The organism is Pseudomonas sp. SDO5522_S412 (genome assembly GCF_054071215.1).
The window spans coordinates 1-40,684 of sequence record NZ_JBSVWQ010000039.1 but is presented as its reverse complement, the minus strand read 5'-3'; the positions used below and the strand labels follow the sequence as shown (position 1 = coordinate 40,684).

At 61.8% G+C, this 40,684-nt stretch carries 42 protein-coding genes; 15 read left to right on the top strand and 27 right to left on the bottom strand.

Features of this window, described 5'->3' with window-relative positions; genetic code table 11:
• Window positions 1–90: 90 nt before the first annotated feature.
• From ACW9I6_RS11710 to ACW9I6_RS11700, 3 genes are read right to left on the bottom strand one after another with little or no spacing between them, the layout of a single operon-like run.
• Entirely contained in the window at window positions 91–1,512 is a 1,422-nt protein-coding gene (locus ACW9I6_RS11710) for an efflux transporter outer membrane subunit (protein WP_457339320.1), read from the bottom strand.
• On the bottom strand, window positions 1,509–3,089 hold the full coding sequence (locus ACW9I6_RS11705; RefSeq protein WP_457339319.1) for a DHA2 family efflux MFS transporter permease subunit: 1,581 nt from the start codon (window positions 3,087–3,089) through the stop codon (window positions 1,509–1,511). The genes ACW9I6_RS11710 and ACW9I6_RS11705 overlap by 4 nt, the downstream gene beginning before the upstream one ends.
• Complete coding sequence (locus ACW9I6_RS11700) at window positions 3,082–4,194, bottom strand: HlyD family secretion protein (RefSeq protein WP_008436342.1); 1,113 nt, start codon at window positions 4,192–4,194, stop codon at window positions 3,082–3,084. Before ACW9I6_RS11700 ends, ACW9I6_RS11705 begins: the two co-directional genes overlap by 8 nt.
• A gap of 99 nt (window positions 4,195–4,293) precedes the next feature.
• Between ACW9I6_RS11700 and ACW9I6_RS11695 the strand changes: the two genes are divergently transcribed.
• A complete protein-coding gene (locus tag ACW9I6_RS11695) occupies window positions 4,294–4,998 on the top strand; it encodes a CerR family C-terminal domain-containing protein (RefSeq protein WP_457339318.1) in 705 nt (234 codons plus the stop codon).
• 2 nt (window positions 4,999–5,000) lie between these two features.
• On the opposite strand, the gene ACW9I6_RS11690 is transcribed toward ACW9I6_RS11695, so the two are convergent.
• The 3 genes from ACW9I6_RS11690 to ACW9I6_RS11680 all read right to left on the bottom strand — a co-directional run bounded on the left by ACW9I6_RS11690 (window position 5,001) and on the right by ACW9I6_RS11680 (window position 7,568).
• Window positions 5,001–5,621 carry a LysE family translocator gene (locus ACW9I6_RS11690; RefSeq protein ID WP_457339317.1) on the bottom strand — a complete coding sequence of 207 codons (621 nt, stop codon included), beginning with the start codon at window positions 5,619–5,621 and terminating at the stop codon, window positions 5,001–5,003.
• Between the two features lie 16 nt (window positions 5,622–5,637).
• Window positions 5,638–5,856 carry a DUF6630 family protein gene (locus tag ACW9I6_RS11685; RefSeq protein ID WP_457339321.1) on the bottom strand — a complete coding sequence of 73 codons (219 nt, stop codon included), beginning with the start codon at window positions 5,854–5,856 and terminating at the stop codon, window positions 5,638–5,640.
• Window positions 5,857–5,936: 80 nt separating this feature from the next.
• Window positions 5,937–7,568, bottom strand: coding sequence for a sensor domain-containing diguanylate cyclase (locus ACW9I6_RS11680; protein ID WP_457339316.1), 1,632 nt, complete (start codon window positions 7,566–7,568; stop codon window positions 5,937–5,939).
• A gap of 153 nt (window positions 7,569–7,721) precedes the next feature.
• Between ACW9I6_RS11680 and ACW9I6_RS11675 the strand changes: the two genes are divergently transcribed.
• The gene (locus ACW9I6_RS11675; protein WP_457339315.1) at window positions 7,722–8,759 is read left to right on the top strand and encodes an alpha/beta hydrolase family protein; all 1,038 of its coding nucleotides are present in this window, start codon (window positions 7,722–7,724) and stop codon (window positions 8,757–8,759) included.
• 3 nt (window positions 8,760–8,762) lie between these two features.
• On the opposite strand, the gene ACW9I6_RS11670 is transcribed toward ACW9I6_RS11675, so the two are convergent.
• The 6 genes from ACW9I6_RS11670 to ACW9I6_RS11645 form a co-directional block, all read right to left on the bottom strand.
• Complete coding sequence (locus ACW9I6_RS11670; RefSeq protein WP_102604926.1) at window positions 8,763–10,106, bottom strand: APC family permease; 1,344 nt, start codon at window positions 10,104–10,106, stop codon at window positions 8,763–8,765.
• 133 nt (window positions 10,107–10,239) lie between these two features.
• Complete coding sequence (locus ACW9I6_RS11665; protein ID WP_003215178.1) at window positions 10,240–10,992, bottom strand: N-formylglutamate amidohydrolase; 753 nt, start codon at window positions 10,990–10,992, stop codon at window positions 10,240–10,242.
• Window positions 10,976–12,310 (bottom strand): glutamine synthetase family protein, encoded by a 1,335-nt coding sequence (locus ACW9I6_RS11660; protein ID WP_338739499.1) that lies wholly within the window; start codon window positions 12,308–12,310, stop codon window positions 10,976–10,978. Before ACW9I6_RS11660 ends, ACW9I6_RS11665 begins: the two co-directional genes overlap by 17 nt.
• Window positions 12,307–12,951, bottom strand: a complete 645-nt coding sequence (locus ACW9I6_RS11655; protein WP_003215182.1) for an isochorismatase family cysteine hydrolase — start codon at window positions 12,949–12,951, stop codon at window positions 12,307–12,309. The genes ACW9I6_RS11660 and ACW9I6_RS11655 overlap by 4 nt, the downstream gene beginning before the upstream one ends.
• A 2-nt stretch (window positions 12,952–12,953) precedes the next feature.
• The gene (locus tag ACW9I6_RS11650) at window positions 12,954–13,808 is read right to left on the bottom strand and encodes a MurR/RpiR family transcriptional regulator (protein WP_003215184.1); all 855 of its coding nucleotides are present in this window, start codon (window positions 13,806–13,808) and stop codon (window positions 12,954–12,956) included.
• Window positions 13,809–14,035: 227 nt separating this feature from the next.
• Window positions 14,036–14,536, bottom strand: coding sequence for an Lrp/AsnC family transcriptional regulator (locus ACW9I6_RS11645; RefSeq protein ID WP_003215186.1), 501 nt, complete (start codon window positions 14,534–14,536; stop codon window positions 14,036–14,038).
• Between the two features lie 118 nt (window positions 14,537–14,654).
• Here ACW9I6_RS11645 and ACW9I6_RS11640 point away from each other — a divergent pair, with 118 nt between their 5' ends.
• The 4 genes from ACW9I6_RS11640 (at window position 14,655) to ACW9I6_RS11625 (ending at window position 19,382) form a co-directional block, all read left to right on the top strand.
• On the top strand, window positions 14,655–15,689 hold the full coding sequence (locus tag ACW9I6_RS11640; protein ID WP_102606533.1) for a histone deacetylase family protein: 1,035 nt from the start codon (window positions 14,655–14,657) through the stop codon (window positions 15,687–15,689).
• 77 nt (window positions 15,690–15,766) lie between these two features.
• Window positions 15,767–17,086 carry an amino acid permease gene (locus ACW9I6_RS11635; RefSeq protein WP_457339314.1) on the top strand — a complete coding sequence of 440 codons (1,320 nt, stop codon included), beginning with the start codon at window positions 15,767–15,769 and terminating at the stop codon, window positions 17,084–17,086.
• A gap of 293 nt (window positions 17,087–17,379) precedes the next feature.
• Window positions 17,380–18,789, top strand: a complete 1,410-nt coding sequence (locus ACW9I6_RS11630) for an OprD family outer membrane porin (protein WP_023658889.1) — start codon at window positions 17,380–17,382, stop codon at window positions 18,787–18,789.
• Between the two features lie 164 nt (window positions 18,790–18,953).
• The gene (locus ACW9I6_RS11625; protein ID WP_134326728.1) at window positions 18,954–19,382 is read left to right on the top strand and encodes a TOBE domain-containing protein; all 429 of its coding nucleotides are present in this window, start codon (window positions 18,954–18,956) and stop codon (window positions 19,380–19,382) included.
• Between the two features lie 99 nt (window positions 19,383–19,481).
• On the opposite strand, the gene ACW9I6_RS11620 is transcribed toward ACW9I6_RS11625, so the two are convergent.
• From ACW9I6_RS11620 to ACW9I6_RS11610, 3 genes are all read right to left on the bottom strand, one after another.
• Complete coding sequence (locus ACW9I6_RS11620; protein WP_003215197.1) at window positions 19,482–19,991, bottom strand: cytochrome P460 family protein; 510 nt, start codon at window positions 19,989–19,991, stop codon at window positions 19,482–19,484.
• A complete protein-coding gene (locus tag ACW9I6_RS11615; protein WP_457339313.1) occupies window positions 19,991–21,031 on the bottom strand; it encodes an alpha/beta fold hydrolase in 1,041 nt (346 codons plus the stop codon). Before ACW9I6_RS11615 ends, ACW9I6_RS11620 begins: the two co-directional genes overlap by 1 nt.
• 133 nt (window positions 21,032–21,164) lie before the next feature.
• Entirely contained in the window at window positions 21,165–21,692 is a 528-nt protein-coding gene (locus tag ACW9I6_RS11610; RefSeq protein ID WP_457339312.1) for a GNAT family N-acetyltransferase, read from the bottom strand.
• Window positions 21,693–21,842: 150 nt separating this feature from the next.
• Between ACW9I6_RS11610 and ACW9I6_RS11605 the strand changes: the two genes are divergently transcribed.
• On the top strand, window positions 21,843–22,970 hold the full coding sequence (locus ACW9I6_RS11605; RefSeq protein ID WP_177009439.1) for a sensor domain-containing diguanylate cyclase: 1,128 nt from the start codon (window positions 21,843–21,845) through the stop codon (window positions 22,968–22,970).
• Window positions 22,971–22,973: 3 nt separating this feature from the next.
• On the opposite strand, the gene ACW9I6_RS11600 is transcribed toward ACW9I6_RS11605, so the two are convergent.
• From ACW9I6_RS11600 to ACW9I6_RS11570, 7 genes are all read right to left on the bottom strand, one after another.
• Entirely contained in the window at window positions 22,974–24,650 is a 1,677-nt protein-coding gene (locus ACW9I6_RS11600; RefSeq protein ID WP_008436365.1) for an ATP-binding protein, read from the bottom strand.
• A gap of 140 nt (window positions 24,651–24,790) precedes the next feature.
• The gene (locus ACW9I6_RS11595) at window positions 24,791–25,210 is read right to left on the bottom strand and encodes an organic hydroperoxide resistance protein (protein WP_177042206.1); all 420 of its coding nucleotides are present in this window, start codon (window positions 25,208–25,210) and stop codon (window positions 24,791–24,793) included.
• Between the two features lie 139 nt (window positions 25,211–25,349).
• Window positions 25,350–26,207, bottom strand: a complete 858-nt coding sequence (locus tag ACW9I6_RS11590) for a CAP domain-containing protein (RefSeq protein ID WP_003215212.1) — start codon at window positions 26,205–26,207, stop codon at window positions 25,350–25,352.
• 81 nt (window positions 26,208–26,288) lie between these two features.
• On the bottom strand, window positions 26,289–27,614 hold the full coding sequence (locus tag ACW9I6_RS11585) for an MFS transporter (RefSeq protein ID WP_457339311.1): 1,326 nt from the start codon (window positions 27,612–27,614) through the stop codon (window positions 26,289–26,291).
• Window positions 27,615–27,672: 58 nt separating this feature from the next.
• Entirely contained in the window at window positions 27,673–28,866 is a 1,194-nt protein-coding gene (lhgO, locus tag ACW9I6_RS11580) for an L-2-hydroxyglutarate oxidase (RefSeq protein WP_003215216.1), read from the bottom strand.
• A 106-nt stretch (window positions 28,867–28,972) separates the two neighbouring features.
• On the bottom strand, window positions 28,973–29,683 hold the full coding sequence (locus ACW9I6_RS11575; protein ID WP_008436372.1) for a FadR/GntR family transcriptional regulator: 711 nt from the start codon (window positions 29,681–29,683) through the stop codon (window positions 28,973–28,975).
• 46 nt (window positions 29,684–29,729) lie between these two features.
• Entirely contained in the window at window positions 29,730–30,956 is a 1,227-nt protein-coding gene (locus tag ACW9I6_RS11570; protein ID WP_457339310.1) for an MFS transporter, read from the bottom strand.
• 111 nt (window positions 30,957–31,067) lie between these two features.
• On the opposite strand from ACW9I6_RS11570, the gene ACW9I6_RS11565 reads away from it, so the two are divergent.
• Window positions 31,068–31,958: a LysR family transcriptional regulator gene (locus tag ACW9I6_RS11565; RefSeq protein WP_003215222.1), complete on the top strand. Its 891-nt coding sequence runs from the start codon at window positions 31,068–31,070 to the stop codon at window positions 31,956–31,958.
• A 235-nt stretch (window positions 31,959–32,193) separates the two neighbouring features.
• Window positions 32,194–32,868: a GNAT family N-acetyltransferase gene (locus ACW9I6_RS11560; RefSeq protein WP_003215223.1), complete on the top strand. Its 675-nt coding sequence runs from the start codon at window positions 32,194–32,196 to the stop codon at window positions 32,866–32,868.
• Here ACW9I6_RS11560 and ACW9I6_RS11555 read toward each other — a convergent pair.
• Complete coding sequence (locus ACW9I6_RS11555; protein WP_087692709.1) at window positions 32,865–33,467, bottom strand: TetR/AcrR family transcriptional regulator; 603 nt, start codon at window positions 33,465–33,467, stop codon at window positions 32,865–32,867. The two genes, ACW9I6_RS11560 and ACW9I6_RS11555, sit on opposite strands and share 4 nt — an antisense overlap.
• A 92-nt stretch (window positions 33,468–33,559) precedes the next feature.
• On the opposite strand from ACW9I6_RS11555, the gene ACW9I6_RS11550 reads away from it, so the two are divergent.
• Window positions 33,560–34,165 carry an NAD(P)H-dependent oxidoreductase gene (locus tag ACW9I6_RS11550; RefSeq protein ID WP_003215227.1) on the top strand — a complete coding sequence of 202 codons (606 nt, stop codon included), beginning with the start codon at window positions 33,560–33,562 and terminating at the stop codon, window positions 34,163–34,165.
• On the opposite strand, the gene ACW9I6_RS11545 is transcribed toward ACW9I6_RS11550, so the two are convergent.
• Window positions 34,162–35,019, bottom strand: coding sequence for a LysR substrate-binding domain-containing protein (locus ACW9I6_RS11545; RefSeq protein WP_003215229.1), 858 nt, complete (start codon window positions 35,017–35,019; stop codon window positions 34,162–34,164). The two genes, ACW9I6_RS11550 and ACW9I6_RS11545, sit on opposite strands and share 4 nt — an antisense overlap.
• Before the next feature lie 107 nt (window positions 35,020–35,126).
• Here ACW9I6_RS11545 and ACW9I6_RS11540 point away from each other — a divergent pair, with 107 nt between their 5' ends.
• The 3 genes from ACW9I6_RS11540 (at window position 35,127) to ACW9I6_RS11530 (ending at window position 36,157) form a co-directional block, all read left to right on the top strand.
• Window positions 35,127–35,405 carry a carboxymuconolactone decarboxylase family protein gene (locus tag ACW9I6_RS11540; protein ID WP_003215231.1) on the top strand — a complete coding sequence of 93 codons (279 nt, stop codon included), beginning with the start codon at window positions 35,127–35,129 and terminating at the stop codon, window positions 35,403–35,405.
• Between the two features lie 5 nt (window positions 35,406–35,410).
• Complete coding sequence (locus ACW9I6_RS11535; protein ID WP_003215233.1) at window positions 35,411–35,785, top strand: tautomerase family protein; 375 nt, start codon at window positions 35,411–35,413, stop codon at window positions 35,783–35,785.
• Window positions 35,786–35,938: 153 nt separating this feature from the next.
• Window positions 35,939–36,157 (top strand): hypothetical protein, encoded by a 219-nt coding sequence (locus ACW9I6_RS11530; RefSeq protein WP_003215236.1) that lies wholly within the window; start codon window positions 35,939–35,941, stop codon window positions 36,155–36,157.
• Between the two features lie 528 nt (window positions 36,158–36,685).
• Here ACW9I6_RS11530 and ACW9I6_RS11525 read toward each other — a convergent pair.
• The 3 genes from ACW9I6_RS11525 to ACW9I6_RS11515 all read right to left on the bottom strand — a co-directional run bounded on the left by ACW9I6_RS11525 (window position 36,686) and on the right by ACW9I6_RS11515 (window position 39,265).
• Window positions 36,686–37,075, bottom strand: a complete 390-nt coding sequence (locus ACW9I6_RS11525) for a hypothetical protein (protein ID WP_457339309.1) — start codon at window positions 37,073–37,075, stop codon at window positions 36,686–36,688.
• Between the two features lie 32 nt (window positions 37,076–37,107).
• On the bottom strand, window positions 37,108–38,364 hold the full coding sequence (gene aroA / locus ACW9I6_RS11520) for a 3-phosphoshikimate 1-carboxyvinyltransferase (protein ID WP_457339308.1): 1,257 nt from the start codon (window positions 38,362–38,364) through the stop codon (window positions 37,108–37,110).
• Window positions 38,365–38,464: 100 nt separating this feature from the next.
• Window positions 38,465–39,265 carry an isocitrate lyase/PEP mutase family protein gene (locus tag ACW9I6_RS11515; RefSeq protein WP_457339307.1) on the bottom strand — a complete coding sequence of 267 codons (801 nt, stop codon included), beginning with the start codon at window positions 39,263–39,265 and terminating at the stop codon, window positions 38,465–38,467.
• A 174-nt stretch (window positions 39,266–39,439) separates the two neighbouring features.
• Between ACW9I6_RS11515 and ACW9I6_RS11510 the strand changes: the two genes are divergently transcribed.
• Window positions 39,440–39,793: a DUF1428 domain-containing protein gene (locus ACW9I6_RS11510; protein ID WP_177019822.1), complete on the top strand. Its 354-nt coding sequence runs from the start codon at window positions 39,440–39,442 to the stop codon at window positions 39,791–39,793.
• Between the two features lie 212 nt (window positions 39,794–40,005).
• On the top strand, window positions 40,006–40,635 hold the full coding sequence (locus ACW9I6_RS11505) for a lytic polysaccharide monooxygenase auxiliary activity family 9 protein (protein WP_457339306.1): 630 nt from the start codon (window positions 40,006–40,008) through the stop codon (window positions 40,633–40,635).
• Window positions 40,636–40,684: the final 49 nt, after the last annotated feature.

Genomic DNA, 40,684 nt, shown 5'->3' with positions numbered 1-40,684 from the left:
GCGTAGCAGTCCCTCTTTTTTGGGGCCGCTGCGCAGCCCAACGGGGGACAAGCCCCCTCGCCACAGGTCAGTGGTCACTCGGGTTATTTGTCACAACGTCCATCCCAACCCCAGCGCCTTGTGCAACGACGCAAAGTCCTTGAGCAACAGCGCATCCCCGGAAATCCGGCTTTCCTGCGCCTGGTACCGCGTACGTTCCGCGTCCAGCCAATCCAGCGTGCTCGCCGTACCTGCCTTATAACGCTGGCGCGTCAGGTCCGCAGCCCGTACTGCCGAAGATTCCACGTTACGCAGCAGCACCACGTTCTGCCGCTGGTTGCCATACCGCGCCAGGGCCACATCCGCATCACGCAACGCACTCAACACCACGCTTTTGTAATGGGCCAGGGCCTCGTCGCGCCCGGCTTCCGCACCTTTGACACTGGCCGCCACCTGGCCGAAATCCAATGCGTTCCAGGTCAGCCGCGGCAACAGCAGCCAGGTGCCGCTGTCCTTGCGCGCCAGGTGCCCGGGATCGGCCGCCGAGAACGACAAGTCGCCCATCAGGCTGAGCTTGGGAAACCAGTCGGCGGTTTTCTCGCCGATCTGCGCGTTGCTGGAAGCCAGTTGGCGCTCGGCCACCCGGATATCCGGGCGTGCTTTCAGGATCGCCGCCGGGTCGGCAAAGGGTACCTGGCTAGGGATAGCGGGCAGGGCGCGGGGAGTGTTGAGGCTCGCGTCCAACTCGCCCGGTTCCAGGCCGCAGAGCAGGTTCAACTGGTCAATCGCCTCGACGATTGACGCTTGCAGCGGCAGGCGTTGGGCCCGGGTGTTTTCGGCCTGTGTCAGGACCTGCTCCAGCTGTAACTGCGAGGCCACGCCACGGCTGCGTCGCTGCTGGGTCAGGTCCAGCGCCTGTTCCTCAATCTCGACACTGGCGTCCACCAGTGCCAGTCGCGCCTGCTGGTCACGCACGTCGGCATAGGTCTGCACCACCTCGGCTGCCAGTTGCACCTGGGCATCGGCCAGTTGCGCCTGCGAGGCGTCGTTTTCCGCCTGGGCCGCCTCGATTGCACGCCGGGTGCCGCCGAACAGGTCGGCCTCCCAGCTGGCATCAAACCCGGCGAGGTAAAGGCTCAATGGCCCGCGACCACCGCCACTGCTGCCACCCAGCGCCGAGGTGTCGGGGGAGCGCAGCTTCAGCATCGCTGCATCGCCGGTGATCTTGGGCAGGGCGTTGGCGTTGGCGCCACTCAAGCTGGCTCGCGACTGCTTGAGACGCGCCTGGGCGGTCGCCATGTCCGGACTGTTTTGCAGGGCCTGGGCCACCAATTGGTTGAGCTGCGGATCGCCCAGGGCTTGCCACCACTGGGCGACCGCGGGTGTGCGCGGCAGGCCTATGTCGGCGTGGGGCAAGCGCCCGGCCGCGAGGGTCTTTGGCGCGGCATCCGGCGCGCCCTGGTAGTCCGGCCCCACGGTACACGCCGTCAGCAGGCCGACGGTGAAGAGCAAGGGAAGTGAGCGATAAATCATGTTCGTTGGCCTGCCTGCGCCGCGCGCTTTTTCAGGATGAAGATCAGGGGAAGGCACGCCAGCATGGCGAGTCCCAGCACGTAGAACGCGTCGTTGTAGGCCATCACCGCCGCTTGTTGGGCGATGTCGTTGGCCAGATGACTGAGGGCCTGCAGCGAGGCCGTGGACGGGTCGCCGGTTTGCGCCAGGTAGCTGGCGGTATTGCTCGCCATTTGATCCTGGGTCAACTGGGTGTTGGCCTGGATGCCTTCGCGCAACATGTCGTCGTGGAAGTGGCTGCGCCGGTCCATCAGTACGCCGAGCAGCGCCAGCCCCAAGGTGCCGCCGAGGTTGCGTGACATGTTGTAGAGCCCGGCCGCGTCACCCGCATCGCGGGTTTCCACCGAGCGCATCGACAGTTGGCTGAGGGGCATCATCACCAGGATCTGCCCGAAGCCCCGCAGGATCTGCGACCAGTAGAAATCATGGCCGACACTCTGGGCGGTGAGCTGGGTGTCGAGAAAGCAGCTGGCCCAGTACATCAACAAACCCACGCCGACCATCATCCGCAGGTCCAGGCGGCCAAGCATTCGCGGCAGTATCGGCATCAGCAGGAACGCCGGAATCCCCGACAGCAACATGATCGAACCCGACTGTTGCGCGTTATAGCCCGACAGGATGCCGAGGAACTGCGGCACCAGGTACGCCGTGCCATACAGCCCGGCGCCGACCGCCGTGGCGATCAGCAGCACGCTGCCAAAGCTGCGGTTGAGCACCAGTTGCAGGCGCAGGATCGGCGTACTCGAGCGGACTTGCCCGACGGCAATCAGGAAGAAGCCGATCACCATCGTGATGCTCAGCCAGATGATCAACTTCGAGTCGAACCAGTGTTCGCGCTGGCCTTCTTCCAGCACCACGGTGAGTGAACTCAGGCCCATGGCCAGGCCAATGATGCCCAGCCAGTCGGCCTTGATGAATTGCTGGAGGTTCATGCGGTCGCTGGGCAGGCCGGTGATCAGCAAGGTGATCAAGGTAATGCTGACGGGCAAGTTGATGAAGAAGCACCAGCGCCAGTTGATATTTTCCGTGAGCCAGCCGCCAATCACCGGGCCCAGCAGCGGACCGAGGATCACCGTCATGCCGAACATCGTGGTGCCGATTGCCAACTGATGGGCAGGCAGGCGGGTGCGCACGATGGTCTGCGCGGTCGGGATCATCGCGCCGCCGGCAAAACCCTGGCCGATACGCCCGGCGATCATCGCGCCGAGGCTTGAAGAGAGCCCGCAGAACATCGAGAAAAACGTGAACATCAACGCGGTGCCGATCAGGAACCGGCGCAGGCCGAATACCCGGGTCAGCCAGGCGGCGAGGGGAATCATGACGATTTCCGACATCAGGTAACCGGTGGCGATCCACGTGCCCTCGGTACCGGTCGCGCCGATCTGGCCCTGGATCTGCGGCAGCGCCGAGTTGGTGATCGAGATGTCCAGGGTCGCCAGCAAGGCGCCCAGCGAGCCGGCGGCGACTGCGATCCAGTCGGTCAGCGAAGCGTTGCGCGGTTTGTCCGCGGGCACTTCGGTCAAGATGGCTTCAGCCATGGTTGGCGTCTGCCTTGTGGGTGCGGGTGTCGACTTCCACGGTGGCGGACAAGCCGGGCACCAGTGCCTGGCGCACGTCGTCATCCGGTACATCCAGGGAAATCCGCACCGGCACGCGCTGCACGATCTTGGTGAAGTTGCCGGTGGCGTTGGACGGCGGCAGCAACGCGAACTGTGCGCCGGTGCCGGGGGACAGGCTGTCGATATGGCCCTGAATATCATGGCCTGGCAGTGCGTCCACATGCACGGTGACGGTCTGCCCGGCGCGCATCTCGCCGATCTGGGTTTCCTTGTAGTTGGCGGTCAGGTAGATCGCGCTCACCGGCACCACGGTCAACAAGCGTGTGCCTGGCTGCACGTATTGGCCGACGCGTACACCGCGATCAGCGACGCGGCCATCGAGCGGGCTGCGAATCACCGCGTCGTCCACGTCCAGCTGGCTCTGGGCTTCGCTGGCCTTGGCCACGCCGAGTTGCGCCTGGGCTTGCTTGAGCTGGGCTTCGAGGGTGCCGTAGCGGGTCTGGCTGGAGCGCAACGCGGCCTGCTTGGCGGCCACGGTGCTGCGGGCCTGGGCGAGCTGGTTGTTGAGCTGCGCCAGGCGTTCTTCCGGCTCGGCCCCGGAACGCGCCAGCGGCGCATAACGTGCGACTTCGGTTTGCGCGTGCTGGGCGTCGGCCTGGGCGCCTTGCAGTTGGGCCCGTGCTTCGGCGATGGTCGAGTCCTGTTGCACCAGGTCGGCCTGGGCCTTGGCAAAGTCAGCCTCGCGGGCCGCAATCGTCGCCGAGGCTTCGTCACTGACTGCCTGGTATTTGCGCGCATCCAGGCGCACCAGCACGTCGCCACGCTTCACGTTCTGGTTGTCGGCCACCAGCACCTCGGCGACGTAGCCGTTGATTTTCGGCGCCACGCTGATGCTGTCGGCTTGCAGATAGGCGTCGTCGGTGGTCTCGATAAAGCGCCCGGTGAGCCACCACCAGGCGCCCCACGCCAGCCCGGCCAACAGCGCCACGCCGGCGAGTGACAGTAGAATCCGTCGGGCTTTGCCACGTTGGCCGTTGACGGTGGTTTCAGGAATGACCTGAGGAGAGGGAGGTGCTGCGGACATCAAGTCACTCCAGTTTTATATCAGTTGGAATAAATTCGTTTTTTCGCGAATTTTTGTCAACTGGTATATTTTGGTTACGTTAAAAAAATGGAGTGGCACATGGCACGACACAAACCGGCCGCCGAAGGGGGTTATCAGCGGGGTGAAGAAACCCGCGCACGCATTATCGAGGCGGCTGTCGAGGTATTTGGCGAGCGTGGCTACGACGGCGCGTCCACGCGAGACATCGCGAATGCTGCCGGCGTCAATGCGCCCGCTATCCAGTACTACTTCGATGGCAAGGAAGGCGTGTACCTGGAATGCGTCGAGCACTTGATCGCGCTGTTGTGGCAGAAGATGGCGCCTACCGTTGAAGCCGCAGAAGGTGCGCTGGCCGATCCCGCGGTCGACGATCAGAGGTTGATCGACGCCTCGCTGGGCATTCTCGGCGCGGTGGTTTCAACGATCCAGGACAGTCCCCAGACCACCGCGTGGCGAGCGTTTCTTGATCGCCATCAAGCCGGGCTCTGCCCTGAAAGCGCGACCATGGCGTTCGAGGAACGCTTCAAGGCGCGCATCGCCAACGTGATCCGCCTGCTGATCGCGCGCGTTGCCGGCCTTGCCGTTGACGACGAACGCACGGTGATCCACTCGATGGCGCTGTTCACCCAGGGCCTGGCGTTTCGGGTGCAGAAACCCAAGCTGCTCTCCGCCTTGAACTGGACCGAAGTGAGCCAGAAGGAAATGGAACTGGTGCGGGATGTGGTGCTGATGCAGGCGCGGTTTACCCTGGAAGGCTTGGTACGGCATCGGGACCGGCGCTGACTTCAGCGCTTGCTGAAGGCCAGCCGGGCCGCGAACAGCACGAATATCATGCCGGTGGTGCGGTCCATCCACTTGATCACCTTTTCACGCCGCAGCATGCCGGCCAATGGCTGCGTGGCACCGATCAGTATCAGTGCCCAGGCCAGGCTGATCACCACGTGGATGCTCACCAGCCCGAACGTCCACGCCACCAGCGGATGCCCCTGGGGAATGAACTGCGGCAGGAAAGACACGTAGAAAATCCCGATCTTGGGGTTGAGCACGTTGCCCATCATGCCTTTCAGGAACCAGTTGGCGCCGGGCTTTCCATCGGCCTCGACGGACGCCAGCGAACTGCGCGGACGCAGCAGCATGTTCAAGCCCAGCCACGCCAGGTAAGCCGCGCCGCAATACTTCAAGACGTTGAAGGCCACCTCGGACACGGCAATCAACGCGCCCAGCCCAAAGGCCACAGCTGCACCCCACAGCAGGCAGCCGGCATTGATGCCCAGGGTGGCGCGCAAGGCTTGTTGCTTGCCCTCCACCGTTGCAGTGCGCAATACCAGGGCCGTGTCCAGTCCGGGCGTCAACGTGAGCAGCGTGGCGGCGAAGGTGAAGGCGAGCAGGTTGTCGGTGATGGACATGGATATTTACCTGAAATCAGAAACTCTCAAGACTGGCGTTGATACCGGCGAAACGCGCCAGCTCGATGGTTGCCGCGACCTGTTCAGCATCGATGATAAAGCCCTGGAAATCGTCATCTCCCGAGTCCAGATGAACGTAACGCTTGCCGCACCGAGCCAGCCATTGGTCGAAACGGTCCAGCACCTCAGCCATTGATGACCTGCATACGTTGTGTTCATCGTTCGTGGGGCAGATTACGGTTATGGGCGCGCGGCTGTCGATATTTAATCAAGAGCGTTGTGGCTTTCTGGAAAGGCTCATGACGCACTACACCGTCACGCCACGCGATTGCGCCCCGACGACTTGGCCCGATACAACTGCTGATCCGCACGCTTGATCAGCACTGTGGTGTCGCTGTCCGACGCTTCAACGAGTCCGACGCCAATACTCACCGTGACCTGCCCAGCGGTCTCGAAATACGCTCCGGCAATTGCCGCGCGAATCTTCTCGGCCACCACATCCGGGCTGTCCGGCGCTTCGATTTCCGGCAACAGCACCGCAAACTCTTCACCGCCGTAACGGGCGACGAAGTCAGTGGCGCGGGTGGCGTCCTGAATCAACTGCGCGAGCTGGCGCAGTACATCGTCCCCGACGGCATGCCCATGGGTATCGTTGATCCGCTTGAAATGATCAACGTCGATCAGCAGCAAGGCAAACGCGCGCCCGCTGCGCTGGAACAGCAGGCTGTACTCCGCCAGTTTTTCATCGAAGCGCCGACGGTTGTAGACGCCGGTCAGGGCGTCATGGCTGGCCAGGTTCAACAGCTCGGCATTGGCCTGGGTGAGGGCGGCAGTACGCTGGGCGACGGTGGCTTCCAGGGACGCATTGGTGTCCTGCAGCTCGCGCTCCTTGCCAAGCAGCGATTGGGTCATGCCCTTGATGGAGCGCCCGAGCTGGGCGATTTCCAGTACGAAATGGTCTTGAGGGAAATACGCGCCAGGCTGTTGGTTTTGGACCTGCTTGGCTGAACGCGCGAGTTCTTCGATGGGCCGGCTGAGGTACGACGCCAGGTAATACGCCACGAAGCCGAAAATCACCGCGGCAATGACGCCCAACAGCAGCAGTTTGTAGAGCAATACGCGGGCAGGGTGCAGGGCGATTTCCAGCGGCTGGCGCATCACGATGTACCAGGTCAGGCTGGAATTCGACGGGCTGGGCACCGCCACGGCGCTGGTCACGTAGCCGTTGTCGACCGACCAGCCGGTGTCATTGGCCAGGCGGTCCTGGGGCAGTTGCTGGCCGGCCAGTTGTTCCGGGTAGAGCACCTTGCCGTCGTTGTCGATGATCAGCGCCTCGATGTCCGGCGTATTGCCTTTGGCCGCTTCGACAATTTGTGTCACCCACGTCCAGTGGGCGTGAGCCCCCAGTACGCCGATCACCTGGCCCCCGGAATTGCGAATCGGTGCGGCAAAGTCGATGAAGCGCCAGGGCTCACCGTTGGAGCCCGGCAGCAGCTTGGCAAGCAATACCGCCTCGTGGGGATCGCCGGTGTAGTTGCCCTGCAAACCGGCCTGGAACCAGGGCCGTGCCGTTACGGATTGGTTGACCAGCAGCCCATTCACCGCCTGGCGCACACGCCCGTCGGTGTCGGCGACGCCCATCCACGCGTACTCGGCGCGGGACTGGGTGCGTTGTTCCATGGAGGTCAGTATGTCCGGATCGTCCAGGTTGCCCCGTCTGAACAGCGGTGCGCGGCTGAGCAGCGACACTTCGAGCTGGCGTTCACGCAGCTGCACCGCCAGTAGCGCGGCGGTGGAGCGGGCAGTGCTCAACAAGGCATTGCCACTGGCCAGTTTCAGTTGCTCGGTAGCGATGTGCCCAACGTAGAACCCTACGCTCACCAGGGTGAGCAGCGACAAACCGGCAAACCAGAGGGTCAGGTGACTACGCAGGCTGGCTTTGATCATTGGGGGCTATCTGAAAGGAGTGTGACTACATGGTAGTCGTACCATTCGGATAGTTGCCATAGCCTGATGATTTATACGCGCATTGATTTCCCACCTGCTTTCCCATGACGGCCATGCCAGAATATGGCGCTTAGCCACTTAGGGAACTCAAGGATGAAAACGCTGTGTGCTGCTCTGTTGTTGATGGTTGTCACCGGGCTGGCCCAAGCCGGCGAGGTGCGGACCGGGTTCCAGGAAATTGTGATTCCCGACGCTGAACACGGCAGGCCGTTGCAGGTGGCGGTGTGGTACCCGACCGATGCCACCGGCACGCCACAACTGATCGCCGACAATCCGGTTTTCTACGGCGCGCCGGCCTTGAAGGACGCCGCACCGGCCGCCGGCGAGCATCCGTTGGTGGTGATCTCCCACGGCATCTTCGGCAACTGGATCAACCAGTCCTGGCTCGCCAGCGCGTTGGCCGGGCAGGGTTACATCGTCGCCTCGCCCAACCACCCCGGCACCACCAGCAAGGACCGCACACAGCCGGCCGCTTCCGAGCTGTGGAAACGGCCCCTGGATATCCATCGGGTGATTGATGCCGTGATTGCCCAGCCGAAACGCTTCGGCGCGGTGGCCCAACGCAAGATCGCCGTCGTCGGGCACTCCCTCGGTGGCTGGACCGCACTCGAAGTCGGCGGTGCCCGCTTTGATCCGCAGCGCTTTACCGAGGACTGCAAGTTGCATCCGGAAATTGCCCCTTGCAAGGCCTACGAACAACTTGAGGTTGGTCGCACCGAGCAGGCGAGGCAGCGACTGGCCGGTGACTTGAGCGACCCGCGCGTGGCGGCCATTGTTTCCCTGGACCTGGGATTCGCCCGCGGCTTCAGCGATGCCAGCCTCGCGGCGCTGAACCGCCCCACGCTAGTGATTGCGGCGGGCACGCCGTCGCCGGAATTGCCCGCCGCACTCGAGTCGGCCGACTTGGCCAAGCGCCTGCCGCAGAAGACGTCGCGCTACGTGGAAATCAGCGACGCCACGCACTTCAGCTTCCTGCCCCTCTGCAAGCCGGGCGCGGTGGAGCGGATTGAACAGAGCGACCCCGGCGAAGGCTTTATCTGCCTGGATGCCAAGGGTGCTCGTCCCAAGCCGCAGATCCAGCAGCAGGTACTCAGCTTGATCAGTGAGTTTCTGCAGCAGTCACTGCGCTAGCCGTCAGATGTCCTTGGACAGCACCAGGCTCGCGCCCTTGCGGCTGAGGAACCGCAGGTAGACCAGCCCGATCACGACCCAGGCAATCCCGAGCTTCTGTGCCTGCAGTCCCATGTTGAACATGATCGCGAAGGTGATCACAAAGCCCAGCACCGGCGTGATCAGGTGCCGCCACACATTGCGCGACTGCATGCGCCGCCAGTAGTAGTTGATCACGGTGATGTGCAGGATCATGAAGCCGCTCAGGGCGCCGAAATTCACCAGTGAGGTGAGGGTGTCCACGGTGTCGATGAAGAAGTAGCAGATGACCAGCGACAGCACGCCCACCAGGTAAATGCTCAGGTATGGCGTGCTGTATTTCGGATGGACCCTGGCCAGGATTCCCGGAAGCTTGCCATCCCGGGCCATGCCGAACAGCAGTCGCGACACTGCTGCCTGCGAGGTGATGGACACCGCCACACCCCACGCCAACGCCGTGGCAATCGCCGTCAGCGAAGCCAGCCAGCTGCCGCCGGCAATGGCTGCAATTTCGTAAAAAGCCGAGTCGGCGGACGTGAAGCCCATGCCTGCCGCAAGGTCGGTTGCCAGCCAGGTTTGCGCCACGAAAATCGCGCCCATCACCAGCAAACTGATCAGCGCGGCCCGGCCCACACTGCGCCCGGCATCGCCTCTGGTTTCTTCCGCCAGGGTGGAAATCGCGTCAAAGCCCAGGAACGACAGCACCGCGATTGAAACGCCCTGCATCAGCAACCCAAAGTTGAATCCTGTGGGGTTGTACAGCGGCGCCAGCGTCAGGTGGCCGTTGCCGGCACCCCCGTGCAGAGCCTTCCAGGCACACACTAGGAAAATCCCCAGCACCACCAGTTGCGCCAGCAGGAACACGATGTTCATGCGCGCGGTAAACGTCATACCGCGCAGGTTGACCAGGGTGGCACTGACCAGGAACGCCAGGATAAATGCGGTCTTCGGAATCTCGGGGTACAAGTGGTTCAGCGCAATCGCGGCATAGATATACAGCAACGGCGGGATCAGCAGGTAATCGAGCAACAGCAGCCAACCGGCAATAAACCCGACACCTGGATTCAGCCCGCGCTGGGCGTAGGAATACACCGAGCCGGCAATCGGGAACGCCCGCGCCATGCTGCCGTAGCTCAACGCGGTAAACAGCATTGCCACCATGCCGACGATATAGGCCAGCGGTACCATGCCGGGCGCTTCGCTGTTCACATAGCCATACACGCCAAAGGGCGCGATGGGGATCATGAAGATCATCCCGTAGATCACCAGGTCCGTAAGGGACAGGCTGCGCTTCAGTTCTTGTTTATAGCCAAACTCTTCAATTGCCATGATGGGGTACTTCCGTATGAAGTAAGGCGAATGCGCAGCCGCCAAAGCGGCCGAACATGTTCTTGAACCCGGCAGGTTAAAAGACGCCCAGGCGGTTTTTTTATAGTTGTAAGACCGGTCCAGCCAACAGCAGCTACAGCAGTGGAGCCAGATAGTCCGCCCATGACTGCAGCGCATGGGGCGTTCGCAGCAGGTCGTTCCTGACCTCCAGCAGCACGGCCTCAATGCCGCGCTGATCACCGTGGAACGGCACGGTCATGTCACCGAGCACATCCACTTCGTAAGGCTGGTTGGCGGCAACGTTCAAGCCCTGGGCGGCCAACCCTTGCAGAATCCCTTCGGCATAGGCGGCGGCGCCGGCAAACAACACGCCGGCCTCGAGCGGGCGGGGTTGGCCGTGGTAAATCGGGGTGAAGCTGTGGACGGCCACGATGCGCACTTCGCGACCTTGCGCCAGTCGCGCATCGATCAGGGCGCTCAAGCGCTGGTGAAAGGGTGTGAACAAGCGCTCCTGGCGATACTGGCGAACGATGTCAGGAAGTTCCCGGTTGCCTGGCACGTCGTAGATTTCGCTGCGTGGCGGAATGCTGTCGGGGGCTTCCAGCGGGCGATTGAGGTCGATCAGCAAGCGCGAATAGGCGGCCGAGATCAACGTGGCATCCAGGGCCCTCGAGAGTCGTTCCGCCAGTTTCAGCGCACCGATGTCCCAGGCGATATGCTCCTTTGCCGCTTCATCGTTCAGGCCCAGGGCGTTCAGTTCCGTGGGGATGTAGGAACTGGCATGTTCGCAAACCAGAATCACCGGGTGCTCGGACTCTTGCCGGCTGACCCGGTATACCGGTTTCTTGAACAGGCCGTGTTCGGGGGAATCAGTAAAGGCGGGCATAGTGATCACAGAGTTCGGCAGGCGTCAGTTTCTCGGTGGATTTGAGCTCTTCGGCTTTCAGGGCGAAGTAGGCATCCATCAGCAGTGGCGGCAATTGGTCCAGCAACTGCGGGTTGTTGCGCAGGCTGGCGAGGGCGTCTTCTAGGGTGTCGGGCAGGGCGAGGATATGCCGCGCCTGGCGTTGTTCATCGCTCATGGACTCCGGGTCTTCATCGGAGGAACTGTCCAGCGTGAGCTTTTGCTGGAGGCCTAGGCGGCCGGCAATCAGCACGGCGGCCATGCTCAGGTGCGGTGAGGCGGTTGCGTCCAGCGGGCGGAACTCCAGGTTGTATTGCCTGGCCGGGGACTTGCCGCCGATGGTGATGGTCGGGCAAATCCGCAGTGACGCTTCGCGATTGCGCTGGCCCAGGTTGGCGTAGGACGCACTCCAGTGATGAGGCTTCAAGCGCAGGTAGGAAATCGGCGTGGGCGCGCTGAAGGCGCATAACGCGGGCAGGAATTTCAACACGCCCGCCGCCCACTGCCGGCCTTTTTCGGACAGCCCGTTGCTGCTTTGCGCGTCGTACATCACCGCGTTTCCGGCTGGATCCTGCAAGCTGATATGCAGGTGCACGCCGTTGCTCACGCCATCGGCTTCGAGCTTGGGCGAGAAGCTGATATCCAGGCCCATCTGGCGCGCGATTTCACGGGTGATCTCCCGCACATTCACCGCGCGATCGGCTGCGGCCACACCTTGAGTGGGACGGCAGGTGACTTCGTATTGCGCCTTGCCATACTCCGGCAAAAACATCTCCGGTTCGACGCCGGCCGCCTTCAGCGCGCTCAACAGCCAGCCGCCGAAAGACGCGGCGTGATGCTGGGCGGAAAGCGAGAAGGCATGGTGAGCGTTGTCAGGGGCCTTGTAGCCGAGGTTGAACTCATGTTCGAACGCGGCAGTCACCTCAAGCCCCAGCTCGTCGCGATAACGCTGGATCTCGTTGCGCAACATCGTGCGCGGGCAGGCCGCCCAGGGCTGGCCGTCGGTTTCGCAGATATCGGCGTGGATAAAATCCAGGCCCGGCGCATTGGCGTCCGGGCCGTTGGGCACCTGCACGCGGGTATTCATGTCCGGGATCAGGCGCAAATCGCCGCAGGAGCCCCAGGGATTATTCTCCGCCACCCGGTCCTGAGGCGTCAGCGCACTGTTGGCCGGCACCCAACCCACACCGGCTTGCTGATAACTCTCAAGCTCGTCCGTGGGAAACGAACGTCCGCGAGTCACACCAATCAGGTCGGTGGTGACGATAGTGGTCATTGCCGTTGGCTGGATCAGGCTCACGGGCGCAACTCCTGCAAACGGTTGATCACGGTTTGGGTGTCGGTGATCCAGCAATAACCCTTGATCGCCTCGAGGCACGCGTGATGCCGTTCGAAGGTGTAAGTGGCGCAGGCATCTTCGATCAGGGTCACCAGATAGCCACGGTCTGCGGCGTCACGCACGGCCATGTCGACGCACTGGTCGGTAACGATGCCGGCGATGATCAGGTGCCGGGTTTCCAGATTGCGCAGCACGTAATCGATGTTGGTGGAGTTGAAGACCCCGGACGACGTCTTGGGCAGCACGATTTCATTTTCAATGGGCGTCAACTCGTCAATCACGCCGGCCTGGTAGCTGCCCTTGGGCAAATGCATGTCCGACAGCTTGTGATCCAGCGAGCGATCGCGGCCATCCGCCGTGAGGCTTTCGATGATGGTGTGCAGCACGTTTTGCCGGGCTTCGCGCACCGCATTCAACAGCCGGACTTGATTGGGGATCACCGTTTCCCGAGCACGACCCAGGAAATATGCTGCGTGCGGGCCCTGCAAATGCGGGTCGAGTGCCGGGTCGAGCCAGGCACGTTGCATGTCCACCAGCAGCAAGGCGGTGTTGCCCGCGGTGAACGGAAGATCGCGGGGCGAATGATGGGGGAGCGTGAACATTGTTATTTTTCCTCCAAAAGGTGAGCGGCGAATTCCGTGCGAAGGGCATCGATCCCTTCCAGGCGGGCATCCAGGCCATTGCTGTGTTGTGTGAGGGTGGCGATCAGGGCTTCTACCTGCGCGAGGGCGGGCACCATCGTGTCAAAGGCCGACACCGATTCCACTGGGGAGCTGATGATCAAGTCGGCCAATTCCCGCAGCGGCGAGGCATAAATGTCGGTGAACAACACCACCCGCGCGCCCCGCGCCTTGGCGGCGGTTGCCACGCGCAAGGCCTGGGTCTGGTAGCGGCGGTAGTCGAACAGCAGCACCAGGTCCTGGCGCTGGATGTCATGGATTCGGTCGGGTAACTGGGCGTTGTCTTCCAGGGAATGACAGCCCGGACGCAACAGGCGCAAGTGATTCACCAGGTAGCCCGCGAGAAAACTGCTGAGCCGGCCGCCGAAGCAGAACACCTGGTGTTTGGTATCCAGCAGCCATTCGGTGAGTACGCGCACGTCTTCGGGTTGGGTCAGGGCCTGGGTTTCCTGAAGGGCGCGGTTGCAGTCGTGCAGGTAAGTGGCCCAGGCGTCATCCTGGGACGAGTGCGCCCGGGGTTGCAGCAGGGTGATTGGGGACCGCAGGCGGTGGTCCATTTCGCTGAGCAAGGCGTCCTGGAATTCGGCATAGCCACCGAAGCCGAGCTTCTTCACCAACCGCATGATGGTCGGGTCGCTGACCCCGGCGTGTTCGGCCAGGCGCGCCATGGAACCGAGGCCGCTGCGTGGATAGTGGTCGAGGAGGGCACGGATCACCTTGCGCTCGGAAGGCGTAGGGCTGAGTGCGGCGTCGGTGAGTTTGTCACGTAGGTTGGTCATATCTCGCCTTGTTGTTTTTGCTACGGCTTGGCGAGAATGAGTGTATTGGTAGTAAATGCTACATGTAAAGGCAGATTTCGGCTGTTTGTTGGAAACACTACAGGGATATGGCTTGACCTGTAGCGAGGGAGCTTGCTCCTGCCGGGGTGCTAAGCGCGTCCAAAGAAAGGACCGCTACGCAGTCCAACGGGAGCAAGCTCCCTCGCCACAATAGTATTTGCATCGGATCACTTCCCAACCCGCCCCGGAATGGCCACCCGACTTGTCGCCTTCACCTCCCGCAACGCCAGGCTCGACTGAATCGACGCAATCCCCAACTGCCGCCGCAACACGCTCTCCACAAAATCGCTGTACGCATCCAGATCCTCCGCCAACACCTGCAGCAGATAATCCGCATCCCCGGTGATCTTGTGGCACGCCTGCACCTGCGCCAGTTCCTTGATCACCGCCTCAAAATCTTCCGGCGTATGGTCGGAATGCACGGCAAACCGCACATGCACAAACGCCATGATCTCCAGGCCCAGCATCTTGCGATCGAGGTTGGCCTGGTAGTCCTTGATCACGCCTTCTTCCTCCAGCCGCTTGCGCCGTCGCCAGCATGGAGTGAGGCTCAGTGACAGCCGCTCGCTGAGTTCGGCGTTGGAAATACTCGCGTCTTCCTGCAGCAAGGCGAGGATGGCGAGATCGGTGTCGTCAAGTGCGACCTGTCTGGTTTTATTTTTCTTCATGGCGGCTATTTGGGGTAAAAATTCCCGATTACGCTAGCATCGGCGCACGTAAAAGCAAAGAAAGCCCACCGCAGCCAGAACAAAATAATCACCTGTCTTTCACGGGTGGATGTCTTTCATGTTGACTGTTTTCAGCGACTCTCATCGTTTGCACCATGGCACCGAACTCAAGGATGGCGTGCTCAAGCCGTCCTTCGAACAACCCAGCCGCGCCGACACGGTGCGTGATCGGGTCAAGCACGTTGGGCTGGGCGATATCATCGTGCCGCGCACGTTCGACCGGGCCTGTTACGTCAATGCCCACAGCGAACGCTACGTGTCCTTCCTGGAAACTGCCTGGGCCGAATGGACGGCGATTGGCCGTGCCCATGACGCCTTGCCGCTGGTGTGGCCGGTGCGGGACCTGGCCAATGAGCAGGTGCCGGAATTCATCGACGGCAAGCTCGGGTTTTTCGCGATGGATGCCGGTTCACCGATCACCAGCACCACCTGGGAAGCGGTGAAGACCAGCGCCGATATCGCGCTCACCGGCCTTGCGTTGATTGATGAAGGCCACAACAGCGCCTTCGCCCTGTGCCGGCCACCGGGCCACCATGCGGCGCGGGAATACATGGGCGGTTATTGCTACCTGAATAACGCAGCCATTGCCGCGCAACAGGCGATCACCCAAGGCGCCAAACGGGTCGCGGTGCTGGACGTGGATTTCCATCACGGCAACGGCACGCAGAACATTTTCTACGACCGCAGCGACGTGATGTTCGTCTCGCTGCATGGCGATCCGTCCGTGTCGTATCCCTACTATTCGGGCTTCAGTGCCGAGCGCGGTGCCGGGGCGGGCGAGGGGTTCAACCTGAACTACCCGCTGGCGAAAAACACCGGGTGGAGCACCTACAAAGAAGCGTTGCTCGACGCCTGCAATCAACTCAGAACGTTCTCGCCGCAAGTGCTGGTGATTTCCCTCGGCGTCGACACCTTCAAGGACGACCCCATCAGCCATTTCCTGCTGGAAAGCCGCGACTTCCTCGGCATCGGCGAGATCATCGCCAGCGTCGGCGTACCCACGCTGTTTGTGATGGAAGGCGGCTACATGGTCGATGAAATCGGCATCAACGCGGTCAACGTGCTGCACGGTTTCGAGAACAAACACGCCTGATCCCGATGCCATTCCAACAATAAACAACGCCTGACTTTTTTCTGCCAAAACTCAAAAACATAACAAGAGGTTTTGTGATGAAAACAACCGTGCCCGGGCTGATTGAAAAGCCCGCTTTGCAACGCACCCTCAACAACCGCCATATCCAACTGATGGCCATGGGCGGTGCGATCGGCACCGGCCTGTTCATGGGCTCGGGCAAGATCATCGCGCTGTCCGGCACCTCGATCATCCTGATCTACATGATCATCGGGCTGTTTGTGTATTTCGTGATGCGCGCCATGGGTGAGCTGCTGCTGTCCAACCTGAACTTCAAGAGCTTCGCCGACTTTGCCGGTGCCTACCTGGGGCCGCGTGCGGCGTTTTTTCTTGGCTGGTCGTACTGGCTGAGCTGGAGCGTGGCGGTGGTGGGGGATGCGGTGGTGGTCGGGGGCTTTTTCCAGTACTGGTTCCCGCACGTGCCGGCCTGGATACCGGCGATTGCAATGCTGCTGACCCTGTTTGCCTTGAATGTGCTGACGGTGCGGCTGTTCGGCGAGGTGGAGTTCTGGTTTGCGATCATCAAGATCATCGCCGTGGTGACCCTGATCAGTGTGAGCGTGGTGTTGATTGCCAGCTCGTTTGTGTCGCCCACCGGCGTCACGGCTTCCCTGAATCATTTGCTGGATAAACAGGCGGCGTTTCCCAATGGCGTGTTCGGCTTCTTTGCCGGGTTCCAGATGGCGATCTTCTCGTTTGCCGGTACCGAGTTGATCGGCACGGCGGCGGCCGAAACCCGTTCGCCGGAGAAGACACTGCCCAAGGCAATCAACTCGATTCCGCTGCGGATCATCCTGTTCTACGTGCTGGCCTTGGCCTGCATCATTGCGGTGACATCCTGGGAGCAGGTGTCGCCCAGCAAGAGCCCCTTTGTCGAGCTGTTCCTGGTGGCCGGCTTTCCCGCCGCCGCCGGGATTGTGAATTTCGTGGTACTGACCTCAGCGGCTTCTTCGGCCAACAGCGGGGTGTTTTCGGCGAGTCGCATGTTGTTCGGCCTGGCGGACCTGGGAGACGCACCCGGGATATTCCGACGACTGTCGAAAAACAGCGTGCCGTTTATCAGCCTGGCGTTTACCACCTTCCTGATGCTGCTGGGCTTGTTGCTGCTGTTTATAGTCCCGGAAGTGATGACGGCCTTTACCATCGTCTCCACCGTTTCGGCGATCCTGGTGATCTTTACCTGGTCGACCATCCTGGCGTCCTACATCGCCTATCGGAAAAAGTGCCCGGAGCTACATGAAAATCCCTCTACAAAATGCCCGGTGGCGTGCCGTTGGCGTGGGTTTCACTTGGCTTCATGGCGTTCGTACTTTGCCTGCTGGCACTTCGCCCAGATACCCGCCTGGCCCTTTGCGTGATGCCTGCATGGTTTATGTGGCTGGCGGTTGCCTACCATTTCTCGCATTTTCGCCACCGACTCCAGCCTGATCAGCGCACGGCGCAGTAGCGGTTGTCGTACAACTGCAGGCCATTCAACCCTCGAAAAAGGCCGGCTTGTACGGCCTTTTCATGACGGTTTTTTCATCGGTACATGACAAAAATTTCACAATCTGCGCCATCGGCCCCATGCCACAATCCGCAGCGTTTGCAGGGCCGCAACGGTATTCGCTCGAAGGACAGTAAAAAAATAATGTTCACAGGGGCGCAGTAAATGAAACTCTCTACATTAGCGTTGGCCATCACGGCGGCTGTCCTTGCACAACACGCCAGCGCAGACGGCTTTGGTCTTGGCTCACTCGGCACGGGTGACGGCCATAGCGGCTTCCTCGAAGACAGTCATTCTTCGATCAGTTCGCGCACCATGTACTACAACGCCGACGTTCACTCCGGCACGGCGAACGACCTGCGGGAAGCGGCTCAAGTACTGCGTTTCGACTATAAATCCGGTTACACCCAGGGCACCGTCGGCGTAGGTTTCGACGTGATGGCTTTCGGCGCGTTGCGTCTGGACGGTGGCGATGGCCACGCAGCGGGCAATGGCCTGTCGGGTAACGGCAACAGCTTCTTCCCGGTGAAGAACAATGGCACCGAGCCTGCTGACAGCTTCGGTCGCGCAGCCGGCAACGTTAAATTCCGTATTTCCCAGACTGAATTGCACGTGGGCGGTGGTTTGGCGCCGATCCTGCCGATCCTGGTGTCCAACGACAGCCGTGCCGCACCGCAGACCTTTGACGGCGGCATCCTGACTTCCAAGGACATTCCCAACGTCACCTTCACCGGCGGCGAGCTGAACAAGGCTGAAGGTCGTGCATCGAGCAACTCCACGGGCTTGAGCGTGGCCGGTGCCACTCGCGACAGCGACAGCTTCCGTTTCGGTGGTGTCGACTACCAGCCGTTTGGTTCTTCTGACAACGTCATCGCTAAAAACCTGACGTTGCAGTACTACTACGCCAACCTGGAAGACTTCTACAAACAGAACTATTTCGGCCTGGTCCACGTATTGCCGTTGGGCAATGACCAGTCGTTCAAGACCGACCTGCGTTATTTCGACAGCACCAGCGACGGCAAAAACGGTTCGGCCGGCTATGCGTTCAACAACAACGGCGGCTATGCCAAGCACGCCGGTGAAGTCGACAACAAAACCTACAGTGCTGCCTTCACCTATCAGTTGGGCGGCAGCCAGTTGATGCTCGGCCATATCGGCGTGAGTGATGACGGTGGCTTCGTCTGGGTCAACCAGGGCAGCATCGCCGATCCAACCGCCCAAGGCGCGGCCGGTTCCGACTTCTACCTGTTCACCGACGCGGTGGTTGGCCAGTTCTCCCGTGCGGGCGAGCAGGTCAATTTCGGTCAGTACCTGTATGACTTCAGAACCCTGGTGCCGGGCCTGAAAGCCTCGATTGCCTACCTGAACGGCAGCGACATCAAGGCCAAGGTTGCCGGTGGCAGCGATCAGTCGGAACGCGAAACCGATTTCCGTCTTGATTACGTCGTGCAGGAAGGCCCGCTGAAAGGCTTCGGTACTACGTTCCGTACCGGCAGCTACCACGGCCATAACACCGGCACCGCCGACCAGGATCAGACTCGCCTGATCTTCAACTACACCTACGCGCTGTTTTAATCAGTCGTCGGTAACTGCTCCAGATGAAGGCCGCCCATTGGGCGGCCTTCTTTATTTGCGTGGGGTTCCAGGCAGAGCAGGGCGCTATAGTTGTTTTTACACAACGCAACGTTTAATCATGCGCGGCAATTCCTAACCTATAAGTCAAGAAAAGGACCGTTCCCATGAAAGTCAGTGCACGCAACGTATTCAAAGGCCAGGTCAGCCAGGTCCAGGACGGCGCGGTCAACGCCGAAGTGGTGTTGACCCTGCCCGGTGGCGAGCAATTGGTGGCGGTGGTGACCATGGAAAGCATCCGCAACCTGGGCATTGCCGTGGGCAAGGAAGCGGTCGCGCTGATCAAGGCGCCGTGGGTGATGTTGATGACCGAATCCAGCGACATCCGCCTGTCGGCCCGCAACTGCCTGGAAGGCAAGGTGCTGAGCGTGAATGACGGCGCGGTGAATGCGGAAGTGGTGATCGAGTTGGCGGGTGGTTCGAAGGTGTTTTCCATCGTGACCCGCGACGCGGTGGCCGAGCTGGGGTTGAAGCCGGGCGTGAGCGCCACGGCGGTGATCAAGGCGTCCCATATCATCCTGGGCGTTCCGGCCTGATAAAACCCCACACAACGTAGCAGCTGTCGAGCCCAAGCGAGGCAGCTGCTACGGGATGCCCGGTTGCCGCGGCGTTTGTTGTTGAAAAAGGCTATTGCGCTAAGGCGCCAGCCGGGTGAACACATAATCATGGTTCTTCACCAGCGCCTGATGGCAGGCAAAGCAGGTCTCATGCTGCGCCTGGTCCACCGGCTTGCCATTGATGAACCGTCCAAAGCCCCAGCCTCCGGTCGCTGCGTATTTCTTCGAGTCCTTGACCATGAACTGCACGGTGGTTGCCGCGCCGGGAATCGACGCGGTCTTGAACTCGGGCGATTGCACATGTTTCCAGGCCAGTTTCGCCAGCACAGTGCCGTCGGGGAAGGGCAGCGTGCCGTCGCGGTACGCCTTGAGCGCCACTTTATTGCCCAGCACCACTCGCAGTTCATTCAGCGGGTCGGCTTCCTGTGCCGGCGCGATCAGCTCCCATTGGCGGTAGCCGTCGGGAATGGTCACGCCGTAGATCGGCGAAGGCTCGCTGGTAGCCGGGCCGCCAAAGGCGAACCCGGTAGCGGTGGCCACCACGGCAGCTGTTGCAGCGACGAGTGCAGCAAGATGCAGGCGCTTCATCACAGGTGGTCCGCATCGATCACAGCCTTGGCAAAGGCTTGCGGTGCTTCCTGCGGCAGGTTGTGGCCGATGCCGCCGGTGATCAGGCGGTATTCGTACTTGCCGGTAAAGCGTTTGGCATAGTCCTCTGCGGCCGGGTGCGGCGCGCCGTTGGCGTCGCCTTCCATGGTGATGGTGGGCACGTTGATGGACGGGGCGGTGGCGAGTTTCTGCTCCAGCGCAGCGTATTTTTTCTCGCCCTGCACCAGCCCCAGGCGCCAGCGGTAGTTGAAGATCGATACGGCGACGTGGTCGGGGTTGTCCAGGCCTTTGGCGCTGCGGTCGAAGGTGGCGTCGTCGAATGCCCATTTTGGCGAGGCGATCTGCCAGATCAACTTGGCAAAGTCGTGGGTGTTTTTCGCATAGCCGGCGGCGCCGCGATCGGTGGCGAAGTAGAACTGGTACCACCATTGCAACTCGGCCTTGGGCGGCAATGGGTTCTTGCCCGCGGCCTGGTTGCCGATCAGGTAGCCGCTGACCGATACCAGCGCCTTGACCCGCTCAGGCCACAACGCCGAGACGATGTCGGCGGTGCGCGCCCCCCAGTCATAGCCGCCGAGCACGGCCTGCTTGATCTTCAGCGCGTCCATGAAGTCGATCAGGTCGACGGCGAGGGCGGCCGGCTGGCCGTTGCGCAGGGTCTTTGCCGACAGGAAATGGGTATCGCCATAGCCTCGGGCGTAAGGCACCAGCACCCGGTAGCCCTGGGCGACCAGCAGCGGCGCTACCTCGGAGTAGCTGTCAATGTCGTAGGGCCAGCCATGCAGCAGGATCACCACCGGGCCATCGGCCGGGCCGACTTCGGCGTAGGCCACATCCAGCAAGCCGGCTTTCACATGCTTCAACGGGCCGAGCGCGCTGTGGGCAGTTGCGCTGGCAGCCGCAGGTGCTTGCGCATCCTGTGCACTGGCGACGCCGAGGGCACCGAACTGCAACAGCGCAAAGGCCAGCAGCGACGCGCCCATCAGGCGGCGGGGTGGGGTGTTCAACTGTGTGTGCATGGTGAGTCTCCGGCGGCGGGTGGTGTGCCTGGCTCACAGTTGAACGTAGTTGTGTATCCCGTCTGTTTCGAGAAAGAGGTTGGGTTAAAGGTTTTGTATCGCAGCGGTGTTTGGACACACTGCGATACAAAGGTCAGAGGGCCCGCCGGGCCATATACACCAGGCTCGGCGCCTGACCGGGTACATCGTCCAGCTCATCGATGTACTGCATGCCGATTTTCTCCAGCACCTTGATCGACGCTGTATGCGCCGGACGCACCACGCCGTACACCTGCGGCTGGTCCAGCTCGACAAACGCAAACTGCAACGCCGCCCTGGCAAGCTCGGTTGCAAAGCCCTGGCCCCAGGCGCTGACCGCAAAGCGGTAGCCCAGGTTGATCCGCTCAACGTCGTTGTAGGGGTACAAGGTGATGCCACCAAAGCCGATCACGCGGTCCGGCGCCTCTTGTGTGGCAATCGCCCATTGGCCGAAACCATGTTCTGTCCAGTGCAGCAGCCAGCGAGCCAGGGCGGCCTCGGCTTGGCCCAGGTCCGTCAAGGGGCCTGCCGGGTTGTAGCGGTTGGTCTCGGGATCGCCATAAATGGCAAATACACTGGCCACATCGTCGGCCGCTGCGGGCCTGAGAATCAGGCGTTCGGTGGTAATCGGGTGGGTATTCATGGGTGGACTCTGATCCTTGGAGCGAGCGAGAAGGTGTTCACCTATATTTATCCTGCTTTCGGCGCTCTAGCACGCTTGATTCAGTTGTTAGGGCTACTGGCAGGATGCCACAATGGCACTTTGTCGCGGCAGTAAGATCAGGCGGACCAAATGAATGGCCTTGGGCGTGGGCAGGACCAGGATTGCTTCATCGAGGAGCAGGTACGAACAGATCGATTGCACCAGCTGTTTCGCCAGTCTTTCTCTGCAGTGTTCGGCAGTTATATGGCGGCCGCCATGCTGTGCTGGCTGTGCTGGGAACGTTTTGATCACAGGGTAATGCTGGTCTGGCTGGTGGTATTGGCGGGGACGTCGTTGCTGCGGGTGTGGATGTTCATGGACTGGTTTCGCTGCCCCAACAGTGAACGCACCCCCGCGCGCTGGGAGCGGCGCTACTGGGTAACGCTGATGTTGTCGGCCGGGGTCTGGGGCATCGGCGCATTCGCCCTGATGCCCACCGACGACCGCCTGTCCCAGGCCCTGGTGATGTTGTTCACCGTGGGCATGTCGGTCAGCGCAGTCTCGTGTTATTCGGCCTATCGCTACATGACCCTGGTCTCCATGGGCCTGGTACTGCTGCCGTGCACCCTGTGGCTGCTGTTTCAACCGTCGTCGATGCAAGTCGGCATGGCCCTGGCGGTGCTGGTGTTCTCTTCGTTTGTCGGTGGCGCCACGCGCAAGCTGTCGGATGCCCTGGAAAAAGCCTTTCGCCTGACCCGGCAAATGGAACGTGCCCACAACATCTCCGCCCGCGCCGCACAAACCGACGAACTCACCGGCCTGATGAACCGCCGGGCGTTTTTCGAGCATGCGCAGTTGCTCTACGAACAGTGCCGGCATAACCAGCAGCCGTTGTGCGCGCTGATGATGGACATGGACCACTTCAAGGACATCAATGACACCTACGGGCACCAGGCCGGGGACCAGGTGCTGCGTCAGATCGGCGGGGTGATCAGCGCGTCGTTTCGCCAGGCCGATGTGTATGGGCGGCTGGGGGGCGAGGAGTTTGCGGTGCTGCTGCCGGATACGTCGCTGGAGACCGGGCGGGACATCGCCGAGCAGTTGATCAAGGCCATTGCCGGGCTGACCAGCGAGCCGGTCAAGGGGTTGACCGCAAGCCTCGGCGTGGCCTGGGCTCGCGCGGTGGACCAGGACCTGCACGGCCTGATGAACACCGCAGACAAGGCGCTGTACCGCGCCAAGGCCCTCGGGCGTAACCAGGTGGCCGTCGCGGAATAGGCCTCAGCCCTTGAGCAGCGCCTTGGCCAGCACCTGTGAGACCTGGTCGGCCGAGTAGGGCTTGGGCAGGAACACCAGGCCTTCATAGCCGCTTTCCGCCAGTTCCTCGCTGTAGCCCGAGGTCAGTACCACCGGCAGGCCGGGCCGGCGGCGTCGCAGTTCCCTGGCCAGGGCCACCCCGGTGATGCCGGGCATCACCACGTCGGAAAACACCGCATCGAACCCCAACGCGTCTGCGCCGGCCAGTTCCAGCGCCTGTTCGGCATTGGTTGCCCAGGTGGTCTGGTAGCCGAGGTCCTGGAGGATCTGATTGGCAAAGCGGCCCACTTCCAGGTTGTCTTCCACCACCAGGATATGGCGCTGGGCGCATTCGGTGATCAGCCCGCAGGTGTCCGGGGTGTCACGTTGGAAGCTCTCTTCAGGTACCACTTGCGGCAAGTACAGGGTAAACACCGTGCCCTGGCCGACCTGGCTGGCCACATCGACGTTGCCGCCCGATTGCTTGGCGAAGCCGAACACCTGGGACAGTCCCAGGCCGGTGCCCTTGCCGACTTCCTTGGTGGTGAAGAAGGGTTCGAAGATGCGCTCGAACGTCTCCCCGGGAATCCCGCTGCCGGTGTCGGTGAGTGAAATGGCGATGAACGCCTGGCGTGAACCGGCGTCACCACGGATGCTCGGCAGTGCTTGATCGGCGTCCAGTCGCAGGGTCAGGCTACCCTGGCCGTTCATCGCGTCCCGGGCGTTGAGGGCGATGTTGATCAGGGCGGTTTCAAACTGGCTGGAGTCGGCGCGGATGTAGCACGGCTGCCCGGGCAGTTCGACGTGCACATGAATCCGCGCGCCAGTCACCGTCTCGAGCATCTCGCCGATGTTTTTCACCCGCAGGCCTGCATCGAACACTTCCGGGTTCAGCGGCTGGCGCCGGGCAAATGCGAGCAACTGGCTGGTCAATTTGCCGGCCCGGTCCACCGTGTCGGTGACCGCGCTCATGTAGCGCTGGCGACGCTCTTCGGACAGGCTCGGCATCCGCAGGAAGTCGACGGATGAGCGAATGATGGTCAGCAGGTTGTTGAAGTCGTGGGCCACGCCACCGGTCAACTGGCCGATGGCTTCAAGCTTTTGCGATTGACGCAAGGCGGCTTCGGTCTGGGTCAGCAGGGTGGTCCTTTCGGTGACGCGCTGCTCCAGGCTTGCATTCAGCTCGGCCAGGCGCTGGGACAAAACCACGGTGGCGGTGGTTTCGGTCACGGTGTCGAGCATGCCGACCACCTTGCCCTGTACGTCGCGGATCGGGCTGTAGCAGAAGGTGAAGTACGCCTGCTCCGGCGCGCCGCCGCGTTCGATCGTCAGCGGGAAGTTTTCGATAAAGGTGGCTTCACCTGCGAAGGCGGCATCCGCGATCGGACTGATCTCGGGCCAGGCTTCCTGCCAGATCTCGTTGAATGGCCGCCCGAGGGCATCCGGCTTGTCGCCGAGAATCGGGATAAACCCGTCGTTGTAAAGCGTGATCAGCGCAGGCCCCCAGACGATCGCCTGGGGGAAACTGGAGGCAAGGCACAGGGCGACGGTGGTCTTCAGTACGTCCGGCCAGTGTTCCAAAGGCCCCAATGGCGTATTGGCCCAGTTGTGATGCCGGACCCGTTCGGCCATTTCGCCGCCGCCTTGCAGCCAGTTTGTCATTCGGTGAACGCCTTCTTGCCACGGTTCGCTGAGGTAGGGATGCCAAGCTACAGACATCCCGGGACTCAGCCAGTTCAGCGGGATTATCCACTAGATGGCACTTTAGTGTCTCGGCCGGATAATGCTTCGCTGAGCTCCCTTCAGGCCACCGTAATCGTTACCGCGATATTGCCGCGGGTGGCCTTGGAATACGGGCACGTCTGGTGGGCACGGTCCACCAGAGCCTGCGCCGCCGAGTGTTCGATACCCGGCAGGCTGACCCGCAGGCGCGCCTGTAGGTAATAGCCATCTTCCGGGCTGTTCACCAGGTCCACTTCGGCACTCACTGCCGTGTCGGCGGGCAGGCGGATGTGAAGGGTTTGTGCGGCTTTGCCCATTGCGCCGATAAAGCAGGCGGACCAGCCGGCACCAAACAGTTGCTCGGGGTTGGTGCCGGGCGCCTTGGAGCCGGGCGGCGACAGCTTGATGTCCAGGTGCAGGTCATCGCTGTGGGACGCGCCTTCACGCCCGCCGGTGGTGTGGGTTTTGCCGGTGTAGAGCACGGTGCTGTTCTGGGACATGACGGTTTCCTCGCAAGTGGCCCGGGGTGGGCCGGTGTGCACAGGAAACCGCGCCGGCGTATCCGCAATGTGTCATCGCCGGGGGGCTGCACCTCGCAGTGTGTCGCCTCGCCGGGAAGATACGTTGGGATACAAACCGTTATTGCTGCTGCACGCCAAACAACCCGGTCCAGTAGATGCCGGCATCACTTTTCGGGTCCATGGCGTAGGCGGCGCCCATTTCGCGGAACTGCGGGTTCATCAGGTTGGCACAGTGCCCGGGGCTGGCCAGCCAGCCGTCGACCACCTTGCGTGGGGTGTCCATGCCGGCGGCGATGTTCTCGCCGATCTGCTGGCCTATGTAGCCTGCCAGTTCAGCCCGGTCACCCGGGGTGCGGCCATCGTGGTCCAGGTGATCGAAGAAGTTGCCGTTGGCCATGTTGCGCGCGTGGCCGGCGGCGGCGTTGGCGAGTGCTTCGTTCCAGCTCAGGGGCGTGGTGGCGGCAAAGGCCTGGGCGCCACATTGGCGTGGTTGCTGGCGGGCGGTGTTGATCAGGTCGAGCACCTTCTTGCCTTCGGTCTGGGTCTCGCCCAGGCCGCTGGTCAGCAGCGGGCGGGCCAGCACGATGCGCCAGTCCTGGCCGCTGTTGCTCACGCCGATATCAATGAACTGCGGGTCGAGCACCACCCGGCAAAAACTTTCGCGCACGGCTTTCATCGCGGCTTCGGCGTTCCTGGGCCCGGACAGGCTGATGGCCTGGACGTTGACCATCGGGTACGCCGCCCGCGCCAGCGCCTGCTGCAAGTCGCCGACACTGTTGACCGGCAACACCAGCCGCGTGTCGCTGGCCAGCGGTGGCAATTCCTGGGAACCCTGGTTGCCGCAGCGCTGGACCTGGCTGCGGTATTGATTGATCGAGTCGACCAACAGGCTTTCTTCACCCGCCTGCGCCTGGGCGGTAAACACCAGACTGGCGGCCAGCGTCGTAAGACCCATCATCAATGACAGAACGCGCATGGACGTTTCCCTTGAGCTTGAAAGTGCCCATGATGCGCGATGAAGGGGCATCCATGCACCCGTTGGTCCGAACTTTTTGCCTCAGTTCTTGAATGCCGAGTGTTTACGGCCCTGATCGCACAAGGCGAACACCACCACCAGCAGGGACGAGATCGCGAGGATTATCACAACGCCATCAGTGGAGTGAGTGGCCGACGCCGCCACTATCGACAACGCCCCTAATGGCGCCAGGCCACCTGCGATCGCGGTGCCGATTTCCCGCCCGGTGCCAAAGCCCGAGGAGCGGGTCTGGGTCGGGAACTGGCGGCTCAGGAACGAACCCTGCGGCGCAAACATCATCGGCGCGAGGATGCCGGTGCCCACGCCAATGGCGACGTAGATCATCAGGCTTTCACCGGTATTGAGCAGCGCAAGGAACGGGTAGGCAAACAGCAGCGACAGCAGGCCGCCGAGCATCAGCACGGTCTTGCTGCTCCACTTGTCGCACAACCAGCCGAAGCATGGCACGGCGACGATGGCGATCAGGCTGGCAATGGTCACCGACAGCGACGTGACGTGCACATCGACACCCTTGAACTGGGTGAGGTAAGCCAGGGAAAAGGTCTTGAAGATGTAGCTCAACGCGTTGTAGCCAATCGCCACGAAGAACACCACGGCCAGGCCCTTGAGGTCGTTCTTGAACAGCGCCTTGAGCGGCGAGGCCTTGGCCTTTGTGGTTTCCTTGCTCAGTTCCTTGAATTCCGGGGTTTCCGGGATGCTGTTGCGCACCCACAGGCCCACACCCACCAGCGCGATGCTGCAAATGAACGGAATCCGCCAGCCGCCGGCCAGCAGGAATTCATTGCCGTTGATGGTCAGCAGGTACACGGTCAGCGAAGACAGCAGCAAGCCCAGGTTCAGCCCGAGCGCCGGCCATGCACCCTGGCTGCCGCGCTTGCCTTCTGAGGCGTGCTCGTAGGAGGTAACCGCCGCGCCGGACAGTTCGGCACCGGCCCCCAGGCCCTGGATGATGCGGATAAACACCAGCACGATCGGCGCCCAGATGCCGATGGAGGCGTAGCTGGGGATCAGCCCGATCAGTGTGGTGCACACGCCCATCATGCAGAAGGTCAGCACCAGCACTTGTTTACGCCCGAACTTGTCGCCCAGGTAGCCAAACAGAATGCCGCCGAACGGGCGCGCGATGAAGCCGATGGCAAAGGTGGAAAACGCCATCAGCGTAGCGGCTTTCGGGTCGCTGTTATCGAAGAAAATCTTCGAGAACACAATCGCCGCCATGGTGGCGTACAGGTAAAAGTCATACCACTCCAGCATCGAACCGAAGATCGTCGCGGCCGCGACTTTGCGCAGGCGTTTCCTGGTTTGCTCGGGGGTTTCAACGTCCGGGGTGCGGGCTGTAGCCGTCATTCTGTACTTCCTTATGAGTCATTATATTTATTGTCAAAGTGAGGCGTGGTGCGGTGCGTCAGTGGGGCTTGAACATGCGGTCGGCGATCATCGAGCCGATGGGAATCGCGGAGGTGGCAGCGGGTGAGGGCGCATTGCACACGTGGAGCATTCGCGGGGTCTGGGCGAACAGGAAGTCGTGCACCAGGGTGCCGTCGCGCATCACGGCCTGGGCGCGGATGCCGGCTTCATAAGGCAGCAGGTCTTCGATGTTGAGCGATGGGCAGTACTTGCGGCACTGCTCCAGGTAGCCGGACTTGAACAGCGAGTTCTTCATCTCGACGCTGCCCGAACCGAGGTTCTGCCAGATGGTTTTCCAGAAGCCCGGGAAGCTCGCGTACTGCGCCACGTCGCGCCAGTTCACCGAGAATTTGCGGTAGTTCTCGCGACCCAGGCCGAGTACGGCATTCGGGCCAACGGTGACGCTGCCGTCGATCATGCGGGTCAGGTGCACGCCGAGGAAGGGCAGCTCCGGGTCGGGAATCGGGTAGATCAGGTGGTTGACGATGGTGTTCTTCGATTCCGGCAAGCGGAAGTATTCGCCACGGAACGGGATGATCTGGTGGTCGATCTTGACGCCGGCCATCACGGCCAGGCGGTCCGATTGCAAACCTGCACACACCACCAGATGCCTGGCCTGCCAGCTTTCGCCCCGGGTGCTGACGGTGACTTTGTCGGTGTCCTCGACGATCGCAGTGACGGTGCGTTCCAGGCAGATTTCCCCGCCGGCGCGACGAATCACCCGGGCCATGGTTTCGCAGACTTCGCGGTAATCGACAATGCCGGTGGCGTCGAGAAACAACCCGCCCAGCCCGACGATGTTCGGTTCGCGCTGGCGCAACTGGTCGGCGTCCAGGCGTTCGACTTTCATGCCGTTGAGCTGCGAGCGGGCATACAGCGCTTCCATCCGTTGTACTTCCAGATCAGTCGAAGCCACCAGCAACTTGCCGCACACCTCGAACTTGATCCCGTGCTCGGTGCAGAACTGCTTGGTCGCTTCGGCGCCGCGTTTGCACAAGTCGGCCTTGAGGCTGCCCGGCGCGTAGTAGATGCCGGCATGGATCACGCCGCTGTTATGGCCGGTCTGGTGTTTGGCCAACAGGCTTTCCTTCTCCAGGATCACCAGCGAGGCGTTGGGCTGGCGCTTGAGCAACTCCATCGCGGTGGCCAAACCGACGATGCCGCCGCCGATGATGCAAAAGTCATAAATCATTATTTTGAGTACCTACGCATTTCAGTCTGCTTATCAGGTTGTCAGACTAATGGTTTTGTTAAAAAAACAGCGCGCCATCGGCACGCTTTAAAAGGGTTCGGATCGGTCAATTGATAGCGGGCAGTTCCAGATGCAGGCGCCTTGCTGCGGCGCGCAAGTGAGCCTCGGCACAGGCGGCGGCGCCTTGGGCATCACCGTCGACGATGGCCTGGTAGAGCGCAGTGTGTTCCTGGGTGGCATCGGCCGAGCCGCTGACAAAGCGGGTGGCGGAGTTTTCCCAGGCGGTCTTGCGGGCGCTGGCCAGTTGGCTTCTGAGGAAGTCATGGAAGGCCACGAAATAGTCGTTCTTGCTGGCCTCGGCGATGGCGCGATGGAATTCCACATCGGCCAGGGCGGCGGCGTCGAAGTCGGCGCGCTTGTCGTGCATTTCCTGCAGGGCGGTCTTCATGCGCTGCAGGTCGGCGGCGTCGCGGCGTTGGGCGGCAATCGAGGCGGCCTGGGTTTCGATCCACAGGCGCACTTCGAACATTTGCGCCAGGTCCGGGCGGCGACCGTTTTTTTCCGGGAAGCGGAACACGGTGCCGGCCGGGGTTTGCGAGATAAATGAGCCCAGGCCACGCCGTGCGGTCAGTACGCCGTCGGCCTTGAGCTGGGCAATCGCTTCGCGCACCACCGAACGGCTGACATTGAGTTGTTCAGCCAGTTGCTGTTCGGTGGGCAGGCGCGCTTCGGGCGCCAGTTGGCCGGAATCGATTTCTGCACGAATGGCGCTGACAACGCGCATAACGAGCGAATCAGGGCGCTGGAGCTCAAGCATGGGAAAACCTTGGTAATCAGGTTGTCAGACAATAGTCGTTACGATTTTACCTTGTCAAGACAGGTGTTACGCGGAACCGGACGCGTAGGGCCAGGAAAAGACCTGCACCAATCAGTGCCAATGCCACGCCGAACGTGGCTTGCATCCCACTTCCCACGTCGCCGGGAGTGGCCGTGGAGAGGTCACCTGAAACGTGCGCAAAGACAGCACCCAATGCCAAGGCGCCCGCGATCAGCCCCACATTGCGCGACAGGTTGAGCAAGCCGGCGACTACGCCACGGCGGTCTGCCAGTACGTCGCTCATCACGGCGGTGTTGTTGGCGGCTTGAAACTGGGCGTAGCCGAGGGTGAGGATGATCAGCGGGGCGATATACCCGGCAACCCCAAGGTTCAGCGGCGCCAGGGAGAGCAGCAGGCAGCCCGCCAGCATCGCCAGCAGCCCGGCGATGGTCATCGGGCCGCAGCCGAAACGGTCGGTCAAACGTCCCGCAGGGATGCCCGTCAATGCCGAAACGCAGGGCCCGACTGCCATTGTCAGGCCCATCCAGGCAGGGTCGAGGCCTGCACCGTGGGTCAGGTAGAAGGGCCCGACCACCAAGGTCGCCATCATCACCGCCGATACCAGCGCGCTCATGGCCAGGCCAGCGCTTAGCGTTGAATCCCGTAAAGTCGACAAGAAACTGAACCCGGATTGCGCGGGCTGTAGCCCATGGCGGTCGACGCGCAGATAGCGCCGGGCGAGGGCAAATGTCAGCAAACCCAGCGGCACGGTGATGAAAAACAGCGCGCGCCAGCCAAACCCCGCGATCAACACCCCGCCAAGGCTTGGCCCCAGCGCGGTACCCATGGCCGACATCGTGCCCAGCAACCCCATGGCGCGGCCGGTGCGTTCCTTGGTCACGGTGCCGCCCACCAGCGCCATGGTCATCGCCATCATGACCGCCGCGCCCAGGCCTTGCAGGGCGCGGGCCGCAATCAACAGCCCGAGGGACGGAGCCATGCCGCACAGGGCCGAGGCAACGGTGAAAAGCAACAACCCGGCCAAGAGCAGGCGGCTGCGGCCCATCAGGTCACCCAGTCGCCCGACGCTGACGATCACCGCAGTAATCGCCAGCAAGTAGGCGAGCACCACCCACTGCGCCGCCTGGAACGATGCATCAAACGCCTGCACCAGGCTCGGCAGGCCGACGTTGGCGATGCTGGTGCCCAAGGACGCCAGCAACATGGACAGTGACAGGGCGACGAGAGCGCCACGGGGTGCAGGTGATTTCATCAAGAGGCTCCAGGGTTTGACCGCTGTCAGAAATCTACGCCGTCACCTAACATGGCGGAAGGCGCAGCATTTGCACTTTATACGTGCGCCAAACGCCCTATGAGGTTTGCCGTGTCGACACCTGATTTCAATCTGCTGGTCACCCTGGATGTGTTGCTCGCCGAAGGCAGCGTCGCCCGTGCCGCTCAACGCTTGCGCCTGAGCCCGTCGGCGATGAGCCGGGCGCTGGCGCGACTGCGGGAAACCACCGGCGATCCGTTATTGGTCCGTGCCGGCCGCGGCCTGGTACCCACGCCGCGCGCTTTGGCGTTGCGCGAACAGGTCAGCCAGTTGGTGCAGGACGCCGAAGCGGTGTTGCGACCCGCTGCGACGCTGGATGTGAGCCAACTGGTACGCACCTTCACCTTGCGCACCAGCGACGGATTTGTTGAAAACTTCGGCCCGGCGCTGTTGACGCGGATCGCCCGGGAAGCGCCTGGCGTGCGGTTGCGCTTCGTGCACAAGCCGGACAAAGGCAGTACGCCGCTGCGCGATGGCAGTGTCGACCTGGAAACCGGCGTGGTCGACAGCAGCGCCAGCCCCGAGGTGCTGACCCAGGCGCTGTTCCGCGACCGGTTTATCGGCGTGGTGCGCAAGGGCCATCCGCTCAGCCAGGGCGAAGTCACGCCGCAGCGCTTCGCCGAAGGCCAGCACATCTACGTGTCCCGGCGTGGCCGTGATCAAGGCCAGATCCATCAAGCCCTTGAAGCGCTCGGGCTGACCCGGGACGTGGTGACCATCGTCGCCGGCTTCTCGACCGCCCTGGCCCTGGCCCGCAGCACCGACCTGATCGCCAGCGTGCCGGAGCGGCATACCGCCAACCTGCACAGCGACCTCTACCGCTTTGCGCTGCCGTTCGTGTTCCCGGACTTCACCGTATCGATGCTCTGGCACCCGCGCCTGGACGCCGACCTGGCCCATCGCTGGCTGCGCGGTTGCCTGCGGGAGGTATGTGCGCAATGAGCCGAGCCCGGACATCCAGCCCCCCTGTGGCGAGGGAGCTTGCTCCCGCTGGGCTGCGAAGCAGCCCCAAAACCTGCATCCTGTTTCCCGCGAAAAGAACGCGGTGCGCTTAATGGGGCTGCTACGCAGCCCAGCGGGAGCAAGCTCCCTCGCCACAATGGGTGCTTGCGGGTCCACGGCGGCCCTTCAGCAGGTACAATCCGCCGGGCCTTAAAATGAAACACCAGGAATTCAAATGTTCAGCCTTACCCATTACGAAACCCCATGCCCCGAGCCGATCAACGCGCAGATCCTGCAGATGGTGGTCGACTACCTGACCGACATCAGCATGGTCGCCATCCCGCCAAGCAACCTGCTGTACAACGTCTATCAGTACGCCATCGGCTACGAGGTGCACCTGTACCTGGAAGCGCTGGGCGGGTCCAAGGGCATTGCGGTGGAATTGATCGTCGCGCTGGACGCGCAGGAGCAGGTGATCGGCTTCCTGCTGTACCTGCCGGTGAAGGACGATCCCGAGGCGTGCGGCGTGGCTTACATGGCGGTGCACGCCAGCCATCGGCGCAAAGGCGTGGCGCGGGCGATGATGCAGGACATGCTGGCCCGCTACCCCCATGCCGAACTGACCTGCGCAGTGGAGAAGGTCCCGGCGTTCGAGTCCATGGGCTTTCAACTGCGCGGTGTGCGCGGTACCCAGGTGTTGATGAACACCCGCGACTACAGCACTGACGGCTTGATGGGGTTGCTGGATGTGGCGTCGATCTACAGCTCGCTGGAGGTGCGGCAGATCCACACCTACCTCCTGCAAAAGCACGGCAAGCGGGCGATGGTCGATGCCGAAAAACAGCGTGATCGTCACTTCGACCAGATGACCCACAAGGCTCGGATGTTCGTGCACGCAAGGCTGGGCTAACGCGCTCCTCGACTCACCATCGACTTGATGCTCGCAAACAGCTCCTCTTGCGCCTCCAGCGGGCTGATCTCCCCGCTGGCCGCAGCATGGGACAAGGCGTCCGCCGCGCCCAGCATTGCGCGTAAACCGGGCTGGCCAATCACACCGTCCACGGCAAAGGGGGCGAGGGCATCGCGACACTTGCCAAGGAAAATTGCGTCGTACTCACGCTTGATGGTCTCCAGTTCCGGGCTGCCGGCCAGGGCCGCAATCACTCCCGGAATTTCCCGCCCTTGTAGCAACACACAATCGACGTAGCACGAGGCGATCACCCAGGCACGGTCGTCCAGGGTGGGTTCGCTGGCCTCGATTGCGGCGGCAAATACCTGGTTCTGACGGGCGTCGAAATCTTCATACAGCGCGGCCAGCAGCCCCGCGCGATCGCCGAAATGGTCATACACCACCGGCTTTGTAACGCCGGCCAACTCGGCCAGATGCCCGAGGGTCAGGGCATCGGTGCCTTCTTCTCGCACCAGTTGCCAGGCCACGTCGAGCAGCTGGCGCAACCGGTCATCCCGGGACAGGCGACGGCGAGGGGCAGGGGATTGATCGCTTGACATGCTTATATACCAAAAGTAACTTACCAACGGTAACTTAGCTCAAGCCTACTCAATTTGCCTGCTCATCGCCACCCCCCGAAGGAGTCATTGCCATGCACGCGCTGATCGTCGTTGCCCATCACGACCCACAATCCCTCACCCACAGCCTCGCCAAACAGGCCGCTGCCGGCATCACAGACGCAGGGCACACCTTCGAGATCGCCGACCTCGCCGCCGAAGGTTTCGACCCACGCTACAACGCCGCCGACCATAAAGTGCATCGCACCCGCGCCACGCCGCCGGCCGACGTACTGGCCGAACAGGCCCGACTCGACCGCGCCGACGCCTTGGTGCTGGTGTACCCGATCTTCTGGTGGTCGATGCCGGCCTTGCTCAAGGGCTGGATCGACCGGGTATTCGTCAACGGTTGGGCGATCGACTACAGCCTTGAGACGAAGGTGGTGAAAAAACTCGGCCACTTGCAGGTGCACTTACTGGGCGTTGGCGGGGCGGACGAAGGGGTGTTTGAACGCCACGGCTATGCCGACGCCATGCGCACGCAAATCGACCATGGGATCTTTGATTACTGCGGTGCGAAAGTGCTGACATCCGAGCTGCTGCTGGACTCGGAAAGCGGCGCTGCCGAACAGCATCTGGAGACGGCGGCGAAGTTGGGGCGACAACTGTTCGTCACCCTGCAACCCTGCGAAACCGCCTAAACCAGGCTGCTCTGTATGAGCGCTGCCAGCTGTTCGACCGCAGCGCCTGGCGCTGGATGGCTGCAATGCAATTCATAGCCAAGGGACGGCACCGGCGGCAGACCGTCGAGTACACGCAGGTGCGCAGGCAAACCGATACGGGTGCGCAAGGTCACACCCAACCCGGCATCGACCGCCGCCCAGATCCCACCCACGCTGGGGCTGGTCAAGGCAATGCGCCAGGCAATGCCGGCGCGGTCCAGGGCTTCGGTGGCGGCGCTGCGCAATACGCAGGGTGCCTCGAACATCACCAGCGGCAGCGGCGCGTCCTCGGCGCGCGGTAGTTGGGGTTTGTCCCGGGGCCCGATCCAGTGCATGGGTGTTTGCCCCAGGCGGGTGCGGCAGGACGATGTCTGACCGGTTTCCCAGGTCAGCGCCAGGTCCAGGCTCGCGCTGTCGATCAGGGTCAACAGCTCGGCATTGCGGCCTATCCGCACTTCAAGGCTGATCATCGGATAAAGCCTGGCGAAGCGCCGCAGGATGTCACTGAGCACATGCTCGCCGAAATCCTCCTGCAAACCGAGGCGCAAAGTGCCTGCGGTTTGGGTTTCGTTAAGGCTGCTGAAGACAGTGTCATTGAGGTCCAGCAACCGCCTGGCGTGGCCGAGCAGCGCTTCACCCACCGGCGTCAGCACCAGCCCGCGCCCGGATTTGCTCAGCACCGGCGTGCCGACCTGTTCTTCGAGTTTCTTTAATTGCGCGCTGACGGCTGAGGTCGAACGGCCCAGGCGATCCGCCGCCTTGGCAAAACTGTTCAGCTCGACGCCGGTGACGAAGGTGCGCAGTACATCAAGGTCGAAGGTGGGGCGGCGCATTGAATGGTCCATTAAAACGGGATGGTGGATTCTATTAAATCTGATATTCGGAATGATCCTGGCTTGCTAGTTTTTGCCCGTCAACTGAATTGTCGGAGCGAGCGTCCATGAGCAACAAATTTACCGAGCTGACCCGCGACGTGCTGTTCGCCGATATCTGGGAGCGCGAGGGCCTGTCGCCCAGGGAGCGCAGCCTGATCACCGTGGCGGCACTGGTGGCGATGTACCGTCTGGAGCAACTACCGTTTCACTTGCAGCGGGCGGTTGGCAATGGCTTGAGCGTCGAGGAACTGGGTGAAGTCATCACTCACCTGGCGTTTTACTCCGGCTGGCCGACAGCGGCGTCGGCGCTGAACCTGTTGGCAGACATCCATCCTGCGGAGTAACCACCATGCCTTACGCCCGAATCTCCCTGCATCGCGGGAAATCCCCTGAATATCTGCAAGCGCTTTCACAGGGATTGCATGACGCCCTGGTTGAGAGCTTCAAGATTCCTGACGCGGATCGCTTCCACGTGATCCACCAGCACGAAATTGGCGAGATGATCATCGACCCCAACTATTTGGGCGGCCCGCGCAGCCACGACTATGTACTTATCGCGATCACGGGCGGTAAACCTCGTGATACCGAGACCAAACGGCGGTTTTACCAGGTGTTGGTGGATCGGCTGGAGGCTGCGATTGGGCTGAGCCCTGAGGATGTGATGGTAGTGATTACGACGACGGCGGCGGATGAGTGGTCGTTTGCGGGGGGAAGAGGGAATTAGTAGCACGGGCGTACTTTTCCAATTGGAATGATTGCCCACAAGGTATGGAGAGGTGATCGGGAAATGTCAGTCTGGAAAGGAGGACCTTTCTGACAACCTTTCAGGCGGCTCAGTCTTACTCTTTGCGCTCTCGTGGAATCCAGGAGTAAAGGAATGACTTCCAGCGTCTTGAAGGACGGTTTTCCAGCTGCCTATCGCACCACCCGCGAACGGATCGAAGGCAGTATCGACCTCGGCCGGTTGTTTGCCGCGATCGATGCTGACCCGGCGATTGCGGGGGCAGGAGTGGGTGCAACCATGAGTGTCATAGGCAGCGGCGTCTCCGGGAATATCCGGACACTGGCCATCGGCCTATATGAAGAGTTTGAATAATGGAACTGAGAAATTCCCCTAGAGCTTTTATGGCTCACTATTTCCCTGTTTTCATCAGTGCTTTTATGTTTGCGCTTTTTGCTCTTGCGGTAGCGGGGTCGTCGATGGGTAGTACCTACATGCGAGGCGTGCCTGCTTATCGTAGTTACACGGGACTGGATGTGGGCATCGCTTCCATTATCTTGTCAGCGGGCAACTTTCTTATCCTCCGAGGTCGCGCCTGGGGCGTCTGGATACTGGCAGGCAGTTGTGTGATGAGCTTTTTCATTGTGCTGTTCACCTACAGCTATCAGCCCCATCCTTTTATCTACACAACGGGGCTGTTGTTCCCGCTGCTAAGCCTCTACCTGCTCAATACCCACCGCCACCGCCAAATGCGCGCAGAACTCGTCCTGCTTCGTCATGAACGCGAGCGCTACAAAGCCGGCTTTCGGCCCCCGCGTACTCAGGAGATGGCCCAGGCTCGCCTCGAATACAAAACGGCCCGCAGACTCAAGCGTGAAAATCGCCGCAAATGGAACGCGGCCCTCAACCCTCGCGAAACAAGTCATGAGCATCCAGCAACCGATACGCAATCTCCGGGCGCTTCTCCATGCCCTTGCGAATCGCCGCTGGAATCGACTGCCGGGTCTTGCGACACAACCCCGGCAATTCATCGATAACGATCTGAATCCCGCGCATCGTCTTCACTTCCGTATGGCCCGGCGCGATATGCATGCGAATGCCCAGTTGCTGATACATCAGCTGTTGCATGCGCTCAAGATCGGGCAGGCTTTGCAGGTTTTCGAGGCGTTCGAGCAGGCGTTTTTCTTCCTGGCGCGTCAGGTGCAGGATGCGTGCATCGGCGCCGGGAAGGTCGAGCAGTTGCTCGCGATTGCAGTCGCAGACGCCGGGTGGGCAGGGTTGGCGAATCGTCATGCAGTCTCCCTCCCGTTACCGGCGCCGGCGGCTTACCAGGTCAGATGGACCCCAAGGCTTTCCAGCTCTTTCCAGTACTCAGGATAGGTCTTACCGACGCAGTCCGGGTCCTGAATCCTGATCCCCGAGACCTTCAAGCCCGCCAAGGCAAAGCACATCGCGATGCGGTGGTCGGCGTGGGTGTCGATCAGCGCGTTGCACGTGGTGCCCGCCAGGGCCGGATCGCTGGCCACCAGCAAATCATCACCTTCAATGGTCGCCAGGCCTGGGCGGATTTCATTCAGACCGTCATGCAGGGCCTGCACCCGGTCACATTCCTTGACCCGCAGGTTGGCCAGTTCGGTGAAGCGTACCGGCGTGTTGTTGAACGCGGCCAGTACGGCGAGGGTTGGAATGGCATCCTGCATCTGCGAGCCAATGACCACCGGCTGCATCTGCGGAAATTGCGCGATCACTGCCTGGGCCTTGGCGTCGGGCTGGGTGAAATCCTGTGGGGCGACACCGAGGTCGATGCGGCCACCGGTCAGCACTTCGGCAGCCCACAGATAGGTGGCGGCGGAAGCGTCAGGCTCGATCAGGTAGTCGTGTGCGGTGTAGCCGGTCGGGGCCACGCGCCAGGTGCTTTCATCGACGATGTCCACCTGGGCACCGAAGGCGCGCATGCAGTCCAGGGTCAGGTCGACATAGCCACGGGCGCCAATGTCCTTGCCGGTCAGGGCCACTTCAATCGGGGCTTCGCCGCACGCCGCCAGCATCAACAGTGCCGACACGTACTGGCTCGACAGGCCACCGTCGATCTCGAAACGCTTGGCTTGCACGCGGCCAGTGCCATGGACGGTCACGGGTGGGCAACCGCTAGGGCTGTCGACCTGGATGCCATTCTGGCCGAGGGTCGCCAGCAGCGGGCCGATCGGGCGTTTTTGCATGTAGGCGTCGCCGTCCAGCACCACGGTGCCTTGTACAGTGGCCACGGCAGCGGTGAGAAAGCGCATCGCGGTGCCGGCGTTGCCGAGAAACAACGGCTGCGCCGGCAATTGCAGCTTGCCAATGCTGGTGACGACGAAGGTGGTGTCGTCCGGTTCATCGATCACCACGCCCATCTGCCGAAGGGCCACCGACATGTGGCGGGTGTCATCGCTTTTCAACGCGCCGCTCAGGCGGCTGGTGCCCTTGGCCAGGGCCGCCAACAGCAGGGCACGGTTGGTAATGGATTTGGAGCCGGGGGGCGCTACCTTGCCGTTCAATGGAAAGTTGGGCGGTGTAACGGTCACGGTTTTCTGCGAACTCAAGGTACAAGGCTCCTGCTTCAAGGCGGGTGGCGTTTGGCGGACACGAATAATCGGCCAAACACGCTACCGTTGTCGAGCGGGGATCGTTCAGAGTCGCGGGTTATGGCGCCATGCGGCCATTCATGTCGCCATAGGTGAACGCCTTGAGCGCGTGCGTATCCAGTTGCCCGGTACGCAGGAAGCCTTCGGCGAGGCTGTGCATGGCGCCATACAGGAATTCGGCGATGCTCGAGCCGGCCGTGAGGCGGCGTACGCCCAAGGCTTGCAGCGTCTCGGGCGCGGGCAGGCCGGCCCAGGCCAGCACGTTGACTGGCAAGTTGGTCGCCTGGCAGAGCTGCTGGATTTCGTGCTCCAGGTGGATGCCGGCGGCAAACAGTCCGTCGGCGCCTGCGCCCTGGTACAACGCGGCGCGCTTGAGGAGTTCTTCAAGGCGCTGTGGCTCCGGGGCCAATCCTTTCAAATACACGTCGCTGCGGGCATTGATAAACAGCTTCACGCCACAGTTGTCCGCCACACGACGGGCAACCTCGATCTTGCGCGCCAGCAGTTCAGGGGTGCCGGCACCGTCCTCGATATTGACGCCGATGGCGCCCGCGTCGATTACGGCCTTGATCACCCGGCCCACGTGCTCCGGGTCGTCGGAATAACCGGCCTCGATGTCCACGCTCAGCGGCACGTCAATCACCCGGGCGATGGATTGCACGGTGCTGACCAGCAGCGGCAGCGGCAGCTGATTGCCGTCCTTGTAGCCGTGGGTCCAGGCAACGGCCGCGCTGCTGGTGGCGACGGCCTGGCTGCCCAGTTGCGCCACCAGGCGCGCGCCGCCGGCATCGGCGACGTTGGGCAGGATCAACAGTTGAGCATGGTGCAGGGCGTGGAAGGCGGTGGCGTGGGCGGTCATGGCGGGTCAGTCCTTTGAGTGGGCTTTGTTGTTGAAGGCGCCTGTCATATCAAGAATCGGCCCGGCATCGCAATCGATAACACACCACTGGTCGACATTTCCCACGTTGATGTCGATTGAGCGCCTGATTGATCGACTACAGGCAGAACAACCCGTCGAATCAGGAGAGTGATCATGTCTTACGTAGATGGCTGTGTGATCGCAGTGCCCACCGCAAACCGCGAACAATTCATCCAGCACGCCAAGGCCGCCGCCGTGGTGTTCAAGGAACATGGTGCGCTGAATATCATCGAGTGCTGGGGCGATGATGTACCTCAGGGGCAGGTGACCTCGTTTCCCATGGCGGTCAAGCTCAAGGAGGATGAAACCGTGGTGTTTTCCTGGATCGTCTGGCCGTCGCGGCAGGTGCGTGACGCCGGGATGAGCAAGGTGATGGAAGACCCGCGCCTGAAGGCAGACGTCAATCCGATGCCGTTTGATGGGCAACGGATGATCTATGGCGGATTTGAGATGATCCTCAACACCTGAGGCCAGGCGTTCATGGACGGCGGCTGTAGTCCGATCGCCTGTCGCAGGGTAGGACCGACGATAACTCTGGTGCAAGACCAGTGCGAAAACTCTGCAAAACAAGGACTTGACGCGATTTGTCTGACAGAAACGTCGGGTAGACAACCCGGCGAGGTGGGCTAAGTTCAAGGCGCTTCCCATGAGGGGAAGTCTTCAATCAAGGAGTGACTGAAATGAACAAACCCCAGACTCAACTCAGGCATGGTCGCGTCGTGACACCCGCCAGTCGTGGCTCGGTGGCGGTAGAGCGTGGCCTGCTGGAAAACTGGCAAGTCAACGAAATGGAAGGCGGCAAGAACTTCCCGGCCCTCAACGCCGGCCCGTTTCCGGCACCTTACGAAACTGACGATCAGAGCGTCACGCCCCCCGCCGACGGGCACATCCTCAGCGGCGGCAAGACCGATGCCCGCGACTGCGTGAACTTCACCGACGAAGAAATGGGTAAGAAGCTCAACACCCCGTTTAACTGGCCGTTGTTGAATGTTGAAGCCGGCCAGGTATTCAAGGTGCAGTGGGCTTACACCGCCGCGCACGTGACCCGTGGCTATCGCTGGTTGATCACCGAGAACGGTTGGGACCCCAAGCAGCGCATCAGCCGCGCTCAACTGGAGCCCAAACCGTTCTTCGAGGACTTCTATACCCAGGTGCCGTATTACCAGCACTCGGCTGAACTGAAGGCCAAGGTTGAACATCAGGTGACATTGCCCAAGGGCAAGAAGGGCCGGCATGTGCTGGTGTTGATGTGGATCGTGGCCAACACCGGCAATGCGTTCTATCAGGCGTTTGACGTCGATTTCAACTAGCGGCAACTGAACCTGGAGGAACAACATAAATGTGGCGAGGGAGCTTGCT

What these genes read in the sequence shown, in the direction of transcription:
- ACW9I6_RS11710 (WP_457339320.1), bottom strand. Translation starts at nt 1,512, where the DNA reads ATGATTTATCGCTCACTTCCCTTGCTCTTCACCGTCGGCCTGCTGACG.
- ACW9I6_RS11705 (WP_457339319.1), bottom strand. Translation starts at nt 3,089, where the DNA reads ATGGCTGAAGCCATCTTGACCGAAGTGCCCGCGGACAAACCGCGCAAC.
- ACW9I6_RS11700 (WP_008436342.1), bottom strand. Translation starts at nt 4,194, where the DNA reads ATGTCCGCAGCACCTCCCTCTCCTCAGGTCATTCCTGAAACCACCGTC.
- ACW9I6_RS11695 (WP_457339318.1), top strand. Translation starts at nt 4,294, where the DNA reads ATGGCACGACACAAACCGGCCGCCGAAGGGGGTTATCAGCGGGGTGAA.
- ACW9I6_RS11690 (WP_457339317.1), bottom strand. Translation starts at nt 5,621, where the DNA reads ATGTCCATCACCGACAACCTGCTCGCCTTCACCTTCGCCGCCACGCTG.
- ACW9I6_RS11680 (WP_457339316.1), bottom strand. Translation starts at nt 7,568, where the DNA reads ATGATCAAAGCCAGCCTGCGTAGTCACCTGACCCTCTGGTTTGCCGGT.
- ACW9I6_RS11675 (WP_457339315.1), top strand. Translation starts at nt 7,722, where the DNA reads ATGAAAACGCTGTGTGCTGCTCTGTTGTTGATGGTTGTCACCGGGCTG.
- ACW9I6_RS11670 (WP_102604926.1), bottom strand. Translation starts at nt 10,106, where the DNA reads ATGGCAATTGAAGAGTTTGGCTATAAACAAGAACTGAAGCGCAGCCTG.
- ACW9I6_RS11665 (WP_003215178.1), bottom strand. Translation starts at nt 10,992, where the DNA reads ATGCCCGCCTTTACTGATTCCCCCGAACACGGCCTGTTCAAGAAACCG.
- ACW9I6_RS11655 (WP_003215182.1), bottom strand. Translation starts at nt 12,951, where the DNA reads ATGTTCACGCTCCCCCATCATTCGCCCCGCGATCTTCCGTTCACCGCG.
- ACW9I6_RS11650 (WP_003215184.1), bottom strand. Translation starts at nt 13,808, where the DNA reads ATGACCAACCTACGTGACAAACTCACCGACGCCGCACTCAGCCCTACG.
- ACW9I6_RS11645 (WP_003215186.1), bottom strand. Translation starts at nt 14,536, where the DNA reads ATGAAGAAAAATAAAACCAGACAGGTCGCACTTGACGACACCGATCTC.
- ACW9I6_RS11640 (WP_102606533.1), top strand. Translation starts at nt 14,655, where the DNA reads ATGTTGACTGTTTTCAGCGACTCTCATCGTTTGCACCATGGCACCGAA.
- ACW9I6_RS11635 (WP_457339314.1), top strand. Translation starts at nt 15,767, where the DNA reads ATGAAAACAACCGTGCCCGGGCTGATTGAAAAGCCCGCTTTGCAACGC.
- ACW9I6_RS11630 (WP_023658889.1), top strand. Translation starts at nt 17,380, where the DNA reads ATGAAACTCTCTACATTAGCGTTGGCCATCACGGCGGCTGTCCTTGCA.
- ACW9I6_RS11625 (WP_134326728.1), top strand. Translation starts at nt 18,954, where the DNA reads ATGAAAGTCAGTGCACGCAACGTATTCAAAGGCCAGGTCAGCCAGGTC.
- ACW9I6_RS11620 (WP_003215197.1), bottom strand. Translation starts at nt 19,991, where the DNA reads ATGAAGCGCCTGCATCTTGCTGCACTCGTCGCTGCAACAGCTGCCGTG.
- ACW9I6_RS11615 (WP_457339313.1), bottom strand. Translation starts at nt 21,031, where the DNA reads ATGCACACACAGTTGAACACCCCACCCCGCCGCCTGATGGGCGCGTCG.
- ACW9I6_RS11610 (WP_457339312.1), bottom strand. Translation starts at nt 21,692, where the DNA reads ATGAATACCCACCCGATTACCACCGAACGCCTGATTCTCAGGCCCGCA.
- ACW9I6_RS11605 (WP_177009439.1), top strand. Translation starts at nt 21,843, where the DNA reads ATGAATGGCCTTGGGCGTGGGCAGGACCAGGATTGCTTCATCGAGGAG.
- ACW9I6_RS11600 (WP_008436365.1), bottom strand. Translation starts at nt 24,650, where the DNA reads ATGACAAACTGGCTGCAAGGCGGCGGCGAAATGGCCGAACGGGTCCGG.
- ACW9I6_RS11595 (WP_177042206.1), bottom strand. Translation starts at nt 25,210, where the DNA reads ATGTCCCAGAACAGCACCGTGCTCTACACCGGCAAAACCCACACCACC.
- ACW9I6_RS11590 (WP_003215212.1), bottom strand. Translation starts at nt 26,207, where the DNA reads ATGCGCGTTCTGTCATTGATGATGGGTCTTACGACGCTGGCCGCCAGT.
- ACW9I6_RS11585 (WP_457339311.1), bottom strand. Translation starts at nt 27,614, where the DNA reads ATGACGGCTACAGCCCGCACCCCGGACGTTGAAACCCCCGAGCAAACC.
- lhgO (WP_003215216.1), bottom strand. Translation starts at nt 28,866, where the DNA reads ATGATTTATGACTTTTGCATCATCGGCGGCGGCATCGTCGGTTTGGCC.
- ACW9I6_RS11575 (WP_008436372.1), bottom strand. Translation starts at nt 29,683, where the DNA reads ATGCTTGAGCTCCAGCGCCCTGATTCGCTCGTTATGCGCGTTGTCAGC.
- ACW9I6_RS11570 (WP_457339310.1), bottom strand. Translation starts at nt 30,956, where the DNA reads ATGAAATCACCTGCACCCCGTGGCGCTCTCGTCGCCCTGTCACTGTCC.
- ACW9I6_RS11560 (WP_003215223.1), top strand. Translation starts at nt 32,194, where the DNA reads ATGTTCAGCCTTACCCATTACGAAACCCCATGCCCCGAGCCGATCAAC.
- ACW9I6_RS11555 (WP_087692709.1), bottom strand. Translation starts at nt 33,467, where the DNA reads ATGTCAAGCGATCAATCCCCTGCCCCTCGCCGTCGCCTGTCCCGGGAT.
- ACW9I6_RS11550 (WP_003215227.1), top strand. Translation starts at nt 33,560, where the DNA reads ATGCACGCGCTGATCGTCGTTGCCCATCACGACCCACAATCCCTCACC.
- ACW9I6_RS11545 (WP_003215229.1), bottom strand. Translation starts at nt 35,019, where the DNA reads ATGCGCCGCCCCACCTTCGACCTTGATGTACTGCGCACCTTCGTCACC.
- ACW9I6_RS11540 (WP_003215231.1), top strand. Translation starts at nt 35,127, where the DNA reads ATGAGCAACAAATTTACCGAGCTGACCCGCGACGTGCTGTTCGCCGAT.
- ACW9I6_RS11535 (WP_003215233.1), top strand. Translation starts at nt 35,411, where the DNA reads ATGCCTTACGCCCGAATCTCCCTGCATCGCGGGAAATCCCCTGAATAT.
- ACW9I6_RS11530 (WP_003215236.1), top strand. Translation starts at nt 35,939, where the DNA reads ATGACTTCCAGCGTCTTGAAGGACGGTTTTCCAGCTGCCTATCGCACC.
- ACW9I6_RS11525 (WP_457339309.1), bottom strand. Translation starts at nt 37,075, where the DNA reads ATGACGATTCGCCAACCCTGCCCACCCGGCGTCTGCGACTGCAATCGC.
- ACW9I6_RS11515 (WP_457339307.1), bottom strand. Translation starts at nt 39,265, where the DNA reads ATGACCGCCCACGCCACCGCCTTCCACGCCCTGCACCATGCTCAACTG.
- ACW9I6_RS11510 (WP_177019822.1), top strand. Translation starts at nt 39,440, where the DNA reads ATGTCTTACGTAGATGGCTGTGTGATCGCAGTGCCCACCGCAAACCGC.
- ACW9I6_RS11505 (WP_457339306.1), top strand. Translation starts at nt 40,006, where the DNA reads ATGAACAAACCCCAGACTCAACTCAGGCATGGTCGCGTCGTGACACCC.